The following is a 57,671-nucleotide window of genomic DNA, read 5'->3' on the forward strand; positions in this document are numbered from 1 at the left end:
GATACTGCCGTCGGCAAGCACCGCTTCCAGGCCAAGCACCTGAGCCCGGTACATACCGTAGCGCAGCACGCGGATGCCGCCGGCATTGGTGGCGACATTGCCGCCGACGGTGGCCGTGCCGCGCGCTCCGATGTCGACGCCGAACAGCAAGCCGGCCGCATCGGCGGCTTCCTGCACCGCTTGCAGCGGCGCGCCGGCCTCGGCGATGATGGTCGCCGCCTCGCGGTCGAGAGCTTCAACGGAAGTCATGCGCTCCAGCGACAGCACAGCTTCGCCGGGTTGGATGCGAGCGCCGCCGGCAAGCCCGGTCCGGCCCCCCTGGACCACAAGCCTCTGCCCCGCCTCATTGCACAGGCGCAGTATGTCCGACACCTCGCCGGCAGTGCGCGGTCGCAGCACGACCTCCGGCCGCGCACCGGTTTTGCCGTCGGGGTCTTCCCTGTAACGCGGCCCGGCCTCATCTGCCGAGACGATCGCGGACCGATCCAGCCGACCCTCAAGTCGCGACAGAAGCTCGGCGGTTCGCGAGGAGAGGGCGCTCACGGACGCTATTGGCGCGCAGATATCGATGCAACGCACGCGAAGACCGGCGAGGATTGCAGGAGCGGCTTGACGCGAATTTCGCTGGAAAGAAAACATGCGGAAAACCCGCCAAAAATGCAGTCGGTTGCTGTCGCCATGCACCGCTCCTGTGTAACAGGTCGACCATAGGCGCGGACCGCGTTTTGTCAAACTGTGGCAGTTGGTGATGGGTGGCTCGACGCCTGCGTTTCGGCGCGGACCACCTTGATGTCGGCGCCTGCCGCCCATGCTCCGATATCGTCGCGGCGTAAGGCCGCAGCCATCATGTCCGGAAACAGATCCGGCGTGCAGGCAAAGACGGGAATACCAAGGGCTGCTACCGAGCCTGCCATTGTGGGATCGTAGCCGGGCCGGCCTTGATCGGTCAGCGCCAGAAGCACGACGACATTTACGCCGGATCGAACCAGCGCTGCCAGTCGCCGCAGCAGGTCCTGGCCATTACCGCCTTCATAGAGATCGGTGATCAGCACCAGATGCGACTTGGTGGGCCGTTCGATACGGTCGGCGCAATAGGCGACCGCCTGATTGATGTCGGTGCCGCCGCCAAGCTGCACGCCGAACAGCACCTCGACGGGATCGCTGAGCTCTTCGGTCAGGTCGACGATCGCCGTATCGAAGCAGACAAGCTTCGTGCGCACAACCGGCAGCGAGGCCATCACCGCCGCGAAGATCGAGGCGTAGACCACCGAGCTTGCCATCGAGCCGGACTGGTCGACGCAGAGAACGACCTCATCCAGATCGACAAGCCGGCGCTGCTTGCGCATGAAGCCGACCAGTTTCTCCGGCACGATGGTCCTATGCTCGGGTTGATAGTGGCGAAGGTTCGCCGAAATAGTGCGCTGCCAGTCGATATCGCGTGCACGCGGGCGGTTGGTGCGTCTCGATCGATCGAGAGCGCCGCGTATCGCCTCCGCGGTCTTCTGCTCCAGCTTCTGCATCAGCTTGCCGACGATATCGGCAATGATCGTCCGGGCAATGTCCTTGGTCTTGGCCGGCATGACCGAGCGCAGCGAAATCAGGTCGGCGACGAGATTGACGTCAGCCTCGATCGCTTTGAGGAATTCCGGTTCCATCAGCATCTGCTTCAGGTCCAGCCGTTCGAACGCGTCCTTCTGGACGATCTGGACGACCTGCGCCGGAAAGAAGGAGCGAATGTCGCTCATCCATTGCGCGACGCGCGGCGCCGACCGGCCAAGGCCGCCACGCCGCTTGCGCGGGTCGGCAGAAGCGGCGCTAACGCCGTCGCCGTAGAGAGCGTCGAGTGCCGCCGAAAGCCGTTTATCGTCGCTGGAAAGTGCCCCAGACGTTTCGTCATCGGCGCCGCTCGCCAGTCGCCAGCGGCGCTCCCTTCCGCCATCGGCAGTGAGCGGGCCGGGTTCGTTCATTTCGGCCTCGTCATCCATTGCCGGTTTCTCCGTTGAGCAACGGTCCAAGCAGCCCCAGGTGCCGGCGCCATGCCTCGCCGCCATCCGGCGTCGGCGTCACGCCAGCCGGCAAGCGCGCCGCGCGGCCGAGGACCGCTTCGATCAGCCGGCGGCGTTCCATGCTGTCCAGATTGGAAAAGACACGGCGCAGCAGCGGTAGATGCGCAATGAAAGCATCTTCGTCCAGGGATCTGAGCCACCCATCGACCGCACCGCGCAGACCCTCGTCATAAATCAGCCGTTGACCGGCTGTGCTGAAGAAGCCTTCGAAGAACCCGGCCGCGTCAGTGACAGGCGTCCCCGGTGACAGGCGTCGCCCGAGCAGCCCGGCAGCGGCTTCGGCGGACAGGCGACCAGCTTCATACAGCAGGTGTGCGGCGCACCCGGCCAGCAGCGCCGTCGACCGTGACGCCTCCAGCACGGCCGCCAGCCCGTTGCGCCATCCGTCCAGCACGTCTTGGCCGGGTTCGACCAGCCTGATCGCCTCATCGGCCTTGCGCATCGCACCAACCAGTGTCGCGGCGGCCTGCTCATCCAGATCGCGCGCAGCATAGGGAAGCGCGATCGCACCTTCGACGATCAGCCGCTCCATAAGGCCGGACAGCCGGTCCGTTTGCGTTTTGCGGGCCTCGCCGTAGCGGACAATGTCGGCGAGCGGCGGCACCGACGCCAGGATCTCCAGGCATTCACTGCTGCGCGCCGCGCGTGCCTCCAACGCCGCGAGGCCGGCAGTCGATGCTTCCGACAGGCTTGCAGTGATGGCGCTCTGGACCAGTGCCGCAAGCGTATCGAGCATCGCCGCCGTTTCGATCATCCGGATTAGGCGGCCACTGGCAGCCTTTTGGATGGTCGGCCCGTAGATCAGGTTCTCGACCAGACGAACGGCATATTCCGGTTCCCACGCTAGGGTCCACCGCTCGCGGAAGGTGCCACGGCTGCGACCGGCATCGGTGAGTCTGCCCCAATGCACACCAAGCACGTGCAGCCGATGCAGCAATGTCGAGCGAAATAGCCCGCTTTCGCTTCGCAGGTCGACCGACAGTTCCCGCTCCAGCGCCTCGGGTTTTAGGCGCGCCGCCTTTTGGCTACGCTGCAGATCCTCGATCAGCGGCGCCAGCGGTGTGTCGGGCGGAATTTCGCCGACGTCCGAACCCAGAAGCAGCTCGGCCTCGACCAGCCCCCACAGCAACGCTTCGCCGTTGAAGAGGGCGGCGATCGCGGCGTCGCGCAATTCCTCAAATCCGGGTTTCGGTCGTTCGCGAATCGCGGCTAGCGTCCGGGCGAGCCGCTCCGCTTCGATCAACGAAGCGGTCGAGATCAGGTGACCCTTCGCCCGCAGCACGGCGGCGATCGTCGCAAGCCACAGGGTCGCCGCATCGCGCCGGCCGCGCGTGCGCCAGAGATGCTTGCACCAGCCCGGTGCGACGACGCCTGCGCCATAGCCGTATCCCAGCGCCAGGCGCGGTCCCGTCCACGGTGCCCATGTCATTGTGCTCTTGCGCCGGGCAATTCCCTTGATCAGGACCTGATCGTTTTTCTGAGTGTGGGTGGCCTGCAGCGCCGGCACATGCCATGCCCCGCAGACGACGGCGATCGGCCCGCCGAACTGATTACGCGCCTTGGCGATTTCGAGCCGCATATGCGCCTCGCGCTTGGCTTCGAACTGCGCGATCGGACCCTCACCATTCCGCAGTGTCGTCATCGCATCGGCGATGGCCGCAAATATGGGGCCGGGTTCCGGGTTCTGTTCAATGATGTCCGACCACCAGCTTTCGCCGTCCTCATAACCGGCGGCGTGTGCCAGCATGGCTATCGGATCACGTGGAAGCGGAGCCGCGTCACCATCCTCGGGGGCTTGGGTAGCTTCGGTCGCATCGGTGTCCTCCGCACCACCGATCGCAGCAGTGGTGAACCGTGCCGATGACGGCAGGTCGATAAACTGCAACGTCGCCTTATTGCCCACAGCCCAAAGCGCCGCCTGGTATTCGGGCGAGAACTCGGCAAAAGGCCAGAAGCTTGTCGAAGCTGGATCGTCCTCCGGATAGCAAAGGAGCGCCACAGGCGGCTGCATTTCGGGGCGGGCCAGCATGGGCAGAAGCTCAGAGGCGTCGATCGGCCCCTCGATCAGCACGGCGACCGGGTTCAAATCCTGCAGTGCCTGCACCAGGCTGTCGGCGGAACCCGGCCCGTGATGGCGTATCCCGAAATAGGCAATGTCGCCGTGGCCCATGGCGTCAGATCGCTGCGTTCAGCGCCGCGTAATAGCCGGCATAGTCGGCCCGCTTCTTGAGCACTGTTTCCAGATATTCCTCCAGCACCACCTTGTCCTGCACCGGATCCTTCACGATCGCGCCGACAAGGCTGGCGGCGAGACCTTCGGCGCCGAGCTTGCCACTGTCGAACCACGCCGCCTGGCTGAGCCCGCCAACCATCGTGGCGATCGCTTCTGCGGTCGACAGCGAGCCGGAAGGCGTCTTCAGCGTCACCTTGCCGTCGGCAGTCGCGCCGGAGCGCAATTCGCGGAAGATGGTCAGCACACGGGCGATCTCCTCGCCGACATTTTTCGGCACCGGCAGGTCGAGTCCGCCAGCCATCTCGTCGACCCGTTTGGAGACGATCGCCACCTCTTCGGCCATGTCTTCCGGCAATGGCAGCACCACGACGTTGAAGCGACGCTTGAGCGCCGACGAGAGCTCGTTGACACCTTTGTCGCGGTTGTTTGCCGTGGCGATAATGTTGAAGCCGCGCTGGGCGTAGATCGAGGTGTTCAATTCCGGGATAGGCATCATCTTTTCGGAAAGCACGGTGATCAGCGTGTCCTGCACGTCTGAGCCCATGCGGGTCAGTTCCTCCAGCCGGCAGAGCTTGCCGTTCTGCATGGCTCGGTAGAGCGGCGTCGGCACCAACGCTTCCTGGCTCGGGCCCTTTGCCAGTAGCTGCGCATAGTTCCAGCCATAGCGGATCTGGTTCTCGTCGGTGCCGGCCGTGCACTGCACGATCAGCGTCGAGTCGCCCATGATGGTGGCGGCAAGATGTTCAGACACCCAGGACTTGGCGGTTCCGGGAACGCCGAGCAGCAGGAGTGCACGGTCGGTGGCGAGCGTCGCTACCGCGGTTTCCATCAACCGGCGGCGACCGACATATTTTGGCGTTACCAAGGTGCCGTCACCGGCCTTCCCGCCTAGCAAATAGGTCAGCACAGCCTGTGGCGACAGGCTCCAGCCGGCAGGCCTCTGCCGGTCGTCATCGCGCGCCAGCGCCTGCAATTCCGAAGCGTAGGCCTGCTCGACCGGGAGGCGGATGGCTGCGTTCATTTTGCTGTTCTCCGGATTGGTCATGTGTTGGTTCCAGGCCCCGCCAGTGATGCGTTGAGACGTAGAAGCCCGAGTGAAGGAGCCGCGGGCGGCACGCCCGCCGCGACCATGTCGTCGATCAATTTCGCTGCCGTGGTCGCGGTGGCAAGGAAGCCGATCGTCTCCAGTACATCGTCGAGACCCCGCCGCGCGGCGTCGTCTTTTCCGCCGGTGGCGGAACGCAGTGCGGCGAGCGCCTGTCCATTCGTCAGGTCGTCCCATTCCAGCCAGTCGACATCGATGCCTTCCGCCAGGTTGATCATGCCAAGATAAGCTGTCTCCTTGAGGATCAGCCTGATGAGGACACGCTTTCTGCGGCTGTCCAGGCGCGGCATGAGGTGAAGCACGAACAGCGCCGGTTTGCCGCCTTCGGCGATAAGCGTATCCGCCATCTGCGTAAGGGCGGCTTCGCTCCCTGAGGCGGCGACCATTCGTGCGATCAGGATGTCGGCTTTATTGTCGGCACCAAATTGCCAGCCTCCTATGAATTCGGCTTCCGTAGTGTTGAACCGTTCGGTAAGGTCGACGAGGTTGCATATCTCGAACAGTTCGGCGCGGCGATGCTCCTGCGCTTGGGATTTTAGTTTTGCTGGAGTGTAGATCGTCCGGCGGCGGATGAAGCCCGATCTGCCTTCAGTGATAAAGGCGGCGAGTTCGGCTACGGGATCGTCCGGTCCACGGTCGCTCGGGCGAACGTGCTCTCCTAATCTTGCCAGCAGCCGGCCAGCCAGTTCGCGCACCTTGCCGGACCTGTCGGCGGAAAGGCTTTTCAGGAAAGGCACGTCCTCGGCACTCAGGCCGAAGCGCATAAGCTCGACCAGCGAAAGCCTGACTTCCGCCGGTTCGCCCGACGCCTTGGCTTCGATCAACATTCGAGCCGATGTCGGGTCGGTACGGCGCATATCGGCAAGGACCAAGCGTCGCGCGGCGGGATAGAACTCATCCCAGTTTTCCGCAGTCAGTTTCTCTTGTGGGGCAAGCCTTTCCCCGTTCATGCTTGCTTGCCAGTCTACCCATGGTGCGTAGACGTCCGGGCTGTTCTGATCCGAGGGCATCCAGTCCATGGGATGGAGCACAAAGCCGCGGCTGGCGACGAGCGCCGCCACGCGTGCCTTTCGCCTCGCGTCGGCGGCGTGCTTCAGAGCGGCTCTCAACAACGGCCGAAATCGTGCCGGCAGAATGGGCAGGGCAAGTCTGGGCAGCGGCGGACGACGCTTGAGTGTCGTCGGCGCGGCCGGCCGCAGCGCGACGTCGAGCGCTTGTGCTGCGATTGCCAGGAGCCGGCGCTCCTGTTCGTCGGGATTTGCACCGCCGGCGATTGCCTTCCATCCGGCCGGAGCCAGATCGAGCGTAGCACCGCCGGTGATCCAGCAATCGCGCATTGCCGCCAGGCCTGTTTGCTCGCTTTCGTTCACGCCAGATCAAGCCTCCCGAACTCGCTTTGCGCCGCCAGAAGCTCAAGCCGGGCGCCGTTCCAGAGCGCTGCCGTGGCCGCAAGGTCGAGGCCGAGCAAGGTTTGATCTACCGCGCCGGCGATCGGCAAGGCGATCCCCTGCGGTTCATCCTCCGCCTGCCACCATGCCGTGCCCCGATCGTCGAGCAGGATAGCGCCGGGCGGCAGCATGAGGGGACAATCGGCGATCCAGGGCGCGGCGTCCTGATGGGAAGCATGCGTGGCGAGCGGATCCTTCGCGGTGCCAAAAGCAAAATCGGGCCACGCGCCGGGCGCAACCTCCCCCATGCGCTCCACCACGAGGGCGCGGAGCGGCATGCGTGATGGATAAAACACCAGTCGGGCATTGAAACGGTCGCCTGGTGCAAAAGCGTTGGACCGGCGCCCGGCCGAAGCCGGGAAAAAGTCGAGCAGCACGGCAAATTGCGGGGTGGCGCTTTTCAAATCGAGCAGCCAGGTCGAATGGCTGACCAGACCATCGCGGCGGCTCTCGATCTTCTCGCCGAGAACTTCCCAGAGGCTTTCAACCTGTCTTGCATCCGGACTGCTGAGAACCTGTTCGCGGGGTTCAGACGTTGATACGAGGCGCTTCAGCTCGGGGTCGTCGGGCTCCGACCGCCACGCCTTGGCCAGCAGCACGAGCTTGCCGAGCTCGCGGATTGCCGCATCAGACCGTTCCTCGCTGCGCAGCGCCATCAGCCGCGACGGAATCTCGTCGATACGGCCGGCGAGCGCGGCTGCCTTCATATCGACTAGCCGCGCAGCAATCCGCCGGCAACGGTCGCTGCTGGCGTCGACAAACCCGGACAGACCGAGCCGTAACTGGTCGGCTATCCACTGATCAAGCTCATCGAGCCCAGCCGACACTGCTTCTCGTGTGCTTTCCGCCCGCTTGCGCTGCGCCGCCTCGCGACGCTCCAGCGCCGCGATGTCTTCAACGGCGGTGCTCTCGTCGGCTTGTGAGGCTTCGCCGATGCGCTTGGCTTCCGCACCGGGTGCCGGTTGCGCCGGCTGTGGCGTTGTCTTCCTGCGTCGGCCAAGCCAGTCATTCACCCATTCCGGCGTGGTATTGGCAGCGGCAAAACTGGCTGGCGCGGTGGCGGCAATCCACATCAGGGCCAGCGTGTGCTTGCATGGGAATTTGCGCGAAGGGCAGGTGCATTTGTAGCCGTGATCACCCGTGTCGACCACCACTCGATAAGGATTGGAGCCGGAGCCCTGGCATTCGCCCCAGATGAGCGCCTGCTGCTCATGCTTTTCGAGCCGCGGCCAGTTCGTTCGTTTGCTGAGCTTGGAGGCGGCGCTCAGCGACGCCTGATCGGGAGCAAGCGCCTCAATGGTTTTCAGATCGAATTCCAAGCCGCGCTTCTCCCCGCCCCGACGCAGTATAGATAGCGGTTCGTGAAGAATTATTATAGCTCTGGCATGGTGAAGATTGGCATGCCTTGGCCCTGTTTTGATGGGCCAGGACATGCCTCAGACGCAAATGGGGTCGACTGTTATTCGGCAGACAGAACGGGCTTTGGTAGCCGGCGGCCTAGGCGGAAGCGTTCAGGCTCTGCCCTTCAGGAACTCGATCACCATTGCCGCGGTCCAGGTGAAGCGATTGCCGCCGAGCGGCTCGCCGCTGAGGGGATCGTAATATTCGGCAAAACCGCTCTCGGCGATCAGCTCGAGACTGGATTGCGTGATCCGTTGTGCGATTTGGCTGTGGCCGGCGGCGGCAAGGCCGTCGGCGATCATGTAGTTGACCACCAGCCAGACCGGGCCGCGCCAGTAGCGCTTTGGGTCGAAGCGCCCATCCTCAGGATCGTGCGACGGGACGATGTAACGCGCTTTGCCGGCGATGCGCTCGATCGTTGCAGCGATGGTCGCTGCCCGGCTTTCCGGGATGGCCGAAAATACCGACAGAATGCCGCCGACCGACGCGCTGTCAACATGCTTTCCGGCCACTCGGTCGAAACAAATGTACTGGCCATGCGCGTCGCTCCACAGCCGTTCCATTGCCGAAAGCCCCTTTTCGGCACGGGCGCGATTGGCTTCTGCGATTTCGGTTTCGCCAAGTGCCTCGGCGAGATCGGCAAGGTCGGCGGCGGAACGGATCAGGATGGCGTTGAAGCCGGGATCGACGACCTGGAATGGCGAGGCATCGTGCAGCCGGGCATTATCCCAGCCAAGCCCTTGGAAATGCTGCAACAGCCAGACATAGCGGTCATACTGTGCCTTGGTTGGACGATGCGCCGGATCGGCGTGCAGGATGTCGCGGCGGGTGTAGGGCTCGACGCCTTCGGTCGGCACGCGCTCGAACGCCTCGTCCCAGTCGATCGAGTTGTCGCGGCCGGACTCCCATGGGTGGATTATGGCGACCAGCCCTTCGCCGTCCGGGTCGCGATTTCCGTAGAACCAGCGGTGCCAGGCATCGATTTTCGGCAACAGCGCGCGGGCGCGCTCGGCCGCCAGGGTCTTGTCCTTGGCCTGGTCGAACAAGCGGCGCACGGCAAAGCCGGCGACCGCCGGCTGGGTGATGCCGGAGGTGGCAGTCGGGCGGTTGGTTCGCCAGACCTCCGGCCCGGGGAAATAGCCGTCGCTCCAGACATGGAAGACGATGTGCGGCACCATGCCGTCTGGCCATTGGTGGGCGAACAGCGTGTCGATCTCGGTCCAGGCGCGCGCCTCGTCATAGTGGGCAAGGCCGAGCGCGGTCAGGCAGGAATCCCAGTTCCACTGAAACGGGTAGAGGCCCTTGGTCGGTATGGTGTAGGTGCCTTGGTCATTTTCCCTGAGCACCTCGACGGCGCGGGCGATGGTTTCGTCGACAGCAAGAGATATCATCGGGGCGTTCGTACTTTCAGAATCGAAGGGGATCAAAGGGCGTTGGTGGTTTCGGGATCGAACCAGCGGATGCGATCGGGTTTGGGCGAAAGCCGCAAGTGATCGCCGACGGCGACCGTGGCATTCGATTCGAGGATGGCGCGGAACAGGCCCCCCTCGATGTCGCAGGTGACCAGCGTGTGCGGTCCGAGCGGCTCGACAACGCGCACGGTGGCGTTAATACCTTCGTTGCCGGCGTCCACATCCTCGGGGCGAATGGCGAATTCTATCGTCTGCTTGTCCGATTTGGGGCCGGGCAGCGTCAGCCCGGCGACGGTCCAACTGCCGTCGGCCGTCTTCGTCGCCGGGATGAAATTCATCGGCGGGTTGCCGATGAATGAGCCGACGAAGCGGGCCGCCGGATTGCGGTAGACCTCTACCGGCGAGGCGGCCTGGACGATACGGCCCTGATGCATGACGGCGATGCGGTCGGCAAGGCTCATCGCCTCGACCTGGTCGTGGGTAACGTAGATTGTGGTGGTCTTGGACGCCGCGAGCACACCTTTGAGCTCGGCGCGCATTTCGAGCCGCAGCAGCGCGTCTAGGTTGGACAGCGGCTCGTCCATCAAGATCACGTCAGGCTCCATCGCCAGGGCCCGGGCCACAGCCACGCGTTGGCGCTGACCGCCGGAAAGCTGGCCCGAATAGCGCTTCAAAAGCTGTTCGATATGCATGAGCTCGGCGGTACGGTTGACGCGCCCGTCGACCTCCTGCTGCGGCAGCTTCTTCATGCGCAGGCCGAAGGCGATATTCTCGAATACCGTCAGGTGCGGAAACACGGCGTAATTCTGGAACACCATAGCGATGCCGCGTTCGCGCGGCGGCAGATGGTCGACGCGACGGCCGCCGATCCAGACCTCGCCCTGGCTTGGCGTTTCCAGCCCGGCGACGATCCTCAGCAGCGTGGTCTTGCCGCAACCCGAGGCGCCAAGCAGCACCATGAATTCCTGGTCGGCGATGGTCAGGTCGATCGAATGCAGCGCGGTGAAGCCGCCGAAACGTTTTGCCACCTGCTTGATGACGATCTCAGCCATCGGCGTTCTCTTTTGTGCGCGTCATCGGTTGGCGATCCCCCACATGGCGAACAGATATTTGCGAACGGCGAAGATGAAGATCAGCGCCGGAATGACCAGTGCCGCGCCACCGGCAAATTTGAGGTAGAGCGGCGATTCGCCGAGGCTCTGCAATAGGAAGGCGGTCAGCGTCCGGTTCTCTATGGTGAGCACTGCGGCAGCAAACACCTCGTTCCAGGAGATGGTGAAGGCAAACACCGCCGACGCCGCGATGCCCGGCAGCGCCAGCGGCAGAATGACTTTTCGGAATGCCTGCAATCTCGTGCAGCCGAGCGTCCAGGCCGCCTCCTCCAGCTCGACGGGAATGCCGGAGAACAGCGAGAAGGTGATCAGCACCGCAAACGGCAGCGCCAGCGTGGTGTGGACCAGCGCCAGCCCGATCGCGGTGTCGTCGAGGCCGGTGCGGATGAACATCACCGCCAGCGGCAGCGCCAGCAGCGGCAGCGGGAAGGCGCGGGTCATCAGCACAAGGAAACGGAACGTTTCCTTGCCCGGGAATTCGAAGCGCGACAGCGCGTAGCCCGCGGGTGCGCCGAAGCCGATCGAGAGGAGCATCGTCAGCGTGGCGACGAGAACGGAGTTCCACAGCGCCTTGGCGACGCCGGCGAAATTGATGAAGAAAGAAAGGCTGCCGAAATCGAATGACGGGAAGAAGCGCTTGGGAAAGGCGGTCACCTCTTCCGGCGACGACAGCGCGTTGACGATCAACAGATAGATCGGCAGCAGCACCCAGACGCAAAGCAGGATGACCGTTGCGACCAGCAACCAGTTGCCGGCTTTGCGGGCCTCAGGCGCGGCGATCGAGAGCTCCGCGACAGTGCTCATATACGAGTCTCCTTCGGCACACGCAGCACCCGCAGGAAGAACAGCGTGAAGCCGATCGAGATGGCGAGGATGAACAGCGCCATGGCGGCGGCGACATTGTGGTCCTGCAGTGTGAACTGCCAATTGTAGGTCTCGCCCATCAGCACCGGCAGATTGGTGCCGCCGAGTGCTGCAACCACGGCAAAGACCTCAAAGGCAAGGATGACGCGCAGGATGATCGCCGTCTGCAGGCTTGGGCGCAGCAGAGGCAGCGTGATCTTGATGAAGCGCTTCCACGGGCTAGCGCCAAAAACCTCCGCCGCCTCGTAGTATTCCCGGGGGATCAGCCCCATGCCGGCGACCAGAATGACCATCATGATGGCGGTCGCGCGCCAGATCTCGGCCAGCGCCACGGCGATGAAGATCGTCAGCTTGCTCTGGTAGCCGAGGAACATAACCGGCCTGTCGATGACGCCGAGATTGGAGAGCAAGGTGTTCAGGAAGCCGGACTGGTCGAAGATGGCGAGCCAGATCAGCCCGGCGGCGAGATCGGAGATGCCGAGCGGAATAGCGAAGATGTAAAGCGCAGCGCTGCGCCCGGTTTCAAGCCGCGACACCACCGTTGCCATCAGCAGCGCCATCACCAGTTGGATCGGCACGACGATGGCGCTCAGCAGCAGCGTATTGCGGACAGTGACCGGGAACTTCCAGCTGCCCGCCATGGTGCGGAAATTGTCGAGCGTAAAACCGCCATCGCGGGTGAACGCCTCGAAGGCGACCAACACGAACGGGTAGAGGAAAAAGACACAGAGGAACAGCGTCGCCGGCGTCAGCAGCAGATAGGGCAGGGCCTTGCTGTGCATGGAGCGCTCTCTATTCGAAGCTTCAAAAGGGGTGGGCGCCCGGCGCGCTGGAAATCCGGACGCCCGGGAGGATTCTTAATCGACCGGGCAGGCGCCTTGTGAGGGCTTGTCGGGCGCCCAGCATGGCGCCTTCGCCTGGTCGATGATCGCCTTCAGCGCCGTCGCCTGTTCGTCGAGCACGCCGTGCACATCCTCGCCGCCGAGCACGATGCGCTCGAAGCTGTCGGTGTAGACCTGGTTGAACTTGCCGCCGAGGCCGCCAAGTCCCATCGGCAGCAGCGCCGGCAACGCATCGGGAGCTCCGGTCATGGTGGCGATCACTGGGCTGAAGGCCTTCACCGAGGCCGGCATGTCGTCTGGCAGCTTGACGTCGACGATGGGGAAGAAGTTTGTCGCCTTCAGCGTCGCGATCTGGGTTTCCGGTTTCAGCATATAGGCGACCAGCGCCTTGGCCTTGTCCATGTCAGGCGAGGTCTTCGGGACAGCGACGCCGGCCACCACCGGCATGTAGCCGCGGCCTGCCGGGCCAGCCGGCGCCGGGAAGGCGACAAACTCGTCGGGTTTCTGGTTGAAGGCGTCGGCGAGGCGCGCCACGTGATCGAATGCCACCCAGACTTCGCCGGTCAGCAGCGGCTCCTGCATGAAGGCATAGTTGGTCGAATTCGGGTTGGTGTATTGCCACAATTCCTTGAACTTGTTCCACGCCGTCTCGGCCTCCGCCGAGCGGAACTTCGTCACCATCGAGCCGGTATACGATGGAAGGAGAAAACCCTCGAAGAAACGGTGCTTCAGCCCTTTCGGGCCGGCCGGAAAACCGAATTTGGGCGAACCGGTCTTTTCAGCGATGTTTTTCGCCCACTCGATCAGTTGGTCATAAGTGATGGTGTTGAGATCGGTGCCGGCCGGCAGATATTGCAGCGCCTGTTTGTTGGCCGCCATCAGGAAGGTGGCCTGCATCCATGGCAGGTACTTCTGCTCGCCGGTGCCGAGCATGCCGAGCTTCTTGTAGGTCTCGTTGACCTTGACGCCACCGAGATCGACGCCAGAGAGATCGACAAGGTTCGCGCCGACGGTGGAGAAGTCTCCGTGCAGGCCGCCGAGCACGCCTATGGTGCCGGAGCCGGCCTGCAGTTCGGCCTGAAGGCGGGTGAGCCAGGGCCCGTCCTCGGCGACCTGATAGTCGACCTGGCCGTCAAACCCCTTCAGCACTTCGCTGCGCATCTTCTGTGTCTCTTCCACTGGTCGCGCCTGTGTCGACCAGAACAACACCTGCTGGGCTTGTGCTGCGCCGGCAGCAAGCGACAACGCCAGCACCGCACCTGCCAATGTCCTCAACGCATTCATCGTCGTCTTCCTCCCTGGTTGTGCGCCGCTAAGGCGTCAGTTCCGTCCTGTGGGTGCCGGGCCATGGCTTGCCCGCGAGACAAGTGTCGGCCGGACCAGCCGCGTCAGTGGCGCGTCCGGCCTGTCGCCGATGACGGTCAGCAGCATCTCGCCGATCTCGCGCGCGCACCGGCGGATCGAGGCGTCGAAAGTGGTCAGCCCCGGCGGCGCATAGGCGGAGGCGGCTATGTTGTCGAAGCCGATCACCGAAAGGTCGCGAGGAATGGCAAGTCCGGCGCGCCCCGCCTCTTCCATCACAGTCAGCGCCAGCTCGTCGAACAGCGCGACAATCGCCGTCGGCCGCTCGGTGGCGTGCAGAAGCCGGTTGATTGCCTGGATGCGGGCACCGCGATCGAAACGCGGCGCCGTCGCCACATCGAGCCTGACGGACGGATCGCCCCGGCGGGCGATCGCGGCGGCGAGCCCGTCCTGTCTGAGATGGCGAAATGTCATCGGCTCGGAAATCGTCACCAGGCCGAAATGGCGGTGTCCGAGATCGTAGAGCATGTCGAAGGCCTCGCCGAATGCGTGCGCGCCATCGGTATCGAGCCAATGGTAGGCAAAGTCGCCGTCGAGCAGCCGGCCATGCGCGACGAACGGGAAATTGCGGTGACGCAGATAGGCAAGCCGCTCGTCGACCTCGGCGATGCGGGTGACGACGACGCCGTCGGCGCGCCCGGATTCGACGACATGGCGAAGCACGGAAAGTTCCGACTGGCCCTGCGCCGCTGCGGCCAGGATCAGGTCGGAGCCGTGCGAAACCAGCCCTTCGCCCAATCCGGTGACGAATTCGCCGAGGAAGGAATCGACCAGATTGGGACCGCGGATCGGCAGCACCATGCCGACGAAGCCGCTGCGGCCGGAGACCAGCGTGCGGGCTGCGGTGTTCGGCACATAGCCGGCCTGATGCGCAGCCTCGGTGACACGTTGGCGCGTTTTCAAGGCGATCTGCTCGTGGCCGGCAAGGGCGCGCGAAACGGTCGTAATCGACAGGCCGAGCTGCGCAGCAAGTTCCTTCAGGGTGGTAACGCGGGCCGGCATCGTTCCTCCCGAACGAAGTTTGAAACGTTTGTAATCACTTCAAGCGAAATTGCAAACGTTTCAAATGACGCGCGGTCAGTGTTGTTTCTTGCCCATTGGTTAGCGCGGCCCTATTCGGCCCCGGCCGGCAAGCTCCTGGCCGGAGATTTAAACGCAGCGGTTGCTTGACTCGGGTGACGCCTTGTGAAAAATTTTGCAGCAACTGATAAAAATATCAAAGGGCGGAAATGGTTGGTTTTGGCAACGGCCTGCTGCGCGACGATGAGACCGGCATGGCAGCCCGTGCCGCCTGGCTTCACTATGCCGGCGGCCTGACCCAGTCGGAGGTCGCCAAACGGCTTGGCCTGACCAGTCTCAAGGCGCATCGCCTGATCACCAAGGCCAATCAGGAAGGCCTGGTCAAAGTCTACATCGACGGCGAAGTCTCAGAATGCGTGGAGCTTGAGGATGAGTTGTCCGGCCGGTACGGCCTCGACTACTGCGAGGTGGTTCCGGACTTCGATGCCGAAGACCTGCCGCTCAAGGCGCTCGGCATTGCCGGCGCGCAGTTTCTCAAGCGCGAGATCGAACGCGGCGAAGAGGCGCTGATCGGCGTCGGCCACGGCCGCACGCTTGCCGCCTGCGTCGAATATCTGCCGCGCATATCGGCCGGCAGGATCCGTTTCGTCTCGCTGCTTGGCGGCCTGACGCGCAAGTTCTCGGCCAATCCGCATGACGTCATCCACCGCGTCGCCGAACGCACCGGTGCGGAGGCCTATGTGATGCCCGTACCGATGTTCGCCAACACGGTCGAGGATCGAACAGTGTTGCTCGGGCAGAAAGGCGTCAGCGATGTCTTCGACCTCGCCAAGTCCGCCGACTTGCTCATCGCCGGCATCGGCACCGCCGAACGTGAGGCCTCGCTTGTCGCCACCGGTATGATCGAGAAGGGCGAGATGGAGGAGATCCGCCGCAACGGCGGTGTCGGCGAACTGCTCGGCCATTTCTTCGACGATGCCGGAAAGGCCGTTGCGACGACGCTTTCCGACCGGGCGCTGGCACTGGCGCGCGAAGACATCAGCAACCGCAGGATTGTCGCCGTCGCCGGCGGCAAGGTGAAGGTTCGCGCCATCAAGTCAGTGCTGGAGGGCCGTTATCTCAAAGGCTTGATAACCGACGAGCGGACGGCGCGATCGCTCGTGGAACAGACGCCGGTCGGGTAGCCGGCAACCATTTCGTTGAAACTACCCTGTGGAGGAGAAGAGAAATGCATGAGAAAGAGAAAGACCTCATCGACGCATTCCTGCGTGGACAAGTCGACCGCCGTGGGCTGATCAAGGGCCTCGGTGCAATGGGCCTTGCCGCCAGCACCGCCGGCACACTGCTCAATTTCGGGCAGACCCGCGCCCTGGCGGCTGATTTCGACTGGCAGGCGCATAAGGGCAAAACCATCAAGCTGTTGCTCAACAAGCATCCTTACGCCGATGCGATGATCGCCAACCTCGACAATTTCAAGAAGCTGACCGGCATGGAAGTCGTCTATGACGTGTTCCCCGAAGACGTCTATTTCGACAAGGTTACCGCCGCGCTGTCGGCCAGCTCGCCCGAATACGATGCCTTCATGACCGGCGCCTACATGACCTGGACCTACGGTCCGGCCGGCTGGATCACCGACCTCAACGAATGGATCAAGGATCCGGCCAAGACCAACCCGAAATATGCCTGGGACGACTTCCTGCCCGGCGTCAAGAACTCCTGCGCCTGGAACGGCCAGCCGGGCGGCGCCCTCGGTTCGGCGGACGCCAAGCAATGGTGCATTCCGTGGGGCTTCGAGCAGAACAACATCACCTACAACAAGGGCATGTTCGACAAGGTCGGCGTCAGCGTTCCCGGCAATATGGATGAGATGGTCGCTACGGCGGCGAAGCTCACCAAGGACGTCGGTGGCGGCGTCTACGGCATCGGCGTGCGCGGCTCGCGCTCCTGGGCAACGATCCACCCGGGCTTCCTGTCGGCCTACGCCAATTTCGACCAGAAGGACCTGAACGTCTCGGCTGACGGCAAGCTGTCGGCCGCGATGAGCACCGCCGAATCCAAGGCTTTCCACAAGCAGTGGGTCCAGATGATCCAGGAGAGCGGCCCGAAGGACTGGTCGACCTACACCTGGTACCAGGTCGGCACCGATCTCGGTGCAGGTGCTTCGGCGATGATTTACGACGCCGACATCCTTGGCTACTTCATGAATGGCGGCGACAACAAGATGGCCGGCAAGCTCGCCTTTTCGGCATTCAAGGCCAATCCTGCCGCCAAGGCGCCGACGCCCAATATCTGGATCTGGTCGCTGTCGATGTCCAACTTCTCCAAGGACAAGGACGCCACCTGGTACTTCATGCAATGGGCATCCGGACCCGAGCATGCATTGTTCGGTGCGACCAAGATGGACTTCGTCAATCCGGTTCGTCAGTCGGTCTGGAACGACGAGATGTTCCGCGAGAAGCTGAACAAGAGCTATCCGGGTTATGTCGAGATGTTCGACGTCTCGGCGCCAGGCGCCAGCATCAAGTTCACCCCGCAGCCGCTGTTCTTCGATCTCACCACCGAATGGGCGGCGACGCTGCAGAAGATGGTGGCCAAGGAAGTGCCGGTCGACGAGGGCCTCGACAAGCTGGCCGAGAGCATCAACAGCCAGCTCAAGGAAGCCGGGCTCGGCTAAGCCGCGGCCAAGGCTGGCCCGTCCGCGGGCCAGCCTTTGAGATGTGATACGTTTGCGACGCGGTCCCGAAAGGTGCCGCCTGCTCGCCCGACCGGCCGCCTTGCTCCCTTGGGCGGCCGGGACGGCGAAGCAACAGGATGACGGAGCAGCCGATGACTGCGGCGACAATACAAAGAAACAGGCCGTCGGGCTTCAGGATCAGCAAGCGGGTGCTGCCCTATCTCCTCAGCCTGCCGGCTCTGCTGGTCTGCATCGGCATCCTGATCCCGTTCCTGACGTCGGTGGTCTATTCGTTCCAGCGCTACCGGTTGAGCCAACCCTGGGCGCGGCAGTTCAACTGGGGCGACAACTATATCTCCTTCTTCACCGACCCGAAGTTCTGGAACACGCTGGAGATCTCGCTGCTCTACGCCGGCATCACCGTTGTGCTTGAACTGCTTCTCGGTCTCGGCATCGCCATGCTGCTGCAAAAGCGCTCGACGCTGAACAACTTCATCTCGATCATGCTGCTGATGCCGCTGATGACGGCGCCGGCGCTCGCCGCGCTGATGTGGAAGCTGATGACCAATCCCGGTTTCGGCGTGCTCAGCTATCTCGCCAGCCTGATCGGGTTGCAGGATTTCCGCTGGGCCTCGTCTCCGTCGACGGCGCTGCTCACCGTCGTGCTCGTCGACATTTGGGTCTACACCCCCTTCATCATGATCCTGCTGCTTGCAGGCCTGCGCAGCCTGCCGACGCAGCCCTTCGAGGCGGCAGCACTCGACGGCGTGCCACGCAGCTTCGTCTTCTTCCGCATCACACTGCCGATGCTGACCCCCTACATCCTGACGGCGACCCTGTTCCGCCTGCTTGATTCCATCCAGCAGTTCGACATCATCTACGCCATGACGCAGGGCGGTCCGGGCGACACGCTGACCGTGTTCCAGGTCGAGGCCTATCTCAATTTCTTCCAGTCGACCAATGTCGGCCGCTCGGCGGCACTGATGATCATCCTGTGGGCGATCACCTATTTCCTCTCGAACATTTTCATCAAGAACTGGCTGCGACTGCGCGAACGCGCCCGCGGCCAGGCATAGGAGGCTGGCGTGGAACACACCTCGCTTCTCGAACGCATCCTGCGCGGCATTGCCCTGGCGCTGGTCGTGATCTTCTTCATGTTCCCGATCGTCTGGATCCTGATGATGTCGTTCCAGACCAATGAGACAATCCTGCGGATTCCGCCGCAGCTTGTCTTCGAGCCGACGCTCGCCAACTACACTGCCTTGATCACCGGCAAGCTGATGACGGCGGCCGGCACGCTCGACATCGCCTTCATGCGCAACCTCTGGAATTCCGTCTTCCTGTCGGTCACCTCGGTTGCCGTCGCGTTGCTGCTCGGCGTTCCGGCGGCCTACGCCTTTGCGCGGCACAAATTCCGCGGCTCGGAGGACATTGCCTTTACGCTGCTGTCGTTCCGGTTTGCGCCGGCGCTGCTGGTGCTCCTGCCGCTCACCCTCTATTTCCAGAAGCTCGGGCTGGCCAACACCTATATCGGGCTGATCTGGGTCTATCAGCTGATCTGCCTGCCGTTGATCCTGTGGATCGTGCGCGGCTATTTCGAGGACATTCCCGCCGACATCGAATACGCCTACCGCATTGCCGGACATTCCTGGTTTGCCACCTTCCGCAAGATCGCGCTGCCGCTCGCCGGCCCAGGCATTGCCGCTGCCGGTCTGCTCGCCTTCATCTTTGCCTGGAACAATTTCGTTTTTGCGCTGGTGCTCGCCTCGGCCGACAAGCAGCCGGTGACGGTCGGCGCGCTCGCCTTCATCACCTCCTCGGGCATCCAGTATGGCCAGATCTCGGCGGCGATCGTGCTGTCGATCACGCCAACGCTGGCGCTCGCGCTCTATGCGCAACGCTATCTCGTCGAAGGCCTGTCGCTTGGCGCGGTGAAAGGATAGTCCGATGGCAAGCCTCGAACTGCGAAACATCGTCAAGCGCTATAAAAGCCAGACTGTTCTCGACAATCTGTCGCTAACCGTCGCCGACGGCGAAACGCTGGTCCTGTTCGGGCCGTCCGGCGCCGGCAAGACCGTGCTGCTGCGGCTGGTGGCCGGCGTCATCGACCCCGACGAGGGAAAGATACTCATCGGCGGCGAGGACATGACCGATCTCGACGCCGAGTTCCGCGGCGTCGGCATGGCATTTCAGAACTTCGCGCTGTTCCCGCATATGACGGCGTTCGATAACATTGCGACGCCGCTGCAGGCGAAGCACTCATCGCAAGGCACGATAAAGACCGGCGTCGAGAGCGTCGCCAAGCTGTTGAAAATCGGCCATGTGCTCAGCCACAAGCCACGGGCGCTGTCCAACGGCCAGAAGCAACGCACCGCACTTGCCCGCGCCCTGGTCGGCTCGCCGCCGCTGCTGCTGCTCGATGATCCCTTGCGCAACGTCGATGCCAAATTGCGCTTCGAAATGCGGCTGGAATTGCCAAGACTGCTGGCGGATCGTGGCGCGACCGTCATCTACGTCACCCAGGACTACAAGGAAGCCATGGCGCTCGGCGACCGCATCGCGGTGATGTCGCAGGGCGTCGTCAAACAGCTCGGCACGCCCGAGCAGATCTATCGCGAGCCGGCTAATGTCGAGATTGCCCGGCTGTTCGGCGACCCGACCATCAACCTTCTGGACGTCAAGCCGGCGCGGGACGCCAAGGGCATCTATGTCGGCCTGTCCAACGTCCAGGTCCATCTTGCCGGCGCTCATGAGGCGGCGGTCGGCCGCGACTGCGTGATCGGTTTGCGGCCGGAGGCGCTGGCGTTTGTCGATGAACGCACGCTCGGCGCCATCCCGGTGACGGTCGAGGCTGAGACGCCGCTCAACGAGAAGATCGTCACGCTGGTGCGCACCGTGCGCGGCCGTGAAATTCTGGTTTCGCGTCCTTCCGGGACACCCGGCCAATCCGAGGGCAAGGTCTACATTGCCGTCGACAGTAAAAGCGCCCTTTTGTTCGATCGCACAAGCGGCGAGCGCATCGGCTCGAAAAACGTCGTCAATTTGCGCAGCGGAGAAGCGGCATGAGCCCGACCGCAATCACCATTTCGGGCGTCGACAAGTTCTACGGTCCGATCGACCGTGGCGTACACGCCGTCAAGAACTTGACGATGGAAATCGCCAAGGGCGAGATCGTGGCGCTGCTCGGCTCGTCCGGCTGCGGCAAGACCTCGACATTGCGCATGATCGCAGGCTTCGAAGAGGTCTCGCGCGGTAGCATCTCGGTTGCCGGCCGCAAGGTGCACACGTTGCCACCGGTCAGGCGCAACGTCGCAATGGCCTTCGAGGGTTATTCGCTCTACCCGCCGCTGACCGTGCGCGAGAACATGGCCTTCGCCCTCAAGGCCGCCAGGCTGACGAAGAGTGCGGTCGATGCAAAGGTTGCCAACATCGCCAAGCTGCTCGAGATCGAGGACATTCTCGAGCGCTATCCGAACTCGATCTCCGGCGGCCAGCAGCAGCGCGCCAGCCTCGGCCGGGCGCTGATCCGCGAGGCCGACCTGCATCTGCTGGACGAGCCGATGGGCCAGCTCGAGCCGCAGCTTCGCGCCGTGCTGCGCGGCCGCATCAAGCATTTCATCAAGGAGCGTGGCCTGACCGCGATTCTGGTCACCCACGACCAGACCGAGGCCAATGCGCTGGCCGATCGCATCGCTGTCATGGAGGGCGGCGTGCTGCAGCAGTTCGATACGCCTGACAGGCTCAAGCAGCGGCCGGCAAACCTGTTCACCGGCACCTTCGTTGGCGAGCCGCCGATGAATGTCTTCGAGGCCTATGTCGGCACGGCTGCCGGCAAGATCAGTCTCAAGCTGCCCGACGGGCTCTCGCTCGACTACGACAAGGATGCGTTCAGCGGCCCGGTTCGCGACGAATTGCTCAACCGGCAGCGCGTCGTCATCGGCGTCAGGCCCTATGCGGTCCGCCGCTCGAAGGATGGTGTGCCGGCGACGGTTTCGGCCAATCAATGGCTCGGCGACCAGACCCATATCGCCGCCGATTTCGCCGGCGGTTCGCTGGTCCTGGTCGAACATGACCGAACCCGCTTGGAGCTTGGCGCGCCGATCAAGATCAGCATAGATCCGAAAAACCTTCACGTCTTCGATCAGGCGAGCGGCAATGCCATTTCGCACGGCACGGAGCTTGCTTGATGCAGGATGTGCTGATCGGCATCGACGCCGGCACGTCTGTCATAAAATCCGTCGCCTTTGACACGGCGGGCAGGCAGATCGCGTCCGCCGCGCTGCCCAATAAATACGAGACACTGCCGGGCGGCGGCGCCGAGCAGGACCTGACACGCACCTGGGCCGATACCGCGACGACCTTGCGCGAGCTTGCCGACAAGGTGCCGGATCTCGCCAGCCGGACCATTGCCATCGCCGTGACCGGGCAGGGCGACGGTACCTGGCTGATCGACAAGGATGGCGAGCCGGTTGCCAAGGGCTGGCTGTGGCTCGACGCGCGCGCTGCCGCGGTCGTCGAGGAGATCCGCGCGCGGCCGGAGGACCGGCTGCGCTTCGAAAAGACCGGCAGCGGGCTCGCTGCCTGCCAGCAGGGATCGCAGTTCGTGTTCATGAAGCGCCACATGCCCGCGATGCTTGCCAATGCAGCGACGGCGTTCCACTGCAAGGACTGGCTCTATTTCAAGTTGACCGGCCACCGCGCCACCGACCCGTCCGAGGGCACCTTCACCTTCGGCGACTTCCGCACGCGCGGCTATTGCGATGATGTGCTCGAGGTACTCGGCGTCACCGATCTCCGGCATCTGTTGCCGCCCATCGTCGATGGCACCAGGCAAAGCACCTCGCTGTCGGTGGCAGCAGCCGATGCGACCGGCCTGCTCGCCGGCACACCGGTCGTTCTGGCCTATGTCGATGTCGCCTGCACGGCGCTCGGCGCCGGCCTGTTCGATCGCGAACGCAAGCCGGGATGCTCGATCATCGGCTCCACCGGAATGCATATGCGGCTTGCCGAAACGCCGGACGAGGTTCTGCTCAACGAGGCTGCAACCGGCTACACGATGACGATGCCGGCACCCGGCGTCTTTGCGCAGATGCAGTCGAACATGGCGGCAACGCTCAATATCGACTGGGTCCTTGGCCTCGCCTCCGGCATTCTCGCCTCGCAAGGTATTACGAGGACCAATGGCGAGATGATCGCGCTGGTCGACCAGTGGATATCGTCGTCTGAGCCAGGCTCGCTGCTCTACCAGCCCTATGTCTCGGAGGCCGGCGAGCGCGGGCCGTTCGTCGATGCCAATGCCAGGGCCGGCTTCATCGGCATTTCGTCCAGGCACGGCTATGCCGACATGGTCCGCGCGGTGTTCGAGGGGCTGGCTTTCGCGGCACGCGATTGCTACGCCGCCATGGGGCCACTGCCCAAGGAAATCCGCCTGACCGGCGGAGCGGCCAGGAGCCCGGCTCTGCGCAAGATCCTGGGTGCTGCGGTCGGCGCCGACATTCGCACCAGCGAGCGCGAGGAGGCCGGTGCTGCGGGCGCCGCAATGATTGCTGCGGTCTGCGTCGGCCAGTACGCATCGATGGACGATTGCGTCAGTGAATGGGTCACGCCTTTGCTCCGTGCGGCCGAGCCCAGCGATCGGAAACTTGCCGCTGCCTATGAGGCGATGGCTCCGTCCTACACATTGGCGCATGAGGCGCTGCGGCCGGTCTGGCGTTCGATGGCCGCGTCCAGACAAACTGACGTGAATTGAGAAGAGCATGCCCAAGAAAATTGCGATCATCGGCGACCGCTTCATGCTTCCGGAAGTGTTTCGCGAGAAAATCGAGGCGGCCTGCGGCGACAACCTCGACATCCGCAGCATTGAGACCGCTTGGCCCGATGAGCCCATGCAATTCGGCAATGCCGCGCTTGGTCTGGACAAGGTCAAGGAGTATTTCGGCGATCCCGACGAGGTGGTGGATTTCATCGGCGACGCCGAAATCTTCGTCACCCAGCTTGCGCCGCTCTCCGAAAGCATGATGCAGCGCCTGCCCACGCTCAAGCTGGTTGCGGTCTCGCGCGGCGGACCGATCAACATCGACATGGCCGCCGCCAAGGCCCACGGCATCACCGTGGTCAATGTGCCCGGCCGCAATGCCAGCGCCGTAGCCGAGTTCACCATCGGCGCCATTCTCGCCGAAACGCGGCTGATCCGCGTCGGCCACGAAGCCTTGCGCAAGGGCGAGTGGCGCGGCGATCTCTACCGCGCCGACCGCACCGGCCGCGAGCTCAACGAAATGACCGTCGGCGTCATCGGCTACGGCAATATCGGCACCAGGCTGGTTCGGCTGCTGCGCGCCTTCGGCTGCCGCATCCTGATCTGCGATCCCTATGTGCAATTGAGCGCTGAGGACCGCAATGCCGGCGTCGAGCTGGTTGCGCTGGACGATCTCTTGTCGCGCTCCGATGTGGTCACGCTGCATTCCCGGGTCACCGAGGAGACGCGCGGCCTGATCGGCAAGGACGCCATCGCCCGGATGAAACCCGGCGTAATCTTCGTCAATACCGCGCGCGGACCGCTGGTCGACTACGATGCGCTCTACGAGGCGCTCGTCTCGGGACACATCGGCAGTGCTATGCTGGAGACGTTCGCCGTCGAGCCAGTGCCTGCCGACTGGCCGCTGTTGCAACTGCCGAACGTGACGCTGACGCCGCATATCGCCGGCGCGTCGGTACGCACCGTGACCTACGCGGCCGAGCAGGCGGCCGAGGAAGTGCGCCGCTTCATCGCCGGCCTGCCTCCGGTCAACCCGTGCTGACGACAGGGCATAGAGCGAGATGAGCGGTGAAACCGAAATCGTCGACCTCTTCGTCATCGGCGGCGGCGTCAATGGCGCCGGGATCGCGCGCGATGCGGCAGGCCGGGGCCTGTCGGTCATTCTTTGCGAAAAAGACGATCTCGCCGAGGGCACCAGTTCGCGATCGGGAAAGCTCGTTCATGGCGGTTTGCGCTATCTCGAATATTACGAGTTCCGCTTGGTGCGGGAGGCGCTGATCGAGCGCGAGGTGCTGCTCGAATCCGCGCCGCACATCATCTGGCCGATGCGCTTCGTGCTGCCGCACAGCCCCGATGACCGGCCGGCCTGGCTGGTGCGGCTCGGCCTGTTCCTTTACGACCATCTTGGCGGCCGCAAGCGGCTGCCGGCCACGCGTACGCTCGACCTGCGCACCGCACCCGAAGGCGCGCCGATCAAGGACGCCTTCAAGCGCGGCTTCGAATATTCCGACTGCTGGGTCGACGACGCTCGCCTGGTCGTCATCGACGCGCTCGACGCCGCTGAGCGCGGAGCCAGGATATTCACCCGCACCGCCTGCACAGCCGCCCGTCGCGAAAACGGCCTGTGGTCGGTGGAGATGCGCGACGGTCGAACCGGCGTCAGGACCACAGTCCGGGCACGGGCGCTGATCAACGCCGCCGGACCCTGGGTCAACGACGTCATCAACCGCGTCGCCGGCCAGAATTCCAGGCGCAACGTGCGCCTGGTCAAGGGCAGCCACATCGTTGTGCCGAAATTCTGGGAAGGGCGACAGGCCTATCTCGTCCAAAACAGCGACAAGCGCGTGATCTTCATCAATCCCTACCAGAACGATCTGGCATTGATCGGTACCACCGACATTCCCTATGACGGGCGGCCGGAGGACGTGACCGCCGATGCCAGCGAGATCGATTACCTGATCAAGGCAGTCAATCGCTACTTCAAGCGCCAGCTCGCACGAAGCGACGTCGTCTACTCGTTTTCCGGCGTCAGGCCGCTCTATGACGACAATGCCGACAATCCGAGCGCGGTGACCCGCGATTACATATTCGAACTCGACGCACCGGCTGGGCAGGCGCCGCTGCTTTCGGTCTTCGGCGGCAAGATCACCACCTTCCGCAAATTGGCCGAGCACGCGCTCGACCGTATCGCCCCGTTCTTTCCGAAGATGGGCAAGCCGTGGACCTCGAAAGGGCACCTGCCGGGCGGCGATATCCCCAATGCCGATTTCGAGCAGTTTCTGGGCGACCTCGGCCATGAATTTCCCTGGATGCCGGCATCGCTGGTCAAGCATTACGGCAGGCTCTACGGCACAAGGACGCGCGATCTGGTCGGCGCGGCCACCTCGCTCGCCGAACTGGGCCGGCGCTTCGGCAAGGATTTTTTCGAGCGCGAAGCCAATTACCTGTTCGAGCATGAGTGGGCCGAGACCGCCGCCGATATTCTCGAAAGGCGCACCAAGCACGGCCTGCATCTGTCCGCCGCGGAAAGAACCGCCTTCGAGGACTGGTGCTCGAGCCGGCTGGCAAAGGCCGGCTGATGGCCTTTACGCTTTCGCTCAACACCAATCCGCTGGTCAACCGCTTTGCCGAGCCGGACGACCTGATCGACGCGATCGCCTATCAGATCGGTATCAGGGACGTCCAACTCACCCATGAATTCGTCAATCCCGGCTGGCCGGCGGCGACGATCGCCAAATTCGTCCGCCTGTTCCGCTCCGCGCTCAACCGCACCGGTGTGCGCGTGACCTCCGCGATGACCGGCCCTTACGGCCGGCTCAATCATTTCGGCCATCCCGATGCCGACGTGCGGCGCTACTACGTCGACTGGTTCAAGACCTTTTCAGAAGTTTCGGCCGAGCTCGGCGCCGCGGGCATGGGCACGCAATTCGCGATCTTCACCCACCGGGATTACGACAATCCTGAACGTCGCGCGCGGCTTTTCGACATCGCGCTGGAATGCTGGCGCGAGGTCGCCGAGCATGCCAAAGCAGCCGGCCTGACCTACCTGTTCTGGGAGCCGATGTCGGTCGGCCGCGAATTCGGCCATACGATCGAAAGCTGCCGGGCACTGCAGCGCGAGATCGAAGCGGCCGGCATGGCCGTCCCGCTCAACATGATGGTCGACATCGACCATGGCGACGTGACCTCGAGCAATCCGGCGGACACCGACCCTTATGCCTGGGCCGAAGCCTTTCCCAGGCAATCGCCGATCATCCACGTCAAGCAGTCGTCGATGAACAAGGGCGGCCATTGGCCGTTCACTGCGACCTACAACAACGACGGCCGTATCACGCCGGAAAAGCTCCTTCAGACGGTGCGTCGCGGCGGCGGCGTCGACAACGAGATCTGCCTCGAATTGTCGTTCCGCGAACGCGAACCCGTCGACCACCAGGTCATCGCCATGATCCGCGAGTCGGTCGACTACTGGGCACCATTTATCGAGACCGGCAGGGCCGATCTCTTGCCGCGAGCATGATCGGATGAGCAGGAGCTGAGGCAGCTCCTGCTCAGAACCGGAATACGTCAGCCAAATTTCGGATCGAGGCTTCCGGACTTGTAGCGCTTGGCCATTTCCGACAGCGGCAGCGGCTTGATTTTCGGTGCGTTGCCGGCGGTGCCGAATTGCTCGAAGCGCTCCTTGCACAGCTTCCGCATCGCGGCCATTGCCGGTGTCAGATATTTGCGCGGATCGAATTCGCTCGGGTTCTCGGTCAGCACCTTGCGGATTGCGCCGGTCAGCGCCATGCGGTTGTCGGTATCGATATTGATCTTGCGCACCCCGTGCTTGATGCCGCGCTGGATCTCTTCGACCGGCACGCCCCATGTCGGCTTCATCTGGCCGCCATATTTGTTGATGATCTCCTGCAACTCCACTGGCACCGAGGACGAGCCGTGCATGACGAGATGCATACTCGGCAGACGGCGGTGGATTTCCTCGATGACGTTCATGGCCAGTACAGCGCCGTCCGGCTTGCGGCTGAACTTGTAGGCGCCGTGGCTGGTGCCCATGGCGACGGCCAGCGCATCGACACGGGTGTCGCGCACGAATTGTTCGGCCTGCACCGGGTCGGTCAGCAGCTGGTCGTGGCTGATGACGCCCTCGACGCCATGGCCGTCTTCCTGCTCGCCGCCGCCCATCTCAAGCGATCCAAGCACGCCGATCTCGCCTTCCACCGAGACGCCGCCCCAATGCGCCATGTCGACGACGCGGCGGGTGATGCCGGAATTATAGGCGTAGTCGGCCGGCGTCTTGCCGTCTTCCCTCAGCGATCCGTCCATCATCACGGAGGTGAAGCCGTGCTGGATCGCGGTGACGCAGGTCGCTTCGTTGTTGCCATGGTCGAGATGCATGCAGACCGGGATATCGGGATGGATTTCGACCAGCGCGTCGATCAGCTTGGCCAGCACCACATCGTTGGCGTAGGCTCGCGCGCCGCGGCTCGCCTGCAGGATAACCGGCGATTTGGTCTCCTCGGCTGCCTCCATGATGGCGAGGCCCTGTTCCATATTGTTCATGTTGAAGGCAGGCACGCCATAGCCGTATTCGGCGGCATGATCGAGCAATTGTCTCAGTGTGATGCGAGCCACTCAGTAGTCTCCCGTATCCGGTTTCGAGCCAGTGTTTGCGGGCCGTTCGGTTGTCGTCGAGCCCCTGATGCTTCTGGCCGGATTTCCGCGGCACCGCAACCGCTGGGCGCTCGGCCGGCAGCAATTCTTGTTACAGGACGCGACCAGAAGCGTCATGACATCCCATAGAGATATAACATTATCACAAAAAATTTGGTGGCTTGTGCAACGTTTGCTGTTATATCTCGGAACCGGATTGCACGAGGAAGCCGCGGAAATGAAGAGCGACGGCCGTCGGCAAGGCATCATGGATTTTCTGATGGACATCGGCACCGCCAGTGTCGACGATCTTGCCTCACGCTTCGGCGTGTCAAAGATGACTGTCCACCGCGACCTCGACGAGCTCGAGGAAAGCGGCTTCCTGCGCAAGGTGCGCGGCGGCGCCTCGATCCAGCCGAGCAGCCTTTTCGAGAGCGATTTCCGCTACCGCCAGCGGCTGGCCGGCGACGAGAAGAAGCGCATCGCCGCCGCTGCCGTGACGATGATCGAACCGGGTCAGACGGTGATCATCGACGACGGCTCAACCGCGGGCGGCGTTGCTCGGCATCTTGCCGATCTGCGTCCGCTGACGGTGATCTCGAACAATCTGGCTGTCATCCAGGATTTGGCGGGCGTTGCCGGCATCAACCTGATTGCGCTCGGCGGCCAATACAACAAGAAGTTTCACGGCTTCTTCGGCCTGCTCGCCGAGGACACGCTGAAATCATTGCGCGCCGATGTCGCGTTCCTGTCGTCATCGGCCATCCATGGTGCCTCTGCCTTTCACCAGGATCAGGAAGTGGTCCAGACCAAACGGCTGATGATGGCCGCAGCAGCGCGCAAATATCTGCTGGTCGATCATGGGAAATTCGGCCGCACTGCCTTGCACTTCCTGACAGATCTCAAGGCCTTTGACACGGTCTTCACCGGCCGCGAGCCGCAGCCGCAGATGCGCGCCGCGCTGGATGGTGCCGGCGTTTCGCTGACAGTGATCGCAGAATAGGAGGGCACGTATGGTTTATTGGGTCGGCACCAGCTGGAAAATGAACAAGACGCTCGCCGAGGCGTTGGCTTTCGCCGAGGCGCTGGCGGAGTTCGTCCCCGGTTTCGACGAGCGCATCCAGCCTTTCGTCATCCCGCCCTTCACGGCGATCCGCGAGGTCAAGAAAGCGCTGTCGCCGACGCGCATCAAGGTCGGCGCGCAGAACATGCATTGGGCCGACGCCGGTGCCTGGACCGGCGAGATCTCGCCGGCCATGCTGAAAGACTGCGGGCTCGACATGGTCGAGCTCGGCCACAGCGAACGGCGCGAGCATTTCGGCGAGACCGACAAGGCTGTCGGGCTGAAGACTGCGGCGGCGGTGAAGCACGGTCTCGTGCCACTCGTCTGCGTCGGCGAGACCTTGGCTCAACGCGACAGCGGGCAGGCCGCTGCGGTGCTGGCCTTGCAGGTGCACGGCGCGCTGCAGTTTCTCGAAGGCGCGGCGAAGGCGGCGACGATCCTGTTTGCCTATGAGCCCGTCTGGGCGATCGGCGACAAGGGCGTGCCGGCCAGTTCGGACTATGCCGACAGGCAGCAGGCGCTAATCAAGAAAATCGCACGCGACCTGCTGCCGGTGGTGCCGCCGGTGCTTTATGGCGGCAGCGTCAATCCGCAAAATGCCGCCGAACTGGTCGGCCAGCCCAACATCGACGGCTTGTTCATCGGCCGCTCGGCCTGGCAGGCGGACGGCTATATCGACATCCTCAAGCGCGCCTCGGCGGCGATCTGAATCATCAAACAGGAAGGAAACGGAACATGAAAATTGCCATTGGAGCTGATAGCGCCGGCAAGCCGCTGCTCGACGTCATTGCCGCTCACCTCGCTACCAAGCCCGGCCTCACGGTTAGCGACCTCAGCCAGTCGGGCTACTATGCCGACCTGTCACAGAAGCTCGCGCAGACCATCCTGGACGGCGAAAACGATCGCGGCATCCTGTTTTGCGGCACCGGCATCGGCGTATCCATATCCGCCAACAAGGTGCCCGGCATTCGCGCCGCACTCACCCACGACACCTATTCGGCCGAGCGCGCGGCAAAATCCAACAACGCCCAGATCATCACCATGGGCGCCCGGGTTATCGGCCCGGAACTGGCCAAGTCGATCGTCGATTCATGGCTTGCATCGGAATTCGATGAGAAGGGACCATCGGCCGGCAATGTCCAGGCGATCGACAGGCTCGACGCGGCGAAGCGGGGTTAAGCCAGACTGTTCCACATCGCTCTGATGATCGTCACGGCCGATGCGGCGCCGGGGTCCATATGCCCGAGCGAGCGCTCGCCGAGCCGCGATGAGCGGCCCTTGACGGCGATCATGTCCTTGGTCGCCTCGGCACCTCGTTCAGCCGCTGCAAGTGCAGCCTCCAGGCTCTCGGACAGGCTCTTGCCGGCTTCCTGCGCGGCACCCGCTGCTTGCGCCGCCGGCAGCCAGGCGTCGACCATGGTCTTTTCGCCGAGCTCGGCCTTGCCGCGATCCTGGATGCCTTGCGCCATCGCCCGGAGCATGGCGATGATGTCAGCGTCCTCCAGAATTGCCTTGCCTTTGACGGCGGCGGCACCGCGCATGAAGGCGGTCGCATAGAGCGGGCCTGACGAGGCGCCGACCGCGTTGAGGAAGGATTTCGCCGCAGTGTTGAGCAGCGCCGTCGGCTCGGTCGCCGCGAGGTCGAGTTGCGCTAGTGCATCGCGCGCAGCAGTGAAGCCTAGTGCCATGGCGATGCCATGGTCGGCGTCGCCGATGACGCCGTCGAGTTGGCAGAGCCTGTCCTTGTCGGCGTCGATCGTCGCCGCGATCTCATCGAACATTCTTTTCAAGCCGACTGAATCGATCGAGGTCATGATGCTTTCTCAGCCGGCGCGGAACATGGCGCAGTCGCAAGGATGGTCGAGCATCGCCTGCAACTCGCCGTCGAGATGCATCAGCGTCACCGAGGCGCCGGCCATTTCGAGAGAGGTGCAGTAATTGCCGACCCAGGTCGCGTGGACGGAAACGCCGATCTCGTCGAGCCTCTGCTTGACCCGCCGGTTCATGATGTAGAGTTCCATCAGCGGCGTCGAGCCGAGCGAATTGACCAGAACGGCGACCTTATCGCCGCGCGCCGGCGCCATCTCGTCGAGGACCTTGTCCAGCATTTCGTCGGTGATCTCGTCGGCCGTTTTCAACTTTCCGCGCGCGATGCCTGGCTCGCCATGGATGCCCATGCCGATCTCCATCTCGTCCGGTCCGATCTCGAAATTGGGCCGGCGGGTCTGCGGCAGCGAGCAGGGCGACAGCGCCACGCCCATGGTGAAGGTGTGATCGTTGGCCTTCCTGGCGATACGCTCGCATTCATCGAATGACAGCATCTGGTCGCATGCGGCACCGGCGGCCTTGAAGATGAAGAAATTGCCGGCGACGCCGCGCCGCTTCTGCCTCTGGTCGCGCGGCGCCGAGGCGACATCGTCGGTGGTCAGCACGGTGCGCACCTCGATGTCGTCCATTGCCGCCATTTCGGCGGCCATGTCGAAGTTCATCACGTCGCCGGCATAGTTGCCGTACATGAACAGCACGCCGGCGCCACCGCTGGCCGCCTTGGCGCATTCGAGGATCGGGTCCGGCGGCGGCGAAGCGAAGACATTGCCGATCGCGGCGGCGTCGGCCAGCCCCTTGCCGACGAAGCCGAGGAAGGTCGGCTCATGGCCCGAGCCGCCGCCGATGACAAGGCCGACCTTGTCTGGGCGCGGTCCGTCGCGGGCGATAATGGCGCGCGGACTGCCGTCCGCGCTTCTGAGGTGGCGCGGATGCGCGGCCAGAATACCCTCCAGCATCTCGTCGACGGAGCGATTGCCGTCATTGATGATCTTCTTGGTCTGCACCGGCATCCTCCTGCTTCGTGAGATACTACAGCGCCTTACCGGGATTTCCACCCGGCGGTGGAGGTTTCACGCCGCGATGTGTTCGCGTGCTGCCAGCAGTTGCACACAGGCACTGGCCGCCTCTTTGCCCTTGACCTTGAAATGTTCGAAGAAGAAGCGGTGATGGTCCGCGCTGTCATGGTAGTTGTGCGGCGTCAGCACCGCCGAAAGCACCGGCACGCAAGTCGACAATTGCACATTCATCATGCCGTCGATGACCGCGCTTGCAACAAACTCGTGCCGGTAGATGCCGCCATTGACGACGAACGCGGCGCCGAGGATAGCGGCATAGCGGCCGGTCACGGCAAGCGTCTTTGCATGCAGGGGAATCTCATAAGCGCCAGGCACATCGAAGACATCGACGGCGAAGCGTTTCTCTCCGAGAACCGCCAGTTCCGCCTCGAATGCTTCAACGCATTGGTCGACGATATCGGCATGCCAACGCGCGCGAATGACGGCAACGCGGATCGTTTCATAGTCGTTGTGGGAATGCTGATTCATGGGTCCATCCTTCCGTTTCGAACCAGAATCAGGACGCACGATACGGAGTCCGAACCGCGAAAGCGGACCGTCCTCCATTTCGTTCTCTTCCATCCGGACTGTGACCGTCGGCTCCGGAATCACACCGGATCTGCTGACCCCTCCGGCTAACCGGAAAGCGCTCGCGGGCTTGGGCCGAGACCCTTACCGCCGGTGGGGACTTTCACCCCGCCCTGAGAACATTGACGGCGTTTGTATGGAAGGGCCGGAAAGCGCTGTCAACCACCGGCGTCGTCGTCGATGGCGCAGAAATAGCGATCCGTTTCGACCTGGTCACCGTTGAGGGCGAGGGAGGAGAGCGTCAAATGGCGATCACCGGTAAGGCAGGCAGCACCTTGTCCAAGGTGATGGGAAATTCACGCACTCGCACGCCGGCCGCGTTGTAAACGGCGTTGGCGACAGCAGCCCCCGCACCGCACACGCCGAGCTCGCCGAGACCCTTTGCGCCAAGCGGGTTGGCCTTGTCGTCGTCTTCCTCGAGGAAGGCGACCTCCATATCGGGGACATCGCCATTGACCGGCACATGATACTCGGCAAGATCGTGATTGACGAAATGGCCGTAGCGCGGGTCGAGCACCGTCTGCTCCATCAGCGCTGCACCGATCCCCCAGGTCATGCCGCCGATGATTTGCGAGCGCGCGGTCTTGGCGTTGAGGATACGGCCCGCGCCGATCACAGCCAGCATCCGGCGCATGCGGATTTCACCGGTATCGCAATCGACAGCGACCTCTGCGAAATGCGCGCCATAGGAATGCTGCGAATAGGTCTTGTATGACTGGGTGGTGGCGCCCGCGGCTACGGAGCCTTCGGCTTCGAGCCCGTCGGGAGAGATCCCTCGGATAAGATCGGCCAGGCTCGCCGATCGCTGGCCGACCCTGACCTCGCCGTCGGCAAAGCTTGCCTCGGTGGCGTTCGCGCCGCGCAACGGCGAGGCTTCGTTCGACTGCGCCGCCTCCAAGATCTGTTTCTTGAGGACGTTGCACGCATTATACAAGGCCGAACCCGCGCTTGCTGCGCCCCAGGACCCGCCGGAGCCGGCGGTACGCGGGAAGCGGCTGTCGCCGAGCTCCACCTTGACGGACGAGATCGGCAGGCCGAGGCTCTCGGCGGCAATCTGGGTCAGGATCGTATAGGTGCCGGTCCCAATATCGGTCATGTCGAGCCGCGCCGTCACCCGACCGTCCCGGTCGATCGCAACCCGCGCCGTCGCCGCGCCGATATAGTTCGGACGGATCGCCGCCGCCATGCCGTGGCCGATAAGCTTGCGGCCCTCCCGAGTTCGGCCCGGTGTCGGGTTTCTCCGCTCCCAGCCGAAACGGCGGGCGCCTTCCTCCATGCAGGCGACGAGATTGCGGGTGGAGAACGGCACGCCGCGCTCGGGATCCTGTGCCGGTTCGTTGCGGATCCTGAGTTCGATCGGGTCCAGACCGGCGCGCTCGGCGAGCTCATCCATGGCGCATTCGAAAGCCAGCATGCCGGGCGCTTCGCCGGGAGAGCGCATCCATTCGCCGCGGTTGATGTCCAGCGGAACCAGGCGATGGCGGGTGAGACGGTTCGGCGCCGCGTAGAGCGAGCGCGCAAAAACTGCCGTTTGTTCGCAGTACTCCTCGAAGCTGGACGTTGCGGACCAGACATCGTGTGCGATCCCGGTGAGCCGCCCGTCAGTGTCCGCGCCGAGACGTACCTGTTGGACCATCTCTGCGCGATGACCGGCATTGGCGAACATCTGTTGTCGCGTCAGCGCGATCTTCACGGGGCGCTGCAGCACCTGCGCTGCAAGTGCGGCCAGGATCGTGTCGGCATGGGCAATCAGCTTGGAGCCGAAGCCTCCGCCGATGAAGGGGCTGACGATGCGCACTCGCTCGAGCGGGATGCGAAGCGTGCTGGCGACCCCGGCCCGGAAGTTCGCGAGGGTCTGCGCCGATGTACGGATCGTCAGCTCGTTGCCTGACCAGGCAGCAAGCGTCGCATGCGGCTCCATCGGATTGTGATGTTCGAAGGGGGTCCCGTAAGTGGAATCGATCTTGATCGGCGCCGTCGCAAAGGCGCGCTCGAAGTCGCCGACCACGCTGTCGGTCTCGAAGCCGGCATTGGTCCGCTTTGGCGCGTAGGCGTCGGCGATATATCCCGGTAGATCGTAGAGGCCCGGCTCCTCGTCGTAGCGTACTCTGATGAGGCCCGCAGCAGCGCGTGCAGCCTCGAACGTCTCCGCAACGACCAGCGCGACCGGCTCGTCGTAATACCGTACCCGATCGCTGTTGAGCGCGGGCCGGGGGCGCGTGAAGACCTCCGGCACCGTTGGCGTGACCGTTGGGCCGAAATCCGGCTGGGCCGGCGCATTCCGGTGCGTCATGACGAGCAGCACTGCCGGCGCCCGTTCGGCTTCGGCCGTGTCGATCTCGGCGATGCGGCCCTTGGCGACGGAGGCGCCGAGAATGTAGCCATAGGCTGTACCATCCAGCTCATTCTCGTAAGCGTATGTGGCGCCGCCCGTCACTTTGAGCGGACCGTCGATGCGGTCGATCGGCCGCCCGATGATGCCAACATCGGCACGAGGTTTCACCCTTGAATGGGTGGCGGAGCCGGGCAGTCCGGGTATGGTCTCGTTCATAAGTCACCTAAAGATTTTTCATCTGGAGTTCGGAAGCATCGAGGCCGCGACGACGCCGCTTCCTCGCACCTTTATGTTCGTCGCGCGGCGGCCCGAACTCACGCGGCGATCTCGCCGAAATACTCGCGAAACTCGACCAGCCTCCCTGTTGGGCCGGCTCGCATGAAGATCGCATGCAGGCCAGTGTAGGGCGCGCCACTGATTGTCCCGCTCCCGCGATCGCAGACGATGACCCAGTCGGCGGCGAAGAGCTTGAGATCGACGGTCGATTTCGTGATCCTGTTTCCCTGCGCTTGATGCGCGGCGGTCCAGGCTGCGAGTGCCCGCTTGCCTTCCGGCGGTCCGTGTCGGCCTCGTTGCTCGCCGACAGGGAATTGGAAGGTCATCGTCTCATCGCAACAATCAAGTAATGCCGTCCAGTCGCCAGAGGCCCAGCCGGCAAAGAAGGCGTCTACGGCGGCCTCGAGCCCGTGACGAGCTCCCGGATCGGATGTGGCGCCCCAAGCTGTGGCGGCAGAGACGAGAAGGCCGCCACCCGCGGCGGCAACGGCGCGTCGCGTGAGTTTCATATCGATCTCCCGCTCGGCGCCTGCATCTGGGAACAGCGGTTCGGGGTCGTCGTCTCTGTCATCGCATCACCTCATGCACTCTCGGCGGCAGCAGCGAGCGTGTGCCGCATCGTCCGTTTCGCCAGCGGGATCTTGAAATCATTGCCGCCATGCCCGACGGCTCCGGCGAGCGCGGCTTCGGCCGCGTCGCTAAAGGCACCGTCGGACGCCGCCGCGCCTGCCAGCGCGCGCTCCGCCTCCGCCGCGCGCCAGGGTTTCGCTGCGACGCCGCCCATGGCGATCCGAGCGCTTCGGATACGGTCGCCGCTTTTCTCGACGATTGCTGCCACCGACACCAGCGCGAAGGCGTAGGAAGCACGGTCGCGCACCTTGCGGTAAACCTGTCGGCCGGGCGGTGGTGGCGGCAGGGCAACCGCGACGACTATTTCGCCGTGGCCGAGCACGGTCTCCACCTGGGGCATCGTCTCGGGCAATCGATGGAAATCGCCGATCGGGATCGTGCGGGTCTCGCCGCCGGGCGAGACGGTCTCGATCCTGGCGTCGAGCCCGGACATGGCGACCGCCATGTCAGAAGGATGGACCGCGATGCAGGCTTCGCTCGCGCCGAGTACGGCGTGCATGCGGTTAAAGCCCTGAAGTGCCGCGCAGCCCGAACCCGGCTGGCGCTTGTTGCAGGGCATGTTGCGGTCGTAGAAATAGGGGCAGCGCGTGCGCTGCAGGAGATTGCCGCTGGTCGAGGCCTTGTTGCGTATCTGTCCGGACGCTCCCGCCAGCAGCGCTTGCGTGAGCATCGGATAGCGCGACCTTACCCGCGGGTCGGCGGCGAGATTGCTATTGCGGACCTGGGCGCCGACCCGAAGCCCGCCTTCCGCCGTCTCCTTGATCCGATCAAGCGGCAGCCGGCTGATGTCGACGAGATGCGCTGGGCGCTCGATCTCGAGCTTCATCAGGTCGAGCAGGTTGGTGCCGCCGCTGATGAACTTGGCGTCCGGCCGGGCCGCAACTGCGGCCGCCGCCTGCTCAGCACTCGTCGCACGTTCATAAGTGAAGGACTGCATTGCTCATGCCTCCTCTGCCGCGTCGCGGATTGCAGCGACAATGTTCGGATAGGCGGCGCAACGGCAGATGTTGCCGCTCATCCGCTCGCGGATCTCGGCATCGGTGAGAGCGACGGAAGCCGCTGCCACGTCGGCGCTCGCATGGCTTGGCCAGCCGGCCCGCGCCTCGCCCAGCATGCCAACCGCCGAGCAGATCTGACCTGGCGTACAGTAGCCGCACTGGAAACCGTCGCGGGCGACGAAGGCGGCCTGGACCGGATGCAGCCGGTCACCCTCGGCAAGGCCCTCGACCGTGGTGATCTCGTCGCCTTCATGCATTGCGGCAAGCGTCAGGCAGGAATTGATCCGGCGCCCATCGACGAGCACCGTGCATGCGCCGCACTGGCCGTGGTCGCAGCCCTTCTTCGAGCCGGTGAGGCCGAGATGGTTGCGCAGGGCGTCGAGCAGCGTCGTCCGCGGGTCGAGCTCGATGGCAAGATCCTTCGCGTTGATCCGTAACGACATCGTCATCGTCGGTAGCGGTGAGGACGACGCAGCCGCCGTGGCGGTCTCGGCCGGCTCGGCGTCAACCGGTAGTCCGGTAGCCAGGAGCACCCCGGTCGCAATACCGCCTTCCAATACCATCCGACGCGTCGGCCCGCTTCTGTTGTCCGTTTTGGCCATGCATGATCTCCCAGCCGCAATGAAGCGCAGACGGCAACTTGACCCGAGCGAACCCTCGGGTTCTGTCACCCAACGACACTGGAGGTGGGAGTGCGGGCGGCGGCTTTCTTTCAAGAAACCGGCGGCACTATCAGGATTCTGGAGAAGAATTCACCCGATAGGCACGAGGCGTCATGCCCCTCAGACGTCGGAAGGTCGTGGTGAAGTGGCTCTGGCTTGAGAAGCCGAGCCGAAAGGCAATGACACCGATCGACAAACCCGTTTCGCGCAGCAGCGCCTCCGCTCGCCGCACCCGTTCCTCGATCACATAGGCGTAGGGTGCAAGGCCGGTCGTCGCCTTGAAGCGACGCGCAAAACTGTCGACGGCCATGCCCGCGGCGGCTGCCAGCTCGCTTAGCGAAATGTCGGAATTCATATGCGCATCGATGTAATCCCGAACGCGACCAAGTGCCCGGCGGCTGAGACAGCCGTGACGTACTAACCGCGGTTGCTCCCGGCTCAGGTTGGCCACGCGGAGACTGACGAGCGCGACCAGATGCTCGACATAGGCAGTGTCTGGCTTGTGGCCGAGTGCCATCTCGTCACGAAGCGAACTCAGCAGCGTGGCGACGACCGCGTCTTTCTTGTTTACCAGTATAGGCAGGTTCCTCAGGCGTTCGCATCCGGGAAGCCCGATATCGGGATCGATCCACAGGGCTGAATAGGAGAGGTTTACATCGCGATAGAAGCCCTGTCGTTCCGCGCCTGCCGGGACGAAGGTGAGGGCTCCGGGACGGTCCATTCCGTCGTAAAGGGATCGTGCCTCGTGCCGGATGGATGTATGGGACGTGCCGCCTTCTTCGGTCAGCACGATCAGATGATGAGGGGCTGTCCAGCGGAGCTCCGCCTCCCGGCACGCCCACCGCCGGTTGTCGAAGACGATCGAGGAGCTGACCCATGACGCGGTTTGCAGGGGCTCCGACTTCTCGTCCTGGCTCCGAACCCGTCCGTCACCAAGCAACGGTCTGAATGACATCGCGGTATCCCGCTGGTTCACTCGCCGAGCCGTGGGCAACCCCGGCTTCGAGCGTTGGGCGCCGCCCCGCCGCTACGCATACGGCCGTCCATGTGGGACAGGCAACGGGCGTTTTTAACCGTGCCGTGTTCAAGAATTCGTGAGATCAGGCAAATCCGGAGCGCCCTCTCGGCAAAGCGGATCATCCGCGCTCGGGAAACATCGCCCTCAGGCCTTCGCGCGAGGCCGTAGCGACACCGCGTTCGGTGATCAAGCCGGTGACCAGCCGCGCCGGCGTCACGTCGAAGGCCGGATTGGCCGCCGGCGTGGCTTCCGGCGATACGCGGACCTGGGCGATCTCGCCGGAAGCGGTCTTGCCCCAGACCAGTGAGACCTCGTCGGGCGAGCGCTGTTCGATCGGGATGTCTGTCAGCCCGTCGCCCACAGTCCAGTCGATCGTCGGCGACGGCAGCGCGACATAGAACGGCACGTCGTTGTCGTCGGCGGCGAGCGCCTTGAGATAGGTACCGATCTTATTGCAGACATCGCCGTCGGCGGTGGTCCTGTCGGTGCCGACGACGACCATGTCGATCTGGCCGCGCTGCATCAGATGGCCGCCGGCATTGTCGACGATCAGCGTATGCGGCACGCCGTGGCCGGCCATCTCCCAGGCGGTCAATTGGGCACCCTGGTTGCGGGGTCGTGTTTCGTCGACATAGACATGGACTGGAATGCCGGCTTCCGTCGCCAGATAGATCGGCGCGGTGGCGGTGCCGTAGTCGACCGTGGCCAGCCAGCCGGCGTTGCAGTGGGTCAGGATATTGACCGGTTCGCCCGGCTGCTTGCGCGCCGCGATCGCCTTGATGATTTCGAGCCCATGGGCGCCGATGGCGCGGTTGAGGCCGACATCCTCGTCGGCGATCTCGCCGGCACGCCGATAGGCAGCCGCGGCACGTTCTGCCAGGGGAAGCGTCAGCAGGAAGCGCTGCATTTCGTTCAGCGCCCAGCGCAAATTGATCGCCGTCGGGCGCGTTTCGTGCAAGGTTGCCCAGACGGCGTCGAGTGCTGCATCCGACGGATCGTCGGCCATCTGCATGGCGACGCCATAGGCCGCGGTGACGCCGATCAGCGGCGCCCCGCGCACCCACATGTCGCGGATTGCCGTGGCGATGCCGGCGACGGTATCGATCTTTTCGATGCGGAAATCATGCGGCAGCCAGCGCTGGTCGATGATCTCCACCGAACGCCCGTCGTCACTCGGCCAGATGGTGCGGTAGTGGCGGTCGCCGACGTTCAAATCCTGCTCTCCCGTTCGATCAGCGCGGCCAACCGGTTGACCTCGTCGATGCTGTGGATCTGGCGCCGGTTGACGGCGAGGTGACGGCCGAATTTCAGCGCCTTTGCCTCACATCTGGCGCGCAGATCCGGATCGGCAATGGTCTCGAAATCGGCATTGTGGGCAAGGCCGAGAATTCGCCGGTGAACCTCGACGCCGGCAAAGCCGAGCAGATCGGTCCAGATCGAATGCAGCATGTGGTCTAGCGCCTGCTCGGCGCCAAGCCTGTCGCCCTGATCTTCGAACAGGGTCTTCTGGTAGAGCATGCCGGTACGCTCGGTTCGCCACAGATGCGAGAACTCGGCGCGAAACACCGACCATGTCTCGACCGTAACGCCGAGCAGATAGTCACGCATGGCGTCGCGGCTTCCGTCCTGTTCATGGCCGCGCTGCGAGAAGAACGCCATCCAGAAATTGGCGAGCAGCATGCCGACGTCGAAGGCGATCGGCCCGTAGAAGGCGAACTCGGGGTCGATCATCCGCGTTTCGGTGTCGGTGACCATGATCGAGCCGGAATGCAGGTCGCCATGCAGCAGCGTCTCGGCATTGGCAGCGAAGATGTGCTTCATGCGCTGCGCCTCGACCTTGAGGTCGCGGTCGGCGCGCAGCTCGGCGACAATGCCATCGAGCTGCGGGCTGGTGTGCCGGTTCATCTTGGCATCGAAATACGGATCCGAGAAAACCAGGTTCTCGGTGATGTCGCAGAGTTCGACATTGTCGGCGAACAGTGCCAGATCGGCCTTGCGGTCCTTGGTCGCCATATGCAGGTCGGAGCCGCGAAACAACGTGCGGGCCATGAACAAGCCGATGTCTGTCGCGATGTTGGGCAATTGCCGGCCTTCGATCAGCGCCCGCCGCAGGATAATGTGCGGCGACAGATACTCCATGATGATCAGCGCCTGGCCTTCGTCGAAGTGATAGATATCGGGCACCGAACCCGGCGCCCGCGCCTGTTGCCGCGTCAGCGCATGGTATTCGAAGAAGGAGCGTTTTAGCGGCAGCGGCCAGCTGTCGCCGACCAGCCGGACGTAGGGCAGGGCCTGCTTGACGACGGCTGCACCCTCAGCACCCTCGACGATGAACACCAGGTTCAGATTGCCGTCGCCGACTTCACGAACCTTCCACTGGCTCGTATCCTTGCCGATCTGCGAACACAGGGGCTCGTTGGCACCGAGACGGCCCGCCAGTGTCTCGACCGACAGTGCTTCGAACGGCGATTTCCCAGTCATCCTCACCTCCCGCTCATGTGCTCCGATGATAGCGGAGCCAACGCGGTCGGGCCAAGCTAGGAAGCCTGCTGGCAATTGTCAATCGTGTTGACAATTGCCGATATAGCCCATAGCGTCATGGTCAGGGAGGAACGAATGGGCAATGATGCCGTGTTCCGCGTCGACGGCCTGAGGAAATCCTTTGGCCATATCGAGGTGCTTGGCGGCGTCTCGCTCGAATTGCATGCCGGCGAAGTGACCGTGCTGATGGGCGCCAACGGCGCCGGCAAATCCACCCTCGTCAAGATCATCAGTGGCGTCTACGACCATGGCGGCGGCTCGATGTCGCTTGCCGGTCATGAGTTCGACCCGAAAACGCCGGCGGAGGCGATCCGCGCCGGCGTCGTTACCGTCCACCAGAACATCAATGACGGTGTCGTCGCAGACCTCGACGTCGCCACCAATCTTACCCTCGACAGGTTGAGCGGCAGCGGCGTGCCGACCCTGTTTAATCCAGGCCGGGTGCGTCGCGAGGCAAAGGCGGTGGCCGACCGCATGGGACTGGCCATCGACCTCAAGGCCCGGATCAGCGATCTCTCTCTGGCCGACCGCCAGATGGTGGCGATCGCCCGCGCCATGGCGCACCGGCCGAAAGTGCTGATCCTGGACGAGCCGACTTCTTCGCTGTCCAGCGCCGAGGCCGACCGGCTGTTCGCATTGCTCGACCGGCTTCGCCAGCAAGGCGTGGCCATCCTCTACATTTCGCACCGTATGTCTGACATCAGGCGGCTTGCCGATCGCATCATTTCGATGCGTGATGGGGTCATCTCAGGCATCTTCGACAGGAAGCCGCTGGATTACGAAGGTGCGGTCAATGCCATGCTCGGCCGTAAGATCCAGCTCGAGCGGATCGTCGCCAGGAATTCGGCCAAAGCAATTTTCACTGCCGACGCGCTGCGGATTGCTGAAGGCGCCAGGCCGATCTCGCTGACGCTCGGCGATGGCGAGGTCGTTGCCATCACCGGCCTTGTCGGTGTCGGCAAGACCGCGCTCGCCGAGACGCTGTTCGGCCTGCGCCAGCCGCTGGCCGGGACCATGGTGCTGAACGGGAAACCTTATGCTCCGGCATCGACCGGCGAAGCGATTGCTGCCGGTGTGTTTCTCGTCGCCAAGGACCGGGGCGAAAACGGCATCGTCGGCGACTTCAACATCCAGGAGAATATCAGCCTGCCGTTCCACAGCCGCATGTCGCGTCTCGGTGTTCTCAAGCGCCGTATCGAACGCGCCATTGCCCGCCAGCAGATCCAGGAGCTCGGCATCGTCTGCCGCTCGGAGAGGGACGAGATGGAGTCGCTTTCCGGCGGCAATCAGCAGAAGGTGATGGTCGCCCGCTGGATGTCGCAGGCGGCAAGGCTTTTCATCCTCGACGAGCCGTTTCAAGGCGTCGACATTTCGGCCAGGCGCGATATCGCCGCCAAGCTGCGGACCAGCGCCCACGGCCGCGCGACGCTGCTGTTCGTCACCGAACTCGACGAAGCCCTGGAAACGGCCGATCGCATTCTGGTGATGTCGGAGCAGACGATCGTCGGCGAGCACCGCAATACCGATGTCGATCTCGAGCGTCTACTGGCCGAAGTGGCGGGCGGGCCGTCGCACAGCGCAGCCTGACGGCGGGAAGACGATGAGAATTGGAATGGAGAGGGCATGAATTCGGGTTGGATAAAGACGGTGCCAGCGTGCGGGAGCGCTGAATGATCCTGCGCGACAATGCTATTCGCTACGGCTTCATCGTTCTGTTGTTCGGGCTGATCGCCTATTTCGCCGTCGCCGCCGATGGTTTCGTCTCGCCGCAAAGTGCTGTCTTCATCTTCCAGTCGGTCGCCATCACCGGCGTTCTGGCGCTCGGCGTCACCGCCACGCTGGTCGTCGGCGGCTTCGACCTGTCGATCGGCTCGGTCGCCACCAGCGCCATGATGGCGGCTGCCTATGTCATGGTGGTGCTGGAGCAGAACGCCGTCATGGCCGTCGTCGTCTGTCTTGTGATCGGCGCCGTCGTCGGCCTGATCAATGGCTGGCTGATCGTCTATATGCGGGTGCCGGACCTTTTGGCGACGCTCGGCATGATGTTCCTGCTTGTCGGCCTGCAGCGCATCCCGACCGAAGGCCGCTCGATCGCCACCGGCATGACCATGCCCGACGGCTCGGTCGCCAACGGCAGCTTCGGCGCCGCGTTCCTGGCGCTTGGCCGCCATCGCTTCGATTTCTTCATCCCGAACCTCATTCCGGTGTCGGTCGTCGTTCTGCTCGTGCTGGCGGTGCTGATCTGGTTCTTTCTCGAATACACCCGTTTCGGGCGCATGATGTATGCGGTCGGCAGCAACGAACGCGCCGCAGAACTCGCCGGCGCGCCTGTCAAGGCATACAAAATCTGGGCCTATGTGATTTCGGGAGTTTTTGCCTCGATCGGCGGCATTTTGCTCGCTGCCCGGCTTGGACGCGGCGACATCGCCTCGGGTAATAATCTGTTGCTCGACGCGGTGGCTGCGGCACTCATCGGTTACGCGGTCCTCGGCGCCGCCAAGCCGAACGCCTTCGGCACGGCCGTCGGCGCGGTGTTTGTCGGCGTGCTGCTGCAGGGTCTGACGATGATGAACGCGCCTTACTACACGCAGGATTTCGTCAAGGGCGTGGTTCTCGTGGTCGCCCTTGTCTTTACCTTCGCCCTGTCCGGCAGGGGCAGGAGATAGGGTTCGACCGGGTCACATTTTGGGTTCAACAAGTGGAGGAAGCGACGTGAACATCACAAGAAGACTTTTGGGGAAGGCAGCGCTCGGGCTTGCCGGCGCAACATTGCTGATGCAGTTGCCGGCGATGGCGCAGGACAGGCCGGCGCCGTTCGACAAGCCGGGCGCCGTCAAGATAGCGCTGGTCCGCTATCTCTCGACCGGCGACTTCTTCCAGGCGTATTTGTCCGGCGTCGAGGCGCAGGCCAAGGCACTCGGCGTCGACCTGCGCGTGCTCGACAGCCGCCAGGACGCGGCGCTTCAGGCGGACATGGTCGACCAGGCCATCGCGCTCGGCGTCCAAGGCATCATCATCCAGCACGGACTGACGGAATCGATGAAGGACGCCGCCCAGCGTGCGGTCGACGCCGGCATCAAGGTCGTCGCCTTCGACGTCAATGTCGAAAACCCCAAGATCCCGCAGATCGAACAGTCTGACCGCGATCTCGCGCGCCTGGCGCTCGAGCAAGCGGTCAAGGACAATGGCGAGAGCTGGAAGGCCGGCTATGTCTATGTCGCCGGCATCGCCCCGCTCGACCGCCGCAACGAGACCTGGGTCGAATTCAAGAAGAAATATTCGGGCATCGACGAAGTTGCCATGTTCGGCACGCTTGACAACCCGATCGCCAATTCGGTCGCCAACCAGGCCCGCTCGGTGCTGTCGGCCCATCCCGATATCAAGGTGATGTTCGCGCCCTATGACGAATTCGCCAAGGGCGTGAAGATCGCAGTCGACGAGGCCGGGCTGAACAAGGACATCAAGATCTATTCGGCCGACATCTCGACCTCGGACATCGCCGCGATGCGCGAGCCGGACAGCGCCTGGGCGGCAACCGCCGCCACCAACCCGGCCGTCGTCGGCCAGGTCTCGGTGCGTGCGCTGGCGCAGCTCTTGGCCGGCGAGGATCCCGGCCACAACGTCATCGTGCCGCCGACGCTGATCACCCAGAAGGATCTGCTCGACAAGGACATCAAGAACATGGAGGACCTCTCGGCCAAGCTGCCGCAATTCGCCCATGCCGATGTCGCGATGCCGACCTGGATGCCGAACCCGAACGCGAAGTAATTTTCGGCACGAGCAAAACAATAGCCGTCTGCAGCAGCTTGTTGCAGGCGGCCTTTTTGTCGAAGATGTCTGGCGTGCCGGACCGCCGAATTGCAATTGTCGCAGCCACCGGTTTTGCGGGCCGATTGGACAATCGAAACCCAGGATTGACGGGTACATGGAGGTGCGGGCGGTAGAGGAAAGTCTTACCGGCGCCGTCGCCGGAACATTTTTTCGATGCTCGCAGGCCACCACGGGCGTTGTGGTGTTGGGCGGATCGAGTGGCCGTGTTGATGTCGGGCGCGCGCGGCTCTTTGCAGATGCGGGTACGTCGGCCTTGGCGCTGCAGTGGTTTGGCGGTGAAGGCCAGGTTCCCGGAATATGTGAGATTCCCCTGGAAACGTTCTTTGCGGCAACCGATTATCTCATTGAAACAGGGTGCCGTCGTATCGTCTATGTGGGCACGTCTAAGGGGGCCGAGGCGTCATTGCTTGCCGCGGTCCATGACCAGCGAATTGATGTAGTGGTCGCGATTAGCCCGTCATCCGTAATTTGGGGAAATATCGGTGCGGGCCGCGATGGTGTCAGCTGGCCTGAACGATCCTCATGGTCGCTCGACGGCATCGCGCTGCCGTTTGTGCCGACAGATCCAGATTGGACACCAGAGTACGTGGATGGCTTAGTATCTTACAGGGGGCTTTTCGAAAATTGTTTGAAAACCTTCAAGCAGAAATCAAAGGCGGCGACGATCCCTGTTGAGACCGCATCGGCCGAGATCCTGCTCGTCGCGGGTGGCGACGATGCACTATGGCCTTCCCTATCGTTCGCCCGAGATATTGTTAGGCGGCGCGGCGAAGCAGGCAAGGTCACGCATCTCATTTCGTCGCGGGATGCCGGTCACCGCATTCTCTTGCCAGGCGAGAACACACCACGCTCGACTTTGCATGCACACGGAGGCAATGACGAGACCGATCGAAAGCTGGGCCGAAAGGCTTGGGGAGGCATCCGAGAACTACTTTAGCAAAATTCTCAAATGCGCACCTGTCTCGGCTACTCGTTGAACAGATCGGAATGTGAGCCGGTGCGCGCAAGCTGTAGCTCGTCACCGGCAACTCGGTAGATCAAGAGCCAGTCCGGTTCTATGTGAGCGTCACGAAAGCCTTTCCAATCGCCTTTCAGCGAGTGGTCCTTATAGCTCGCCGGTAGCTCATCTCCGGCGAGCAGGAGGCTAGCAGTTCGCGCAACTTGCCAAGATCTTTGCCCCGCTTCTCCGCACGTTTCACGTCGCGACGGAATTGCCCAGAGCGAACGGGCGTCAGCACGTCACATTCCCAAATCCTTGAACAACTCATCGGCCGAGGCGAAAGGCTTGCCCTTGCCACGTTCCAATTCGGTCATGGCCTTTCGAGTCGTTGCGTTCGGCACTTTCACCGGGAAGGGAAATTCCTTGTCGGCGGCGACGCGGACCAGCAGCAGGCGAATGGCGTCGGAAACGGACAATCCCATTGCCGCCAAGGCCTCCGTTGCCTGATCCTTTGTCGCCGTATCGATCCGAGCGCGGACCACGGTATCCGTTGCCATGTTGTGACTCCTTGAGGTCTGAGCCACAATGTAGCTACAAAATACCAATTTCGCAAGTGTGATCCCCGATCACGCCTACCGCAGCGCCGCCGCGATGTTGCCGCCGTCCACCGTCGTCACATCGGCGGTGGTCCGCTCGGCCAGCGCCTGATGCAGGAAGGCTTGGGCGACGTCTTCGGCCGTCACTTCCTGCCCGAGCAGGTTGCCGGACATGTACTCCTTCGCCGACACGCCGCGCGCGCCCGAGCGGCTGGTGATCATGGCATCGGTCAACAGCCCCGAACGGATGCGGTCGGCGTTGACGGCATTGGAGCGGATGCCATGGGCGCCGTAGTCGAGCGCATATTGCCTGGACAAAAACAGCGTTGCCGCCTTGGGAATGCCATAGGCGCCGAACTTCGGCCCCGGATTGACCGCCTGCTTGGAGGTATTGAACAACAGCACGCCACCGGTGCCCTGTTCGAGCATGATGCGCACGGCATTCTGCGCCGCCGACTGGTGGGCGAAGAAATTGAGTTCGAAGCTTTTGCGCAAGGTGGCGTCGTCGAGCTCGCCGATCCGGCCCTCCCAGGCAGCACCGGCATTGGACACGAGAATGTCGAGGCCGCCGTAGACCTCGACCGCTTTGTCGAAGGCGGCGCGCATCTGCGCCGGATCGGTGATGTCGGCGCCAATGCCGATCGAACCGTTGCCGGCTTTTTTTGCCGCCTCGGCAGCCCTTGACGCATCGAGATCGACGACGACCGCATGGGCACCGTTGTCGGCGAACAGCTTTGCCGTGGCAGCACCGATCGCGCCGGCGCCGCCGGTGACCAGCACCACCTGGCCGGTCAGCGGCTTCGGCTTGTTGGCGGCGAGCTTGGCCTGTTCCAGCGACCAGTATTCGAGCGGGAACAGGTCGCTTTTGGAGAGCGGGCGGAAATCGCCGACGGCTTCGGCGCCGCGTACCGCCTCGATCCACATTTCGCCGACGTCGGAGGCGATCTTCGCATCCTTGAGCGTGCGGCCGTGGCCGAACATGCCGAGGCCGGGCACCAGCGTCAGCCGCGGCATCGGGTCGAGCATGGTGCGCTTCACGCCGTCGAGCGCATCATTGGTTTCGAAATAGGCGCGATAGTCCTTGGCGAATTTCTCGACATGCTGGCGGATGACGGATTTGTAGTCGCCGACCTTGTCAGCGTCGGGCGCCGGCAGTGCCATCGGTCCGGTCTTGATGCGGATCGACAGGTCGGGTGTCGACACGCCGCGCCCGGCATAGTCGGCAATTTTTGCCGAATTGATGAAGTCGACGATCGCATCCGAGGTGCGGAAATCGCTGATCATCCGGTCGAAGCGGCCTTCGCCGCGTGCTACCGCCACCGCGCCGCGCAGCATCGGCGCAATCTCCGCTGGCTTCGCCAGCCTGGCCGGCAGTGCCACTTTTTCGGTGCGCGGCTTGCCGTTCCCGGCGATGAAATCCTCGGCGACGTTCACATAATGGATCATCCGGTCATAGGCCTGCCTGGCATCGTCGCCGAAGGTGAAGATGCCGTGCTTGTCTAGGATCAGGCCTTCGACTGTCGGATCGGCGTCGAATACATCGGCGGCCGCCTTGGCCAGATCGAAGCCCGGCATGATGTAAGGCACGAAGCCCATCTTTTCGCCGAACACCTTGCGGCTCAGCGCTTCGCTGTCCTCCTGGTCGACGATGGCCAGGATTGCCGTCGAATGCGTGTGGTCGACGAATTTGTGCGGCAGGAAGGCGTGCAGCAGCGTCTCGACCGAAGGGTTGGGCGAGGACGGATCGATGAGGTTCGCCCGCTGCAGCGCGACCATGTCCTCGTCGGAGAGCTTCTTGAGCGACCGCGCCTTCAACAGCGCGCCGAGCTTGACCGCCGGCAGGCCCTGCGGCTCGATGACGCCCATGTCCCAGCCGCTGCCCTTGACGCAGAGCACGTCCCATTCGTCGCCGACAAGGTCGGTGGCCTTGGTCTTGCACGATGTGTTGCCGCCGCCATGCAGGACGAGCCGCGGCTCGCCGCCCAGCAGCCTGGTCGTGTAGACGCGCAGCGCCAGGTCGCGGGCCACACCCTTTTTAGCATAGTCGGCGACCAGCTTCTCCGCCTCGCCGTCATTCCAAAGGTTCTTCATGTCAGCTTCGTCCGATTTCTCTTTGTTGTGAACAGGAATGCCGCGACGCCTTGATGACAATGCGTCGGCGGCTGAAACTAGGTATCAGGCGACCTTTTCTGCTGCCGCTCCGGCATGGTCGAGCAGCCGTCGCGCCATGTGCGCGCCGACGACGAGATGGGTGCAGAGCCCGCCGGAGATCGCCGCGACGAGCGGTTCGAACTTGCTGTCTTCCTGCACCACTACAAGGCGCTTTTCGATGCTGCGCAGCGATGACAGCTCCGCCGAAATCAGCCGGCGGTTGTAGCTGCAGTCGAGCGCCTTGCCTTCGGCGTCGATGATCTGCCCGGCAATGACGCCGGCCGCACCCGCCTTGCGCAATGCAGCCATTTCGCTCTCGGTCAGCGCGCCGCATTTGACCAGATGGCTGTCGGTGTCCACCGAGCCGACCGAATACAGCGCCAGGTCGCATTCGCCGATGCCCGACAATTGCTCGCGGATCACCGGCTCGGCGCGCAGGCCGCGTGCCAGGTCTTCCGTCGTCAGCACCAGCGGCGCATAGAAATTCAGCCCCTTGGCGTTGAGCCGACGCGCGATTTCCATCGTGCATTGGTCCGGCCGGTACGAATAGGGGGCGCCCAGATTGCCGCAAAGCTGCACCACGGTGACGTCCTGCAGATCGGCATAGGACATGATGTCGGCGATGGTGTAGACCGTCCGTCCCCAGGCGACGCCGATGCGGTCGCCTTTCCTGATCAGCTCGAGAAAGACGCTTGCCGCCAGCACCGCGATGTCGGTCGAGGGGTCGGCGACATAGCCGTTTTCCGGCGCGATCCAGACCGCGTCGAGCTTCAGCGCGTCTTCCAGCTTGCGCGCCAGCACGTCGTCGGTGAAAAGCTGGGTCGAGGTCGAGATGTTGACGATGCCGGTCTCGCGCGCCTTGCGCAGATACATCGCCACCGAGGCACGGGAAATCTTGAGCTGGCTGGCCACCTGGTCCTGGCGCAGGCCGTGTGCATAGTAAAGCCAGGCGGCCTTGTGGATAAGCTGTTCTGCCGGTCGGATCGCCATGCCATCTCCTTGCTGACATTATTCACGGCTCTCGACAAAAGTCAAACCTTAGGCTGCGCACCTAATCCGAAACCTAGCATTCTGGATGTCAGTAATTGCGCATTTATTGTTATCTCGGTACGATAAACCAATCAGGAGGTCCGACAATGAACGTGTCATTGGGAGAGCGTTGGGAAACCTTTGTTTCCAACATCGTCAAGCGCGGCCGCTACGGTTCTGCCAGCGAAGTCGTGCGCGAGGGCCTGCGCCTTGTCGAAGAGCGCGAGGAAAAGCTGAAGGCGCTCCGTGCCATGGTGGACAAGTCGTTTGCTGAAGGCGGCGAAGCCACCGAGCAGGATATTGACGCCGCCTTGGAAGCCAAGGCCAAGCAACTCGCAGGGGAAGGCTTTTAGGAGTGCCACGGCTGCGCATGTTGCCGTCGGTACAAGCAGATTTGGTCAATATCCTTGAATACATCATTCGTGAAAGCGGCAGCCTGTTGATTGGCGGGCGTTTTGTGGATGCTCTGCGCCAGAAATGCCGTGATCTGGCGAGCTTGCCGGCGGCGATCGGTCGTGCTCGTCCCGAACTCCGGCCGGACGTCCGAAGCTTCGCTTTCAGGGGATACGTGATTTTCTTCCGCTATAATGGCGACATTTTCGAAGTGGCGAACATCGTGGAAGGGCATCGGGACATCGATGCTTTATGGCCGGAGGGTGAGGGGTAGGGAAGGGCGTCCCAAGTAATGGGCGAAGTGTCTGATGGCGGTGCACGAATCCAGTACGCGCTCAGGATCTGGTGGTAAGAAGGCTCGACCAGACATTCGGAGGACGGGATGGGCAATCCGTACGAACAGGATCTCGACAGGAATCCGGCCAACCACCAGCCGCTGACGCCGCTGACCTATTTCGAGCGGGCGGCAAAGACCTTTCCCGACCAGATCGCCATCATCCATGGCCGCCAGCGCACGACCTATCGCGATTTCTGGAAGCGCTCGCTGAGGCTTGCCTCGGCGCTGGCGAAGCGCGGTATCGGCAAGGGCGACACTGTCACCGTCATGCTGTCCAACACACCGCCGATGCTGGAAGCGCATTTCGGCGTGCCGATGACCAAGGCGGTGCTGCATTCGCTCAACACCCGCCTCGACGCCGCGGTCATTGCCTTCCAGCTCGACCATGCCGAAACCAAGGTGCTGATCGTTGACCGCGAATTCGCCGGCGTGGTTCGGCAAGCGCTGACGCTGGCCAAGGTCAGGCCGCTGCTGATCGATTACGACGATCCCGACTATGCCGCCGATGCGCCCTATGCCAAGGGGGAGCGGATCGGCACGCTGGACTATGAGGCGTTTGTCGCCGACGGCGACGAGGATTTCGCCTGGTCGATGCCGGACGACGAATGGGATGCCATTTCGCTCAACTACACCTCCGGCACGACAGGCAATCCGAAGGGCGTCGTCTGTCACCATCGCGGCGCGGCACTGATGGCCTATGCCAACACCATCCATGCCGGGATGGGCAAGCACCCGGTCTATCTGTGGACGTTGCCGATGTTCCACTGCAACGGCTGGTGCTTTCCCTGGACGCTTGCCGTGCAGGCTGGCACCCATGTCTGCCTGCGCTGGGTGCGGCCGAAGCCGATCTACGACGCCATTGCCGATCACGGCGTCACCCATCTGTGCGGTGCACCCATCGTCATGTCGGTGCTGATCAACGCCAGGGACGAGGACAAGCGGCAGTTCCCGCAGACCGTCACCTTCAACACCGCCGCGGCGCCGCCACCCGAGGCGGTGCTGTCGGGCATGGCCGATGCGGGCTTTGCCGTCACCCATCTCTACGGCCTGACCGAAACCTATGGCCCGGCCGTCGTCAACGAATGGCATGGCGAGTGGGACCGGCTGGAGAAAGGGGCGAGGGCGGCGAAGAAGGCCAGGCAAGGCGTACGCTATGCCGCGCTCGAAGGCCTGACGGTGATGGACCCGCAGACGATGCAAGAGACGCCGGCCGACGGCGAGACGATCGGCGAGGTGATGTTCCGCGGCAACATCGTCATGAAGGGCTATCTCAGGAACCGCAAGGCGAGCGACGAGGCCTTTGCCGGCGGCTGGTTCCATTCGGGCGACCTCGGCGTCATGCACCCGGACGGCTACATCCAGCTCAAGGACCGTTCCAAGGACATCATCATCTCCGGCGGCGAAAACATCTCCTCGATCGAGGTCGAGGAGGCGCTCTACAAGCATCCCGCCGTCGCTTCTTGCGGCGTCGTCGCCAGATCCGACGACAAATGGGGCGAGGTGCCGGTCGCCTATGTCGAGCTGAAGCCGGGCAAGGCGGCGACAGAGGCGGAGGTAATCGAGCACTGCCGCGCGCTGCTCGCCCGCTTCAAGGTGCCGAAAGCGGTGATCTTCGCGGAAATCCCGAAGACTTCGACGGGCAAGATCCAGAAGTTCCGGCTGCGGGAGATGGCAAAGCAGCCTTAGGGCCTGATCCGAAAACGGAACCGATTTCGGAAAGCATCTTTTCAAGATCCTTCGCAAACAAACACGGGGCGGCGTTGCAGGCGCGCCCGGCGGAAACCACATGCGTTTCATGGGCCAACTCCGTCCAGGGATGTCACCATCTGTCATCAGCAGCCAAAATCGTGCCTTGACAGGTGATGGTTTTCAATTTACGAGTGACGAAATTCTAAATTCGTCAGTCGTAAATTTGGCCAACAAGATGCTTGAAACCCTAGACACCACCGCCGATTCCGCCCGCCAGGAAAATGTCACGCGCATCCTGGATTGCGCGGAGCGATTGTTTCGCCACTACGGCTACGGCAAGACCAACGTCGCCGACATAGCGCGCGAACTCGGCATGTCGACCGCCAACATCTACCGCTTCTTCGCCTCCAAGGTGGAAATCCATCAGGCGGTTTGCGGCCGTATGCTCGAGACCTGCTACCGGTTGAGCTACGAAGCCTGCCATGGTTCCGGCACCGCCAGCGAAAAGCTCCGCCGCTACGTGCATACGCACTATCAGTGGACGCTGGAAACCATGATCGACCAGGAGAAGGTGCATGAGATGGTCATCGTCGCCATCGAGCGCGACTGGCACGTCATCGAAAAGCACATCGACAGCATCCATGAACTGGTCGCGGAAGTGATCCGCGAGGGAATCGCTACCGGCGAGTTCATCGATCAGGATCCGGTGATCGCGTCCCGGTGTTTCGGCGCTGCCATTATCAGCCTCTGTCATCCGCAGATGATGGCCCAGTGCCTCGCCAAGAAGAACCGGGCGACGCCGGACGAGCTTATCGAGTTTGCTATCAGAGCCTTGAAGAAATGACCGTTGCCGCCCGTCGGGCGGCGATACCGGCAATTCATCCCCACAGTTCGGGAGTACGAAAAGTGTCTTTGTCCAAGTCCATCACCTACAGCCGACCGGCCGCCGGCCTGGCACTGATTGTCGTTGCCGCTCTCGGCCTCGCCGGCTGCTCGCAGGAGAAAGCCGAGGTCACCGAGATCATCCGCCCGGTCAAGGTGGTCGAGATCGCTAAGGCGAGCGATACCCGTCAGCTTTCCTATTCCGGATCGGTGCGTGCCCGCACCGAGATGAATCTCGGCTTTCGCATCAACGGCAAGATCACCGAGCGCCTTGTCGACATCGGTGACCGCGTCAAGCCGGGCGACGTTCTCGCCCGCATCGATCCCACCGACTACGAGCTTTCGGTGAGAAGCGCTCAGGCCAGCCTCGATGCTGCCGACCGTCAGGTCGAGACAGTCGAGCTTACGCGCAAGCGCGCCGAACAGCTCTACGCCAAGAATTTCGCGCCGAAGTCGCAGCTCGAGCAGGCGACGCTCGCCTATAATCAGGCGGTCGCCACGCGAGACTCCGCCCGCTCGCAGCTTGCCCAGGCACAGAACCAGGTCCGCTATACCGATCTCAAGGCGGACAAGAACGGCATTGTCACCGCCGTTGCCGCCGATGTCGGCCAGGTGGTCGGCTCCGGCACGCCGGTGGTGACCGTTGCCATCGACGGCGAAAAGGAAGTCCTGATCGCTGTTCCGGAAACCGATATCGCCGAATTCAAGCCGGGCAAGACCGTCAAGGCTGGCTTCTGGTCCGATGAGGCGCTGACGCTCGACGGCAAGGTCCGCGAAGTCGCCGGCAGCGCCGATCCGCAGTCGCGCACCTTTGCCGTTCGCGTCAGCCTGCCCAACGATCCTCGCGTGCTGCTAGGCATGACCGCCTCCATCGAAGCCGCGGCGGACAACCGGCAGCAACTGGTGTCGATCCCGCTGGCCGCGTTGGCGCAAAAGGACAGCCAATCGATCGTCTGGACAGTCGACCGCAACGGCGGGACCGTCCATGCGCATCCGGTCAAGGTCGCCGCCTTCACCCCCGACGGCGTCAGTGTCGCCGATGGGCTGAAGCCGGGTGACGTCGTCGTCGCCGCCGGCACGCAGTTCATGACCGAGAATCTGAAAGTCAAGCTGACCGGTGATGCAGCGCAACAGTCGGCGTCGGCCGATGACGCTGCAAGGCGCTTGCGCTGACGGCCAGGCAATTCACGGTTTCCGGGCGGCAGGCGCCCCCGATTTTCGAGATCTCAGGTCGATGTAACCCCCACGTCGATCCTCGCGTCCCACCGCGATGTAGATCTCTCAACTCGGAAAGCCACGCCGCCCGGAAGCCCACATCGGAAGTTCCTTTGGCATGCGAAAGCGCGTGCTCTGTTGATCAAATTGAAACGGACTGACGCCGATGACCATCGACACCAATGAAAAGCGGTCTTTCAATCTTTCGCGCTGGGCAATCGGCCATCCGAGCATTGCCCGCTTCCTGTTCGGGCTGATCATCGTCGCCGGTGCGCTCGGCCTGATGCGCATGGGCCAAAAGGAAGACCCCGATTTCACCTTCCGCGTCATGGTCGTCCAGGCGATCTGGCCAGGCTCCTCGATCAAGGAGATGGAGGACCAGGTCGTCAACAAGATCGAGCGCAAGCTGCAGGAAACGCCGCACCTCGATTTCGTCCGCTCCTACACCCGCGCCGGCAGCGCCATCATCACCTTGCAGGTCAAGGGCGACACCAATCCGGCGCAGGTCGCCGATGCTTTCTATCAGGTGCGCAAGAAGGTCGGCGATATCGCCAATGAGCTGCCGCAGGGGCTGCTCGGGCCTTACTTCAATGACGAATTCGGCGACACGTTCATCACCCTGCATTCGATCAGCGGCGACGGCTACAGCTATCCCGAGCTGAAGAAATTCGCCATCCAGGCGCGTGACATGCTGCTGACGACGCCCGGTGTCGAGAAGGCCGTGATCATCGGCGACCAGCCGGAAAAACTCTACATCGACGTTTCATCCAAGGCGCTTGCCGAACGTGGCCTGACGTTGACCGACCTGCAGAATGCGATCCGAGGCCAGAACAATGTCGACCCGGCAGGTTCGGTCGACACCGGCCAGCGTTCGGTGCGCATTTCGGTCGAGGGCGATGTCACCAGGGCGGCCGACATCCGCGAGCTTCGCCTGCGCGCCGGGAACCAGGTGACGCGCCTCGGCGACATCGCCACCGTGACCTCGGGCCTCGAGGATCCGTACCAGCGCAAGTACCGTTTCAACGGACACGACAGCGTCCAGCTCGGCGTCGTCATGGCCAAGGGCTTCAACGTCACCGACGTCGGCAAGGACGTCGAAGCGACCTACAAGCGCTTCGAAGAGGCGCTGCCCTATGGCGTTTCGGTCGATCAGATTTCCGACCAGCCGCATGTCGTGAAGGAGGCGGTGAGCGAGTTCATGGAAGCGCTCGGCGAAGCGCTGCTGATCGTGCTTTTTGTATCGTTCCTGTCGATCGGCTGGCGCTCGGGCCTGGTGATCGCGATCGTCATTCCGCTGGTCCTGGCCGCCACCTTCGCCATCATGTACGAGCTCGGCATCGACCTGCAGCGCATTTCGCTCGGCGCGCTGATCATCGCTCTTGGGCTCTTGGTCGACGACGCGATGATCGTCGTCGAAATGATGGAGCGAAAACTAGAGGAAGGCTTGGTCAAGGTTGAGGCGGCGAGCTTCGCCTACTCCTCGACCGCTTTCCCGATGCTGACCGGCACGCTGATCACGACGGCCGGCTTCATTCCCGTCGGGTTCGCTGCCTCGACCGCCGGCGAATATGTGCGCACCCTTTTTTACGTCGTCGGCATCGCGCTGATCGTGTCCTGGTTCGCGGCGGTCTATTTCACGCCATGGCTCGGCCACATGATCCTGAAGCAGCGCAAGCACGCCGGCAACCATCACGATGTCTTCGACACGCGCTTCTACCGCCGTCTTCGCTCGACCGTTGCATGGGCGGTGCGCCACCGCATCATCGTCCTGGTGATGACGCTGATGACGTTTGCCACCAGCCTGTGGGCGTTCCAGTTCATCCCGCAGAATTTCTTCCCGCAATCGTCGCGCCCGGAAATCCTTGTCGACCTCTGGCTGCCGGAAGGCACCAGCATCAAGGAAGTCGAGACCCAGGCCAAGGCGCTCGAAGCCAGGATGATGGACGACAAGGACAAGCGCTTCATCGCCACCTATATCGGCGAAGGCGCGCCGCGTTTCTTCCTGCCGCTCGACCAGCAGCTTCGCAACCCGAACTTCGCCCAGCTTCTGGTGATGGCCAATGACGAACCGGCCCGCGAGCGGCTGATCGTCAAGCTGCGCACCATCCTGGCCGAGGATTTCCCATCGATCCGCGCCAAGGTCGACCGCCTGTTCCTTGGTCCGCCGACCGGCTGGCCGGTGCAGATGCGCGTCATGGGTCCGGATCGCCAGGAGGTGCGCCGCATCGCCGACGAGGTGAAGGCGAAGTTCCAGGCAAATCCGCTGCTCGGCGCCATCCACGACGACTGGCTGGAGCCGGTGCCGGCGATGAAGCTGGTAATCGACCAGGATCGCGCCCGTGCGCTCGGCGTCACCTCGCAGCGCATCCGCCAGATCCTGCAGGCGACCATGTCGGGAGCGCCGCTCGATGACTTCCGCGACGGCGAGGAGACGGTTTCGATCGTCGCCCGTGAGCCGGAGGCAAGCCGTCACCTGCTGTCGGCGGTCGACTCCGTCTACATTCCGACCGATTTCGGTGGCTCCGTGCCGCTGTCGCAGGTCGCCAAGGTGGTCCCGGTGCTGGAGCAAGGCGTCGAATGGCGGCGCGACCGCTTGCCGACCATCAGTGTACGCGCCACGCTTCCGGATGGCGTGCAGCCGAACGATGTCGCCATGAAGATGTACAGCGACATGCAGGGCCTGCGCGCCAGCCTCGCCCCCGGCTACAAGATCGAGATCCAGGGCGGCGCCGAGGATGCGGCCGAAAGCCAGGCCTCGATTGCGGCGAAAGCGCCGATCATGCTGGCCGTCATCGTCGTGCTGCTGATGATCCAGCTGCAGCATTTCGGCAAGGCCATGCTGGTGCTGGCGACCGGTCCGCTCGGCATCATCGGCGCGGCGGCGGCACTTTTGATCAGCGGCGCGCCGTTCGGCTTCGTCGCCATCCTCGGTGTCATCGCCCTGCTCGGCATCATCATGCGCAACTCGATCATCCTGGTCGATCAGATCGATCAGGACATCGCCGCCGGCGTAGAGCGTTCCGAGGCCATCATCGGCTCGGCGGTGCGCCGGTTCCGGCCGATCGTGCTGACGGCGCTGACGGCGGTGCTGGCGCTGATCCCGATCTCGCGCGGCGTCTTCTGGGGGCCGCTCGCCTACGCCATGATGGGCGGCATTCTCGTCGCCACGGTGCTGACCATCCTTGTCCTGCCGGCGGCCTATGCGCTGTTCTTCGGCAGGGAGCCCAAGAAGGTGGTGGCAACGGAAGAGGCGGCCAAGGTGGCAGAAGAAAGCGAAAGGCCGCAACTGGCCCTGGCGGCCGAATAGAGCTGTTGGCAAATGTGACCTCCGGCGGTTTAATCCGCCCACCAGGCGTAGGCGCCGGAGGAGGACGGTCATGACCATGGCTCAGACAAAGGCACCGCTGCGGCTGCCGATCGACGGGCGCCATCGCCGGATGCTCATCGGCGGCGGCTGGGTCGATGCCCGCTCCGGCCGGACCATGGAGAGCCGCAATCCCGCCACCGGCGCGGTCATCGCCACGGTGCCGCGCGCCGACCGCCAGGACATCGACTTGGCGGTGACTGCTGCGCGCAAGGCGTTCGAGGGCCGGTGGAGCCGGTTCAAGCCTTACGAGCGGCAGGTGCTGCTGCTGAGGATCGCCGACCTCTTCGAAAAGCACTGGGAAGAGATC

Annotated in this window: 51 protein-coding genes and 1 riboswitch (2 of these 52 only partly in view); of the genes, 24 read left to right on the forward strand and 27 right to left on the reverse strand. The window is 63.3% G+C overall.

The genetic code is table 11. The features are described from left to right. The 12 genes from NKI18_RS11060 to NKI18_RS11115 form a co-directional block, all read right to left on the reverse strand. A protein-coding gene (locus NKI18_RS11060) for an FAD-binding oxidoreductase (protein ID WP_502900682.1) crosses the window boundary here: on the reverse strand, window positions 1–543 show its 5' portion. The gene continues 858 nt to the left of window position 1, outside the view; 543 of the gene's 1,401 nt are visible here — the first part of the coding sequence; it begins with the start codon at window positions 541–543; the stop codon falls past the left edge of the window. Between the two features lie 185 nt (window positions 544–728). Next, entirely contained in the window at window positions 729–1,985 is a 1,257-nt protein-coding gene (locus NKI18_RS11065; RefSeq protein ID WP_352455254.1) for a VWA domain-containing protein, read from the reverse strand. Further along, complete coding sequence (locus NKI18_RS11070; protein ID WP_353019705.1) at window positions 1,978–4,236, reverse strand: DUF5682 family protein; 2,259 nt, start codon at window positions 4,234–4,236, stop codon at window positions 1,978–1,980. Before NKI18_RS11070 ends, NKI18_RS11065 begins: the two co-directional genes overlap by 8 nt. Window positions 4,237–4,240: 4 nt before the next feature. Then, on the reverse strand, window positions 4,241–5,320 hold the full coding sequence (locus NKI18_RS11075; RefSeq protein WP_352615038.1) for an ATP-binding protein: 1,080 nt from the start codon (window positions 5,318–5,320) through the stop codon (window positions 4,241–4,243). A gap of 20 nt (window positions 5,321–5,340) precedes the next feature. Next, window positions 5,341–6,465 carry a DUF5691 domain-containing protein gene (locus NKI18_RS11080; RefSeq protein WP_352615040.1) on the reverse strand — a complete coding sequence of 375 codons (1,125 nt, stop codon included), beginning with the start codon at window positions 6,463–6,465 and terminating at the stop codon, window positions 5,341–5,343. A gap of 305 nt (window positions 6,466–6,770) precedes the next feature. Then, window positions 6,771–8,171, reverse strand: coding sequence for an SWIM zinc finger family protein (locus NKI18_RS11085; protein WP_352615042.1), 1,401 nt, complete (start codon window positions 8,169–8,171; stop codon window positions 6,771–6,773). A gap of 192 nt (window positions 8,172–8,363) precedes the next feature. Then, on the reverse strand, window positions 8,364–9,644 hold the full coding sequence (locus tag NKI18_RS11090) for an amylo-alpha-1,6-glucosidase (RefSeq protein ID WP_352615044.1): 1,281 nt from the start codon (window positions 9,642–9,644) through the stop codon (window positions 8,364–8,366). A gap of 32 nt (window positions 9,645–9,676) precedes the next feature. Continuing rightward, window positions 9,677–10,717, reverse strand: a complete 1,041-nt coding sequence (locus NKI18_RS11095; RefSeq protein WP_352615046.1) for an ABC transporter ATP-binding protein — start codon at window positions 10,715–10,717, stop codon at window positions 9,677–9,679. 21 nt (window positions 10,718–10,738) lie between these two features. Then, complete coding sequence (locus NKI18_RS11100; RefSeq protein ID WP_023676032.1) at window positions 10,739–11,581, reverse strand: carbohydrate ABC transporter permease; 843 nt, start codon at window positions 11,579–11,581, stop codon at window positions 10,739–10,741. Further along, complete coding sequence (locus NKI18_RS11105; RefSeq protein WP_352452410.1) at window positions 11,578–12,423, reverse strand: carbohydrate ABC transporter permease; 846 nt, start codon at window positions 12,421–12,423, stop codon at window positions 11,578–11,580. Before NKI18_RS11105 ends, NKI18_RS11100 begins: the two co-directional genes overlap by 4 nt. 75 nt (window positions 12,424–12,498) lie before the next feature. Then, a complete protein-coding gene (locus NKI18_RS11110; protein ID WP_352615049.1) occupies window positions 12,499–13,767 on the reverse strand; it encodes an ABC transporter substrate-binding protein in 1,269 nt (422 codons plus the stop codon). Between the two features lie 36 nt (window positions 13,768–13,803). Then, the gene (locus NKI18_RS11115) at window positions 13,804–14,847 is read right to left on the reverse strand and encodes a LacI family DNA-binding transcriptional regulator (protein ID WP_352615051.1); all 1,044 of its coding nucleotides are present in this window, start codon (window positions 14,845–14,847) and stop codon (window positions 13,804–13,806) included. 227 nt (window positions 14,848–15,074) lie between these two features. Between NKI18_RS11115 and NKI18_RS11120 the strand changes: the two genes are divergently transcribed. The 10 genes from NKI18_RS11120 (at window position 15,075) to NKI18_RS11165 (ending at window position 26,811) form a co-directional block, all read left to right on the forward strand. Continuing rightward, window positions 15,075–16,049, forward strand: a complete 975-nt coding sequence (locus NKI18_RS11120) for a sugar-binding transcriptional regulator (protein ID WP_023676028.1) — start codon at window positions 15,075–15,077, stop codon at window positions 16,047–16,049. A gap of 44 nt (window positions 16,050–16,093) precedes the next feature. Beyond that, complete coding sequence (locus NKI18_RS11125) at window positions 16,094–17,539, forward strand: ABC transporter substrate-binding protein (protein ID WP_352455241.1); 1,446 nt, start codon at window positions 16,094–16,096, stop codon at window positions 17,537–17,539. A gap of 152 nt (window positions 17,540–17,691) precedes the next feature. Then, a complete protein-coding gene (locus tag NKI18_RS11130) occupies window positions 17,692–18,615 on the forward strand; it encodes a carbohydrate ABC transporter permease (protein ID WP_352452414.1) in 924 nt (307 codons plus the stop codon). Window positions 18,616–18,624: 9 nt separating this feature from the next. Further along, on the forward strand, window positions 18,625–19,482 hold the full coding sequence (locus tag NKI18_RS11135) for a carbohydrate ABC transporter permease (protein WP_023676025.1): 858 nt from the start codon (window positions 18,625–18,627) through the stop codon (window positions 19,480–19,482). 4 nt (window positions 19,483–19,486) lie between these two features. Further along, complete coding sequence (locus NKI18_RS11140; RefSeq protein WP_352502996.1) at window positions 19,487–20,605, forward strand: ABC transporter ATP-binding protein; 1,119 nt, start codon at window positions 19,487–19,489, stop codon at window positions 20,603–20,605. Beyond that, complete coding sequence (locus NKI18_RS11145; protein ID WP_352615054.1) at window positions 20,602–21,726, forward strand: ABC transporter ATP-binding protein; 1,125 nt, start codon at window positions 20,602–20,604, stop codon at window positions 21,724–21,726. Before NKI18_RS11140 ends, NKI18_RS11145 begins: the two co-directional genes overlap by 4 nt. Next, window positions 21,726–23,288 carry an FGGY-family carbohydrate kinase gene (locus NKI18_RS11150; protein ID WP_353019710.1) on the forward strand — a complete coding sequence of 521 codons (1,563 nt, stop codon included), beginning with the start codon at window positions 21,726–21,728 and terminating at the stop codon, window positions 23,286–23,288. The genes NKI18_RS11145 and NKI18_RS11150 overlap by 1 nt, the downstream gene beginning before the upstream one ends. Before the next feature lie 7 nt (window positions 23,289–23,295). Further along, on the forward strand, window positions 23,296–24,336 hold the full coding sequence (locus tag NKI18_RS11155; protein ID WP_352615058.1) for a 2-hydroxyacid dehydrogenase: 1,041 nt from the start codon (window positions 23,296–23,298) through the stop codon (window positions 24,334–24,336). Window positions 24,337–24,355: 19 nt separating this feature from the next. Continuing rightward, the gene (locus NKI18_RS11160; protein ID WP_352615060.1) at window positions 24,356–25,873 is read left to right on the forward strand and encodes a glycerol-3-phosphate dehydrogenase; all 1,518 of its coding nucleotides are present in this window, start codon (window positions 24,356–24,358) and stop codon (window positions 25,871–25,873) included. Beyond that, the gene (locus tag NKI18_RS11165) at window positions 25,873–26,811 is read left to right on the forward strand and encodes a sugar phosphate isomerase/epimerase family protein (protein ID WP_352615304.1); all 939 of its coding nucleotides are present in this window, start codon (window positions 25,873–25,875) and stop codon (window positions 26,809–26,811) included. The genes NKI18_RS11160 and NKI18_RS11165 overlap by 1 nt, the downstream gene beginning before the upstream one ends. A gap of 47 nt (window positions 26,812–26,858) precedes the next feature. Here the strand turns inward: NKI18_RS11165 and fba are convergent, their stop codons facing one another. Continuing rightward, window positions 26,859–27,923, reverse strand: a complete 1,065-nt coding sequence (fba, locus tag NKI18_RS11170; RefSeq protein WP_352615062.1) for a class II fructose-bisphosphate aldolase — start codon at window positions 27,921–27,923, stop codon at window positions 26,859–26,861. Between the two features lie 256 nt (window positions 27,924–28,179). Between fba and NKI18_RS11175 the strand changes: the two genes are divergently transcribed. The 3 genes from NKI18_RS11175 to derI are packed head-to-tail and all read left to right on the forward strand — an operon-like array spanning window position 28,180 to window position 30,183. After that, complete coding sequence (locus NKI18_RS11175; protein WP_023676017.1) at window positions 28,180–28,944, forward strand: DeoR/GlpR family DNA-binding transcription regulator; 765 nt, start codon at window positions 28,180–28,182, stop codon at window positions 28,942–28,944. A 10-nt stretch (window positions 28,945–28,954) separates the two neighbouring features. Beyond that, the gene (locus tag NKI18_RS11180) at window positions 28,955–29,713 is read left to right on the forward strand and encodes a triose-phosphate isomerase (protein ID WP_352615064.1); all 759 of its coding nucleotides are present in this window, start codon (window positions 28,955–28,957) and stop codon (window positions 29,711–29,713) included. 26 nt (window positions 29,714–29,739) lie between these two features. Beyond that, window positions 29,740–30,183: a D-erythrulose-4-phosphate isomerase gene (gene derI, locus NKI18_RS11185; RefSeq protein WP_352615066.1), complete on the forward strand. Its 444-nt coding sequence runs from the start codon at window positions 29,740–29,742 to the stop codon at window positions 30,181–30,183. Here derI and dhaL read toward each other — a convergent pair. From dhaL to mtnK, 10 genes are all read right to left on the reverse strand, one after another. Then, on the reverse strand, window positions 30,180–30,818 hold the full coding sequence (gene dhaL, locus NKI18_RS11190; RefSeq protein WP_352615068.1) for a dihydroxyacetone kinase subunit DhaL: 639 nt from the start codon (window positions 30,816–30,818) through the stop codon (window positions 30,180–30,182). The genes derI and dhaL overlap by 4 nt on opposite strands. Window positions 30,819–30,827: 9 nt before the next feature. Then, window positions 30,828–31,835, reverse strand: coding sequence for a dihydroxyacetone kinase subunit DhaK (locus NKI18_RS11195; protein WP_352569347.1), 1,008 nt, complete (start codon window positions 31,833–31,835; stop codon window positions 30,828–30,830). A 66-nt stretch (window positions 31,836–31,901) separates the two neighbouring features. After that, window positions 31,902–32,375: a 6,7-dimethyl-8-ribityllumazine synthase gene (locus tag NKI18_RS11200; RefSeq protein WP_352615070.1), complete on the reverse strand. Its 474-nt coding sequence runs from the start codon at window positions 32,373–32,375 to the stop codon at window positions 31,902–31,904. A 77-nt stretch (window positions 32,376–32,452) separates the two neighbouring features. Continuing rightward, window positions 32,453–32,599: riboswitch (FMN riboswitch) on the reverse strand. Between the two features lie 116 nt (window positions 32,600–32,715). Further along, window positions 32,716–35,025, reverse strand: a complete 2,310-nt coding sequence (locus NKI18_RS11205; protein ID WP_352569348.1) for a xanthine dehydrogenase family protein molybdopterin-binding subunit — start codon at window positions 35,023–35,025, stop codon at window positions 32,716–32,718. 98 nt (window positions 35,026–35,123) lie between these two features. Beyond that, entirely contained in the window at window positions 35,124–35,594 is a 471-nt protein-coding gene (locus NKI18_RS11210; RefSeq protein ID WP_352615074.1) for a nuclear transport factor 2 family protein, read from the reverse strand. Between the two features lie 71 nt (window positions 35,595–35,665). Further along, window positions 35,666–36,652, reverse strand: a complete 987-nt coding sequence (locus NKI18_RS11215) for an FAD binding domain-containing protein (protein WP_352615076.1) — start codon at window positions 36,650–36,652, stop codon at window positions 35,666–35,668. A gap of 3 nt (window positions 36,653–36,655) precedes the next feature. Further along, complete coding sequence (locus NKI18_RS11220; protein WP_352615078.1) at window positions 36,656–37,315, reverse strand: 2Fe-2S iron-sulfur cluster-binding protein; 660 nt, start codon at window positions 37,313–37,315, stop codon at window positions 36,656–36,658. Window positions 37,316–37,445: 130 nt separating this feature from the next. Continuing rightward, window positions 37,446–38,330, reverse strand: coding sequence for a helix-turn-helix domain-containing protein (locus NKI18_RS11225; protein ID WP_352615080.1), 885 nt, complete (start codon window positions 38,328–38,330; stop codon window positions 37,446–37,448). 181 nt (window positions 38,331–38,511) lie between these two features. After that, entirely contained in the window at window positions 38,512–39,606 is a 1,095-nt protein-coding gene (gene mtnA, locus NKI18_RS11230; RefSeq protein WP_352615082.1) for an S-methyl-5-thioribose-1-phosphate isomerase, read from the reverse strand. Next, complete coding sequence (gene mtnK, locus NKI18_RS11235) at window positions 39,603–40,874, reverse strand: S-methyl-5-thioribose kinase (RefSeq protein WP_352615084.1); 1,272 nt, start codon at window positions 40,872–40,874, stop codon at window positions 39,603–39,605. Before mtnK ends, mtnA begins: the two co-directional genes overlap by 4 nt. A gap of 135 nt (window positions 40,875–41,009) precedes the next feature. Here mtnK and NKI18_RS11240 point away from each other — a divergent pair, with 135 nt between their 5' ends. The 4 genes from NKI18_RS11240 to NKI18_RS11255 all read left to right on the forward strand — a co-directional run bounded on the left by NKI18_RS11240 (window position 41,010) and on the right by NKI18_RS11255 (window position 45,702). Next, window positions 41,010–42,521, forward strand: coding sequence for a sugar ABC transporter ATP-binding protein (locus tag NKI18_RS11240; RefSeq protein ID WP_352615086.1), 1,512 nt, complete (start codon window positions 41,010–41,012; stop codon window positions 42,519–42,521). A gap of 83 nt (window positions 42,522–42,604) precedes the next feature. Continuing rightward, complete coding sequence (locus NKI18_RS11245; RefSeq protein ID WP_352615088.1) at window positions 42,605–43,600, forward strand: ABC transporter permease; 996 nt, start codon at window positions 42,605–42,607, stop codon at window positions 43,598–43,600. 46 nt (window positions 43,601–43,646) lie between these two features. Further along, complete coding sequence (locus NKI18_RS11250) at window positions 43,647–44,702, forward strand: substrate-binding domain-containing protein (RefSeq protein ID WP_352615090.1); 1,056 nt, start codon at window positions 43,647–43,649, stop codon at window positions 44,700–44,702. A gap of 157 nt (window positions 44,703–44,859) precedes the next feature. Beyond that, window positions 44,860–45,702, forward strand: coding sequence for an acyl-CoA thioester hydrolase/BAAT C-terminal domain-containing protein (locus NKI18_RS11255; protein ID WP_352615092.1), 843 nt, complete (start codon window positions 44,860–44,862; stop codon window positions 45,700–45,702). Window positions 45,703–45,731: 29 nt separating this feature from the next. On the opposite strand, the gene NKI18_RS11260 is transcribed toward NKI18_RS11255, so the two are convergent. The 4 genes from NKI18_RS11260 to NKI18_RS11275 all read right to left on the reverse strand — a co-directional run bounded on the left by NKI18_RS11260 (window position 45,732) and on the right by NKI18_RS11275 (window position 49,442). After that, complete coding sequence (locus tag NKI18_RS11260) at window positions 45,732–45,977, reverse strand: type II toxin-antitoxin system YafQ family toxin (protein WP_502900684.1); 246 nt, start codon at window positions 45,975–45,977, stop codon at window positions 45,732–45,734. A gap of 27 nt (window positions 45,978–46,004) precedes the next feature. Then, a complete protein-coding gene (locus tag NKI18_RS11265) occupies window positions 46,005–46,262 on the reverse strand; it encodes a type II toxin-antitoxin system RelB/DinJ family antitoxin (RefSeq protein ID WP_352472285.1) in 258 nt (85 codons plus the stop codon). Between the two features lie 75 nt (window positions 46,263–46,337). Further along, window positions 46,338–48,392, reverse strand: a complete 2,055-nt coding sequence (locus NKI18_RS11270; protein WP_352615094.1) for a bifunctional aldolase/short-chain dehydrogenase — start codon at window positions 48,390–48,392, stop codon at window positions 46,338–46,340. Window positions 48,393–48,476: 84 nt separating this feature from the next. Continuing rightward, window positions 48,477–49,442: a sugar-binding transcriptional regulator gene (locus tag NKI18_RS11275; RefSeq protein WP_352615096.1), complete on the reverse strand. Its 966-nt coding sequence runs from the start codon at window positions 49,440–49,442 to the stop codon at window positions 48,477–48,479. Between the two features lie 146 nt (window positions 49,443–49,588). Here NKI18_RS11275 and NKI18_RS11280 point away from each other — a divergent pair, with 146 nt between their 5' ends. From NKI18_RS11280 to NKI18_RS11310, 7 genes are all read left to right on the forward strand, one after another. Beyond that, window positions 49,589–49,834 (forward strand): type II toxin-antitoxin system ParD family antitoxin, encoded by a 246-nt coding sequence (locus tag NKI18_RS11280; protein WP_352615098.1) that lies wholly within the window; start codon window positions 49,589–49,591, stop codon window positions 49,832–49,834. A gap of 2 nt (window positions 49,835–49,836) precedes the next feature. Continuing rightward, entirely contained in the window at window positions 49,837–50,148 is a 312-nt protein-coding gene (locus NKI18_RS11285) for a type II toxin-antitoxin system RelE/ParE family toxin (RefSeq protein WP_353019715.1), read from the forward strand. 108 nt (window positions 50,149–50,256) lie between these two features. Then, complete coding sequence (locus tag NKI18_RS11290) at window positions 50,257–51,897, forward strand: acyl-CoA synthetase (RefSeq protein WP_352615102.1); 1,641 nt, start codon at window positions 50,257–50,259, stop codon at window positions 51,895–51,897. A 238-nt stretch (window positions 51,898–52,135) separates the two neighbouring features. Further along, complete coding sequence (locus NKI18_RS11295; RefSeq protein WP_352615306.1) at window positions 52,136–52,744, forward strand: TetR/AcrR family transcriptional regulator; 609 nt, start codon at window positions 52,136–52,138, stop codon at window positions 52,742–52,744. Between the two features lie 62 nt (window positions 52,745–52,806). Continuing rightward, complete coding sequence (locus NKI18_RS11300) at window positions 52,807–53,955, forward strand: efflux RND transporter periplasmic adaptor subunit (protein WP_353019716.1); 1,149 nt, start codon at window positions 52,807–52,809, stop codon at window positions 53,953–53,955. Between the two features lie 208 nt (window positions 53,956–54,163). Next, a complete protein-coding gene (locus tag NKI18_RS11305) occupies window positions 54,164–57,304 on the forward strand; it encodes an efflux RND transporter permease subunit (RefSeq protein ID WP_353019717.1) in 3,141 nt (1,046 codons plus the stop codon). A gap of 70 nt (window positions 57,305–57,374) precedes the next feature. Beyond that, window positions 57,375–57,671: the 5' portion of an aldehyde dehydrogenase family protein gene (locus NKI18_RS11310; RefSeq protein WP_353019718.1), read on the forward strand. Its footprint extends 1,197 nt past the window's final position; the window shows 297 of its 1,494 coding nt (coding positions 1–297); its start codon is at window positions 57,375–57,377; the stop codon falls past the right edge of the window.

Source organism: Mesorhizobium sp. M0800 (assembly GCF_040320095.1).
Lineage (GTDB): Bacteria > Pseudomonadota > Alphaproteobacteria > Rhizobiales > Rhizobiaceae > Mesorhizobium.

Bases quoted from the DNA above. Each gene is read 5' to 3' on its own strand.
- NKI18_RS11065 (WP_352455254.1), bottom strand. From the start codon at position 1,985: ATGGATGACGAGGCCGAAATGAACGAACCCGGCCCGCTCACTGCCGAT.
- NKI18_RS11070 (WP_353019705.1), bottom strand. From the start codon at position 4,236: ATGGGCCACGGCGACATTGCCTATTTCGGGATACGCCATCACGGGCCG.
- NKI18_RS11075 (WP_352615038.1), bottom strand. From the start codon at position 5,320: ATGAACGCAGCCATCCGCCTCCCGGTCGAGCAGGCCTACGCTTCGGAA.
- NKI18_RS11090 (WP_352615044.1), bottom strand. From the start codon at position 9,644: ATGATATCTCTTGCTGTCGACGAAACCATCGCCCGCGCCGTCGAGGTG.
- NKI18_RS11095 (WP_352615046.1), bottom strand. From the start codon at position 10,717: ATGGCTGAGATCGTCATCAAGCAGGTGGCAAAACGTTTCGGCGGCTTC.
- NKI18_RS11100 (WP_023676032.1), bottom strand. From the start codon at position 11,581: ATGAGCACTGTCGCGGAGCTCTCGATCGCCGCGCCTGAGGCCCGCAAA.
- NKI18_RS11105 (WP_352452410.1), bottom strand. From the start codon at position 12,423: ATGCACAGCAAGGCCCTGCCCTATCTGCTGCTGACGCCGGCGACGCTG.
- NKI18_RS11110 (WP_352615049.1), bottom strand. From the start codon at position 13,767: ATGAATGCGTTGAGGACATTGGCAGGTGCGGTGCTGGCGTTGTCGCTT.
- NKI18_RS11115 (WP_352615051.1), bottom strand. From the start codon at position 14,847: ATGCCGGCCCGCGTTACCACCCTGAAGGAACTTGCTGCGCAGCTCGGC.
- NKI18_RS11120 (WP_023676028.1), top strand. From the start codon at position 15,075: ATGGTTGGTTTTGGCAACGGCCTGCTGCGCGACGATGAGACCGGCATG.
- NKI18_RS11125 (WP_352455241.1), top strand. From the start codon at position 16,094: ATGCATGAGAAAGAGAAAGACCTCATCGACGCATTCCTGCGTGGACAA.
- NKI18_RS11130 (WP_352452414.1), top strand. From the start codon at position 17,692: ATGACTGCGGCGACAATACAAAGAAACAGGCCGTCGGGCTTCAGGATC.
- NKI18_RS11140 (WP_352502996.1), top strand. From the start codon at position 19,487: ATGGCAAGCCTCGAACTGCGAAACATCGTCAAGCGCTATAAAAGCCAG.
- NKI18_RS11145 (WP_352615054.1), top strand. From the start codon at position 20,602: ATGAGCCCGACCGCAATCACCATTTCGGGCGTCGACAAGTTCTACGGT.
- NKI18_RS11150 (WP_353019710.1), top strand. From the start codon at position 21,726: ATGCAGGATGTGCTGATCGGCATCGACGCCGGCACGTCTGTCATAAAA.
- NKI18_RS11155 (WP_352615058.1), top strand. From the start codon at position 23,296: ATGCCCAAGAAAATTGCGATCATCGGCGACCGCTTCATGCTTCCGGAA.
- NKI18_RS11160 (WP_352615060.1), top strand. From the start codon at position 24,356: ATGAGCGGTGAAACCGAAATCGTCGACCTCTTCGTCATCGGCGGCGGC.
- NKI18_RS11165 (WP_352615304.1), top strand. From the start codon at position 25,873: ATGGCCTTTACGCTTTCGCTCAACACCAATCCGCTGGTCAACCGCTTT.
- NKI18_RS11175 (WP_023676017.1), top strand. From the start codon at position 28,180: ATGAAGAGCGACGGCCGTCGGCAAGGCATCATGGATTTTCTGATGGAC.
- NKI18_RS11180 (WP_352615064.1), top strand. From the start codon at position 28,955: ATGGTTTATTGGGTCGGCACCAGCTGGAAAATGAACAAGACGCTCGCC.
- derI (WP_352615066.1), top strand. From the start codon at position 29,740: ATGAAAATTGCCATTGGAGCTGATAGCGCCGGCAAGCCGCTGCTCGAC.
- dhaL (WP_352615068.1), bottom strand. From the start codon at position 30,818: ATGACCTCGATCGATTCAGTCGGCTTGAAAAGAATGTTCGATGAGATC.
- NKI18_RS11200 (WP_352615070.1), bottom strand. From the start codon at position 32,375: ATGAATCAGCATTCCCACAACGACTATGAAACGATCCGCGTTGCCGTC.
- NKI18_RS11205 (WP_352569348.1), bottom strand. From the start codon at position 35,025: ATGAACGAGACCATACCCGGACTGCCCGGCTCCGCCACCCATTCAAGG.
- NKI18_RS11210 (WP_352615074.1), bottom strand. From the start codon at position 35,594: ATGAAACTCACGCGACGCGCCGTTGCCGCCGCGGGTGGCGGCCTTCTC.
- NKI18_RS11215 (WP_352615076.1), bottom strand. From the start codon at position 36,652: ATGCAGTCCTTCACTTATGAACGTGCGACGAGTGCTGAGCAGGCGGCG.
- NKI18_RS11220 (WP_352615078.1), bottom strand. From the start codon at position 37,315: ATGGCCAAAACGGACAACAGAAGCGGGCCGACGCGTCGGATGGTATTG.
- NKI18_RS11225 (WP_352615080.1), bottom strand. From the start codon at position 38,330: ATGTCATTCAGACCGTTGCTTGGTGACGGACGGGTTCGGAGCCAGGAC.
- mtnK (WP_352615084.1), bottom strand. From the start codon at position 40,874: ATGACTGGGAAATCGCCGTTCGAAGCACTGTCGGTCGAGACACTGGCG.
- NKI18_RS11240 (WP_352615086.1), top strand. From the start codon at position 41,010: ATGGGCAATGATGCCGTGTTCCGCGTCGACGGCCTGAGGAAATCCTTT.
- NKI18_RS11245 (WP_352615088.1), top strand. From the start codon at position 42,605: ATGATCCTGCGCGACAATGCTATTCGCTACGGCTTCATCGTTCTGTTG.
- NKI18_RS11255 (WP_352615092.1), top strand. From the start codon at position 44,860: ATGGAGGTGCGGGCGGTAGAGGAAAGTCTTACCGGCGCCGTCGCCGGA.
- NKI18_RS11265 (WP_352472285.1), bottom strand. From the start codon at position 46,262: ATGGCAACGGATACCGTGGTCCGCGCTCGGATCGATACGGCGACAAAG.
- NKI18_RS11270 (WP_352615094.1), bottom strand. From the start codon at position 48,392: ATGAAGAACCTTTGGAATGACGGCGAGGCGGAGAAGCTGGTCGCCGAC.
- NKI18_RS11275 (WP_352615096.1), bottom strand. From the start codon at position 49,442: ATGGCGATCCGACCGGCAGAACAGCTTATCCACAAGGCCGCCTGGCTT.
- NKI18_RS11280 (WP_352615098.1), top strand. From the start codon at position 49,589: ATGAACGTGTCATTGGGAGAGCGTTGGGAAACCTTTGTTTCCAACATC.
- NKI18_RS11290 (WP_352615102.1), top strand. From the start codon at position 50,257: ATGGGCAATCCGTACGAACAGGATCTCGACAGGAATCCGGCCAACCAC.
- NKI18_RS11295 (WP_352615306.1), top strand. From the start codon at position 52,136: ATGCTTGAAACCCTAGACACCACCGCCGATTCCGCCCGCCAGGAAAAT.
- NKI18_RS11305 (WP_353019717.1), top strand. From the start codon at position 54,164: ATGACCATCGACACCAATGAAAAGCGGTCTTTCAATCTTTCGCGCTGG.